Source organism: Pusillimonas minor, assembly GCF_014237865.1.
GTDB lineage: Bacteria > Pseudomonadota > Gammaproteobacteria > Burkholderiales > Burkholderiaceae_B > Neopusillimonas > Neopusillimonas minor.
Genome location: NZ_JACJUU010000013.1, coordinates 1 through 57,156 on the forward strand (window position 1 = coordinate 1; position 57,156 = coordinate 57,156).

A 57,156-nucleotide genomic window follows, 5' to 3' on the forward strand; every position below is an offset into this window, starting at 1 on the left:
AGGAACCAGCGATTCCAGCGTCACCATCTCAAGCTCATGCTGATAGGCAGTAGGTTCTTTTAGCATGCCCCATTATGAACAAACCCTCGGTTTTACGCGAGGGTTTGTCAGCAATCTGAAAGGCCGCCCATGGGCGGCCTTTTTTGTAAACAGCTGAAGGGCTGGGGCGTAAGGTTGAGTCGGGGAATGCCATCCGACGAGATGGCATAACAACTTGACCCGTGATGCCTTTATTTGCTTGTAGCAGGGCGCTCCGCGCGTTATTCGGGGATGATGGCGGCGTACCCGAGTTCGTCGGCCCGGTCGGCCAGGAAGGTTTCAATTTGCTGCATGGCGACGTCGACATCGTCGGTCAGGGTCATCAGGGCAATATCGTTGGGGCCGATAAGGTGTTGGGTACTTAACGTGGCCTTGATCCAGTCGATCAGGCCGCCCCAGTAATCGACCCCCATCAAAATGACTGGCGCCGCAGGTACTTTACCGGTTTGAATAAGCGTCAGGACCTCGAAGAGTTCGTCGAGGGTGCCAAACCCGCCAGGCAGGGCAATATAGGCCGCGCTGTGCATGAAGAATGTGGCTTTGCGCGAATAGAAATATTCGAAACTGAGGCTGTGGGTTTGGAACACGTTGTTTTTGGTTTCGTGGGGCAGTTTGATATTTAACCCGATGCTGTGGCCGCCCGCATTGAAAGCCCCTTTGTTGGCCGCCTCCATGATGCCGGGGCCCCCGCCGGCGATAACGGGCAGCCCGGCCTTGGCCAGGCGGGTGCCAATGGCCTCGGCCAGGGCGTAGTAGGGGGATTCTGGTTTAATACGTGCACTGCCAAAAACGCTGACGCCCCAGCCAATTTCCTGAAGCATGTCGGCAGCCGTCTGCATCTCTGACATAATCACAGGGATCTGCCGGTCGACCGGCGTACGAACAAATTTATTGCTACTCATGAAAAAAACCTTGTTGCTTGTTGATGGTTCCAGTTATCTGTACAGAGCGTTTCACGCGCTGCCCGATTTGCGTAACGCCAAAGGTCAGCCAACCGGAGCCCTCTATGGTGTCATCTCAATGTTACGTAGGCTACCGCAAGATTACAAGGCAGATTACATGGCCTGTATTTTCGATGCCAAGGGCGGCACCTTCCGCGACGATATCTACCCCGAATATAAAGGCCACCGCCCGTCCATGCCCGACGACCTGGCGTCGCAAATCGAACCTATCCATCAGGCCGTGGCGGCCCTGGGCTGGCCCGTGCTGTCGGTTTCAGGGGTAGAGGCCGACGACATCATTGGCACCTTGGCCCATCGCGCTACGGGTCTGGGGGTGCACACCATCATTTCCACGGGCGATAAAGACCTGGCTCAACTGGTTAACGAACACGTCGAACTCGTCAACACCATGAATGGCGGGCGCCAGGATATTGCGGGTGTCATCGACAAGTTCGGGGTCAGGCCCGACCAGATCATCGACTTCCTGATGCTGACCGGCGACGCCGTCGACAACATACCGGGCGTTAACAAGGTCGGGCCCAAGACCGCCGCCAAGTGGCTGAACGAGTACGGTTCGGTCGACGAACTGGTGCGCAATGCCGACAAAATCAAAGGCGTGGCGGGCAATAATTTGCGCGAGGCCATTCCAAATTTCGATATGACGCGTCAACTTATTACGGTCAAGGTCGATTGCGATATTCCGTTCTTGTCCAACGATTTGTCCGACCTGACGCCCAAGCCACAAGACACCGAAACGTTGGTGCGCCTGTACGATGAATTCGGCTTTCGTACGTGGCTGCGTGAACTTACCGGCGACGAAGAGCGGGTGCCCGCGCAAGACAGCCGTGTGGCCGCCGACCCGCCACCTGCGCCGGTCGATGCCGATTACGATACCGTGCTCGACTGGAAAACATTCGATACCTGGCTCGATCTGATCAAGCAGGCTGATGTGGTTGCAGTCGATACCGAAACTACTTCGCTTGACCCCATGCAGGCGAAAATGGTGGGCATCTCTTTTGCGGTTGCGGCAGGTAAGGCGTGTTATATACCGGTAGCCCACCGCGGACCCGACCACGTCGAACAATTGTCACGCCCCGAGGTGCTGGAGCGTTTGCGCCCGTGGCTTGAAGATGCGGCGGCCGTCAAGTTGTTGCACAACGCAAAATACGACGCGCATGTTTTCATGAATCATGGTATTCGGGTGGCGGGTATTGCCGAAGACACCATGCTTCAGGCTTATGTACTCGAGTCTCATCGTCGCGTTAATTTGCAAGAGCTGGCCGAGCGGTGGCTGGGGCGTCAAGGCGTCAGCTACGAGTCGCTGTGCGGCAAGGGCGCCAAGCAAATCGGGTTCGACGAGGTCGAGGTCGAGAAGGCCTCGTTTTATGGCTCTGAAGATGCCGACTTTACCTGGCAGTTGCACCAGGCGCTACGGCCCAAGGTGTCGGCCGAAGGGCATTTAGATGATATTTACCGTTTGGAGGTCGAGGTTTCCGACGTCTTGACCACCATTGAGCGCAATGGCGTGAAAATTGATGCCGATGTGTTGGCGCGTCAAAGTCACGAAATTGGGCTGCAACTGCAAACACTCGAGGCCAAGGCCCACGAGCTGGCCGGCCAGCCGTTTAACCTGAACTCTCCCAAGCAGTTGGGAGAAATTCTTTTCGACCGCATGCAGCTTCCGGTGGTGCGTAAAACCGCCAGCGGCGCGCCGTCTACCGACGAAGATGTATTGACCAAGCTTGCGCAAGACTACCCCCTGCCGCAGGTATTGCTTGAGTATCGTGGTCTGGCCAAGCTTAAGTCAACCTACACCGACAAGCTGCCCAAAATGATCAATCCGGCCACCGGCCGCGTGCATACGCGCTATTCGCAGGCAGCTGTCATCACTGGTCGCCTGGCGTCGTCCGATCCCAACTTGCAGAACATTCCCGTCCGCACCGCCGAAGGCCGACGCGTTCGAACGGCTTTTGTCGCCGGCCAGGGCAAAATTGTGTCTGCCGATTATTCTCAAATCGAGCTGCGCGTCATGGCGCATGTGTCGGGCGACGAAGGGCTTCAAAAGGCTTTCGCCGAAGGGCAAGACATCCACCGGGCCACGGCCGCCGAAATTTTCAACGTGGCGCTCGACGCCGTCACTGCCGATCAACGCCGTTCGGCCAAAGCCATTAATTTCGGCCTGATCTACGGCATGGGCGAGTTTGGTCTGGCCAGCGCCCTGGGTATTACGCGTGACGCCGCCAAATCGTATATCGACCGTTATTTTTCGCGTTACCCGGGGGTGGCGCGTTACATGGAAGAGACCCGCGCCAAGGCACACGAGCAGGGTTATGTTGAAACTGTTTTCGGCCGTCGACTTTGGCTGCCCGATATCAAAGGGTCTAAGGGCCCCCGTCGTGCTGGCGCCGAACGCGCGGCTATTAACGCCCCGATGCAGGGCACGGCCGCCGACTTGATTAAAAAGGCGATGGTTGCGGTGCAGCGCTGGATCGTCGCCGAAAAACTGGCGACGTTGATGGTCATGCAAGTACACGACGAACTGGTGTTTGAAGTGCCCGAAAACGAGGTCGATGTATTGGTGTCGCAGTTGCCCGGCCTGATGTGCAATGTTGCCCAGCTGGCCGTACCTTTGGTGGCCGAAGTGGGCGTAGGCCCAAATTGGGAACAGGCGCACTAACCTGCAGGGTACAAGTTAATTTGTAGCGCACAAGTTTTGTAAACAGAATCTGAACAGGAGGAACAATGGCATTTTCACCCATCACGGGCGCTGCGCCCACCACAATTTACACCGACGGTGCGGGGCTGGCCTGTGGCGAGTTTCAGATGCCTACCTTCGACGGCACCATTACGGCTTACTACGCCAGGCCCGACGGCAAGCAGGGGGCACCGGTGGTGCTGGTCATCCAGGAGGTATTCGGGCTGCACGAGCATATTCGCGATGTGTGTCGCCGTTTTGCCAAAGAAGGCTACTTTGCAGTCGCGGTTAATCTTTTCGAGCGCCAGGGTGACTGCAACCAGTACACCGACGTGCCGACCCTGATCAAGGAAATCGTGTCAAAGGCTTCCGACGAGCAGGTCATGGCCGACCTCGATGCCAGCGTTGCCTGGGTGCGTGAGCAGGGTGGCGACACCGAGCGTCTGGCAGTGACCGGTTTTTGCTGGGGCGGGCGCATTACCTGGATGTACGCCGAGCACAACCCGGCGTGTCGTGTGGGCGCCGCATGGTATGGCAAGTTGGTGGTGGGTCATGGCCCGTTGCAAAAGCGTAACCCCATCGATGTGGCTAGTACTCTGAAAGCCCCTGTGCTGGGTTTGTATGGCGGGCAAGATGCCGGCATTCCGCTGGCCGATGTCGAGCGCATGCAGGCCGCGCTGGCCCAGGGTAACGAGCAAGCCCGCGCGTCGAAGATCATCGTCTACCCCGAATCGAACCATGCGTTTTATTCCGACTACCGGGGCAGTTACAACGAGCCCGATGCCAAAGACGCCTGGCAACGCACGCTGGCCTGGTTCGACACGTATTTGTAAGTAGGGGGCTCGCAGTCGCCGTCGGGGGCACGTTTGCCGCGGTGGCCCGCCCTGCAGTTCATTTCAGGTAGTCAACCCCGTGCTGTGTCTCTTGTGCCGGGTTTCGACAGACAATTAAAAACACCCCGAACGCTGGCTTGCGTGCCAACCTTCGGGGTGTTTTTATGGGTGCTTTTTTGCTTGGCGTTATTTTTGGTGCTTAAAGCGTTTGAGCGCTGCGCAAAGCACGAATACGGTCTTCGATAGGCGGGTGGGTCGAGAACAGCGCTGCAATACCGGCGCCGCCCGAAATGCCCGATGCTTCGAAGGACTTGGGCAATTCGCCGGGCTCAAGGCCGCCCAAACGCGCCAACGCTCTTACCATGGGCTCGCGTGCACCCATAAGTTTGGCGCTGCCCGCATCGGCGCGATATTCGCGCTGGCGCGAGAACCACGCCACAATAATAGATGCCAGCAAGCCAAACACAATTTCGCACACAATCACGGTCGCGTAGTAGCCCATACCGATATCGCGGTCGTTTTTCAGCACGACGCGGTCGACGAAGTAGCCGACCACCCGCGCCAGGAACACCACAAACGTATTGACGACGCCCTGAATGAGCGTCAGGGTGATCATGTCGCCGTTGGCAATGTGCGCCACTTCGTGGCCCAGCACGGCAGCCACTTCTTCTTCGGTCATGCTATCAAGCAGGCCTGTCGAGACGGCCACCAGAGCGTCATTTTTGAATGCGCCAGTGGCAAATGCATTGGGCGGGCCATCGTAAATGGCGACTTCGGGATGGCCAATGCCGGCGCGGTCGGCCAACTGATGCACGGTATCGACCAGCCAGGCTTCGCGGGCATTGGCCGGTGCCTGCGGGTTGATGACCCGCGCGCCAGTGCTTTGCTTGGCCATCCATTTACTTAGCAACAGCGAAATGAACGAGCCGGTAAAACCCACCAGTGCCGAAAAAATCAGCAGTTGGGTCAGGTCCAGGCCCTGGGTCGTCAGGTAACGCCCCACACCCAACACATTCATGGTGATGCTCAGCACGACCATGACGGCGATATTGGTGAGCAAGAAAAGGAAAATTCGTTTCATAGGGTGGATATCCTGCAGGATTGGAAAGTGACACCGCGATGTGGATTTTGACGTTCCATATAAGGGCCAAGTTCCGTATATCAACAGTGTCGGGCATTTAAAACTGAAAATTTCCTGAAAATAATTTTTTCCGGGCGGCTGTATAGTATCGCCTTTAATGTATTACCGGAACTATACCGCGCCATCATGCAGTCTTTATGGATGATTCTGGCTTGTGCCATGTTTGCAATTATGGGGGCATGCATCAAGGTAGCCGCGGAACTGGGCGTATCGCTTCCCCAGATTGTATTGTTTCGTGGCGTACCTTCTGTGGTGTTACTGCTCGTCTGGGCTATCTCGACGCACCGGCGGGTCTGGCCCAAAAGCCCAAAGCTGCATCTGTGGCGTAATCTTTCCGGCATTACCGCCATGTGGATGGGCTTTTACGCCCTGTCTCATTTGCCGTTGCCCACCGCGGTCAGCCTTAACTACACTTCTCCGTTGTTTATTACCGGGTATATGCTGGTGTGGGGCGGCGCGCGCAACGACTTTGTTCGTGCGGCGGCCGTTGTCATGGGGTTTCTGGGGGTGCTGGGCATTTTGCGGCCAAGCATTGGCGACGAACAGTTCTTCGCGGCCCTGATGGGCCTGGGTGCGGGGGCTTTGGGGGCAGTTGCCATGATGCAGGTGCGGCAACTGGGGCAGGCGGGCGAACCCGAGTGGCGCACCGTACTGGTTTTTTCGGCCTGCGTCTGCCTGACTGGCCTTGCGGTGCTGTGGGCCCAGGGTTGGCAACCTTTGTCCTTGAGTGCCTGGCTGGCTGCCATCGGGCTGGGCGTGTCCGGTTTGGTGGGGCAACTGGCCATGACGCGTGCCTTTGGCGCTGGCAAAGCGTTGTTGACAGCGGCCTTGCAGTACACGACGATTATCTTTGCGACCCTGCTGGGCGTTGTATTCTGGGATGAGCACCCCGACGTACTGGCCTGGCTTGGCATGGCGCTGGTTATTGGTGCCGGCTTGTTGTCGACATGGCGTACCTACACCGAAAGCAGGCGGCGGCCGGTATAACCCTATCGGCCAGTCGTTTTATTTTTGCGACGCGAGCACCATTTTGCCGATGATAATTTCCCCTGGGCCGCGTTTACCCCATCTACCTCTTAAAGGAATGCTATGCACGAGCTATTGATAGACGCCGCAACCCTGAAACCCCTGATTGAGTCCGGGCAATGTGTGGTGTTCGATGTCCGTCACGATTTGGCTGATCATTCGGCGGGGCGGCGTCAATACGAGCAAGGGCATATTCCAGGCGCTATTTTTCTCGACCACGAGCAAGACCTGGCGGCGCCCAAAACCGGTACTAATGGCCGTCATCCATTGCCCTCGCTGCAAACGTTCTCGGCGCTGATGCAAAAGCATGGGGTGCGTCCGGGCGTTCAGGTGGTGGTTTACGACGGCAGTACCAGTGCTTTTGCGGCACATTTGTGGTGGATGCTGCGTTGGGCGGGGCATCGACCAGTCGCCATCCTTGATGGTGGTCTGGCTGCATGGTTGACAGCAGGCTTTGCGCTCGAAACCGCCCAGATGCCCAATGCCGTCTCGCCTTCGTTGCAAGCACAAATCCAGCGCGCCGGTGTAACCCCGGGGGAAAACGGTGATCAGCGCTCCGTCGCGCAGGCGTCAGCTGCAGGTGCGCCGGCCATGCCTGCATTTTCGGCCGACGATGTGCTGGCTAATATTGGTCGGGGGCCCTATGTGGTGCTCGACGCACGTGCCGAGAACCGATTCCGTGGCGAGGTCGAGCCCATGGACCCGGTGGCCGGGCATATTCCGGGCGCTTTGAACCGCCCCAATAGTCTTAATTGCCAACCCGACGGGCGTTTCCGGCCCGCAGCCAAATTACGGGCAGAGTTCGAACAGTTACTGGGTAACACGCCGGCAGAACATGTCATTCACCAGTGCGGGTCTGGGATCACCGCGTGTCATAACCTGTTTGCCATGGAATTGGCCGGTTTGGGCGGGTCGAGCCTATACCCCGGGTCGTGGAGCGAGTGGTGCAGCGATGCATCCCGCCCCGTTGCCGTCGGGGCGGGCACCTGAACGTGGTTGGCGGGTTAGCCGCCCGCCATCATTTGGCGGTACCAGGTATGGAAGTGCATCATGCCGTCTTCCATGGGCGACTGGTAAGGTCCGGCTTCATTCACACCCCGCAGCATTAATGCTTTCCGGCCGGCGTCCATGCGTTCGGCAATTTCGTCGTCTTCAATGGCCGTTTCCATGTAGGCTGCGCGTTGCGCCTCGACAAATTCGCGCTCGAAAGCGACGATTTCTTCCGGGTAGTAAAACTCGACGATATTGACGGTTTTTTGCGGGCTGACCGGATGCAACGTAGACAGCACGACCACGTGCGGATAAAGCTCGATCATGTGCGTAGGGAAGTACGTGACCCAGACGGCCCCGAAGTCGGGCGTCTCGCCTGCCCGAAACTGCAGCAACTGGTCGTGCCAGCGTTTGTAGGTGTCGGAGCCTGGTTGTGCCAATGCATTGTGTACGCCGACTCGTTGCAGGCTATACCAGTCAGAAAACTCCCAGGTCAGGTCGTCGCAGGTAACGAACCGGCCCAGGCCAGGGTGAAACGGCCCGACATGATAGTCTTCAAGGTAAACCTCGATGAAGGTCTTCCAGTTGTAATTGCACTCGTGTACCTCGACGTGGTCGAGCACGTAATCACCGAAGTCGAATTCGGGCCGACTGAACAGCGGCGCCATATCAGATGCCGGGTTGCGAGGGCCCTCGAACAGCAGGCCGTGGCAGTTTTTCAGGGTGAACTTTTGCAGGTTCATGCACGGCGTTTTCGGAAACTGCGGTGCGCCCAGAAGTTCGCCTTGTTTGCTGTATGTCCAGCGGTGTACCGGGCAAACGATATTGCCGCCCGTGTCGCGCAGGTTGCCACGATGCGCAGCGGGTTGGTTTTGGGCGTCGGCGGCATCGAAGCCCAACATGACGGCCTGGCGGTGGCGGCAGACATTCGAGATCAGTTCTACCCCGGCTGTGTTACGAACCAGGGCGCGACCGGCGTGTTCGTGGGCAAGCGTGTACCAGTCGCCGGGTTCGGGTACCAGTTTTTCGTGCCCGACATACAGGGCAGAGTTTTTGAAAATACGGGCTTTTTCGCGAGCGAAGATGGTTTCGTCGAAGTAGCTGTCGACCGTTAGCTGCGATTGTGCCAGCGCGAATTGCGCTTCCCGACCAATGTCGGTCATGATTTGTCCCCCGCGTGGTTACTTACCAGCCAAATACATAACGGTTTTGGGGCTGGTGCGAAGAAAAAACGGACTGGCCGATGAAATTAAAGGGGGCATTGTACCTTAGTTTTTTGCTTTAAAAACAAGACCTACAGCCCAGTCCGGCCGTCTTGACCCGGCATCTCGTACAATCGCACTAATTCAATTCAGGAAACACAGAATGGCTGATCAATCTGCCGATTCGGCGCCGGGTGTGCGCAAACCGAAATCAGAACCGCTTCCCAAAGACTTCGAAACCGCACTTGCGCAGCTCGAAGCGCTGGTGGCGCAAATGGAAAATGGCGAGTTGCCGCTCGAGGCCTCGCTGGCGGCCTACGAACGCGGCGTCGAGCTCTCTAAAATCTGCCAAAAGCTGCTTGACAAGGCCGATGAGCAGGTCAAAGTCTTGCAAGGTAATTTGCTCAAGCCGCTCGACGACCGCGGCCCCGACGAGGAGTAATACCGATGCCTGTGACGCAACCGGCTTTCTCCGACTGGATCAAAAGTACTGCCGCTCATATCGAAACAGTAATCGACGAGTTCATGACCGAGGCAGATCAAACGCCCGAGCGTCTGCACGAAGCCATGCGATATGCCGTACTTGGCGGTGGTAAACGCATCCGCGCCGCCCTGGTCTATGCCGCCGGCGAGGCCTCGTTAAGCGCCGGCGCAAACCTGTCTTCGGCGCAGGCCAGTGCGCTCGATCACGCTGCCGCCGCAGTCGAGCTTATCCACGCCTATTCTTTGGTGCACGACGATCTGCCTTGCATGGACAACGACGACTTGCGTCGCGGGCGGCCCACGGTACACCGGCAGTTCGACGAGGCCACAGCCATGCTGGCCGGCGATGCCTTGCAGCCGCTGGCCTTCGAACTGTTGGCGCAAATGCCGGTTGCGCCGGCGCTGGTTGTGCAGGCGGTCGAATTATTAGCGCGCTCGGCGGGCAGTCTGGGTATGGCCGGTGGCCAGGCCATCGATTGCGCGGCGGTTGGCCAATCGCTCACGCAAGATCAGCTGCAGCTCATGCACACCATGAAAACCGGTGCCATGTTGCAGGCCAGTGTATTGCTGGGCGGGATTGTCGTGGGGGCGGGCTCTGCGGCGCGCGAGGGTCTCGAACGCTACGCAGCAGCCGTGGGGTTGGCTTTCCAGGTGGCCGACGATATTCTCGACGTCACCGCCGACACCGCAGTGTTGGGTAAAACGGCGGGCAAAGATCAGCAAGCCAACAAGCCAACGTATGTGTCCTTGCTGGGCGTCGACGGCGCGCGCGACTTCCTCGAAACTTTGCGTCTCGAGGCCCATGCCGCCTTGCGCCCGCTGGGCCCAACCGGGCAGCGTTTGGCCGAGATCGCTGACTACATTGTGGGTCGCGACCGCTAATTCACGATGGCGCGCCCGGCAACTCATCTAAAATAGGGGGCCTAATGGCGCCCGACGCCGGATTTTTATTCGTATGACTTATCCCGTTCTAGAACAGATCAATTCGCCTGCCGACTTGCGAACGCTCGAACCGCGTGCCCTGACGCAAGTCGCCGATCAGTTGCGCGCGTTCATCTTGCAGTCGGTAGCCAAAACCGGTGGCCATTTGTCATCCAACCTGGGTACGGTCGAACTGACCGTTGCCTTGCATTACGTGTTCAACACGCCCGACGACCGTATCGTCTGGGACGTCGGCCATCAATCGTATCCGCACAAGATTCTTACCGGCCGGCGCGAAGCCATGGCGCAGTTGCGCCATTTCGGGGGTATTTCGGGGTTCCCCAAACGTAGCGAATCGGCGTACGACGCCTTTGGCACAGCGCACTCGTCAACGTCAATTTCCGCTGTGCTGGGTATGGCGGTGGCGTCTCGCAACCTGGGCAAATCCGGGCGCCAGCACATTGCCGTTATTGGCGATGGCGCAATGACGGCGGGCATGGCTTTCGAAGCCCTTAACAACGCGGGCGTCACCCCAGGCGTCAATGTGCTGGTCATTCTCAATGACAACGACATGTCCATTTCGCCGCCCGTGGGCGCGCTTAATCATTACTTTGCGCGTCTGATGTCCGGCCGCTTTTATGCGGCGGCAAAAAACATGGGCCGCGCGGTATTGCAGCACATGCCGCCAGTGCTCGAGCTGGCCCGGCGTGTCGAAGGGCATGCCAAAGGGTTGGTTTCGCCAGCCACTTTATTCGAAGAGCTGGGTTTCAATTATGTCGGCCCCATCGATGGTCACGACCTCGATGCCTTGTTGCCCACGCTGCAAAACCTTCGCCAGTTGGGCGGCCTGCAGTTTTTGCATGTGGTGACCAAAAAAGGGCAGGGCTACAAACTGGCCGAAGCCGATCCGGTGCTGTATCACGGGCCCGGCAAGTTCGACCCTTCGGTGGGTATTCAAAAGTCCAAAGCGCCCGCTCGTCAGACATTTACGCAGGTTTTTGGTCGTTGGCTGTGCGATATGGCGCGTCAAGACGACCGTCTGGTCGGCATCACGCCGGCCATGCGCGAAGGGAGCGGCATGGTCGAGTTTCATCGCGAGTTTCCCGAACGCTATTTCGATGTGGGCATTGCCGAGCAGCACGCGGTCACGTTTGCGGGCGGCGTCGCGTGCGAGGGGCTCAAGCCCGTTGTGGCTATTTATTCGACGTTTTTGCAACGCGGCTACGACCAGCTCATTCATGACGTGGCTTTGCAAGACCTCGACGTTACGTTTGCACTCGATCGGGCGGGGCTGGTTGGGGCCGATGGCGCCACGCATGCCGGCAACTACGACATCGCCTTTTTGCGCTGTATTCCTAACATGGTTATCGCCACGCCGTCCGACGAAAACGAGACGCGGCTGTTGCTCAGCACCTGTTATCACTACAACGGGCCGGCGTCGGTACGTTACCCGCGCGGGGCCGGTTGCGGCGCCGAAGTCAGCAGCGCGCTCGACACCGTCGAGATCGGCAAGGGCCGGTTGCTGCGTCAAGGGCGCCGTATTGCCATTTTGGGTTTCGGCACGCTGGTGCCCGCTGCACTGCAAGCGGCCGAGTCACTCGACGCCAGTGTTGCCGACATGCGTTTCGTCAAGCCGCTCGACCATGCCCTGGTCGATGAACTGGTCGCGTCGCACGATGCCTTGGTCACCCTCGAAGAAGGCGCCATTATGGGCGGGGCGGGCAGTGCAGTTCTTGAGTATCTCAGCGCCAAAGGCGTTCAAGTGCCTGTGCTGCAGCTTGGGTTGCCCGACGAGTTCATCGATCATGGCGATCAGGCCCTGCTGCTCAAAATGCAAGGGCTCGATGCCGACGGTATCGTTCACGCAATTCGACAACGCTTTCCAGAATTCGACTTTGTCCAGGACAAATTGGTGTCACGCTAATCTGGGTCAAAAACCTGTCGAACTCAGGGGTTATGCTCGACAGGGGGCTGATCTGCAGGGTAACGTATAGGCGTTGCTTATTATTGTCCCGGGTCGCCGGGCTTCATACAGGTTGAATAATGAACTCTATTACTGATTCCGCCGCAGTCATGCCCGACGTCCAAAGCTCGGCCGATACGCGCCGTATGCCGATTCAGCGCGTAGGGGTTCGGGGTGTTCGTCACCCCATGCTTGTTAGTTCCGGCACAGGGGGTCAGGCAATGCCCACCGTGGCCGACTGGGAGCTCACCGTGGCGCTGCCTGCCCACGAGAAAGGCACACACATGTCGCGTTTTGTGGCGCTCCTCGAGCAACATCGCAGCACGCCCATGACACCGCAATTATTTTGCGACATGGCGCAGGCCATGCTGCCGTTGCTTAACGCCGAAAAAGGTGATATCCGCGCACGGTTTCCTTACTTCATCGAAAAGGTAGCGCCTGTATCGCAGGTGGCCAGCCTGATGGACTACGAAGTCAGCTGGAAGGCTACTGCCACGGCCGACGACGTCCTCTTCGAACTGCGAGTTTTGGTGCCGGTGACCAGTCTTTGTCCGTGTTCAAAGGCCATATCGCAGTATGGCGCCCATAACCAGCGCTCTCACGTTACTGTCGACGTCGTATTCGACAACCCCACGCAAATCGATATCAACGCCCTTATTCAGGGTGTCGAACAGCAGGCTTCTTGCGAGTTGTGGGGTTTGCTTAAACGTGGCGACGAAAAGTTTGTCACTGAACGCGCCTACGAAAACCCCAAGTTTGTCGAAGACCTGGTTCGCGATGTGGCAGTACGTTTGCAAAGCATCGAAGGTGTCCAGCGCTTCCGCGTCGAAGCCGAAAACTTCGAGTCCATTCATAACCACTCGGCTTATGCTGTTGTAGAAGGTTAAGCAGCCTGCGCTTTTACGGCGCGGGTTGTACAAAGCCTACAGCTATGCCCCGGTTTTTGCCTGCTACTGGCGGGTAAAAGCCGGGGCATGCTATTATTAGCGGTTTCTTGCTCGACTTTGCTTTTCGGGTTTACGCATTTTAATGCAACTACCCGGTGGCCAGGCGGGCTGCCCCTTTTGTTGCTATCGCAGGCAACAAAAGCCATCCACAAGGAGTATCACTTATGCGTCACTACGAAGTAGTGTTTATTGTGCACCCCGATCAAAGCGAGCAAGTGCCCGCCATGATCGAGCGCTACCAGGGTTTGGTTACAGGTAACGAAGGCAAAATCCACCGCCTCGAAGACTGGGGTCGTCGTCAACTGGCTTACCCCATCCAGAAGCTGGTCAAGGCCCATTACGTGTGCATGAACATCGAGTGCAACCAAAGCACCCTCGACGAACTCGAACACTCGTTCCGCTACAACGATGCCGTTCTGCGTCATCTGGTCATCAAGACCAAAAAAGCCGACACCGCGCCTTCCGTCATGATGAAATCTGTCGAGCGCGAAGAAGCACGCAAGTCCAGCAACGACGCTGCGGCCGACGCCGAGTAAAGGCGCGTAGCGCGCAGGCAAGCGGGTGAATCAGGTTTCTGTTACCGCCAGTGTGCTTGAAATCAAGCCATTGCGTTATACCCCGGCTGGGGTTCCGGTCACCGAACTGACATTGCACCACGAGTCCGAGGTGGTAGAAGCAGGGGCGGCACGCCGCATCCAGTTTTCCATTCCGGCAGTTGCTCTGGGCGATATCGCCTTGCTGGTTTCGCAAACGCCTTTGGGCGTTGAATTGGCAGTACAAGGTTTTTTGGCCCCGGTTAAAAAAGGGGCGTCAAAACTGGTGTTGCACATACAGCAGGCGTCACGCGTTCATGCAGGCGGGGCCCTGGCTACCGTCTAGCATCGTTGATGTAAATCGTTTCGCACGGGCGCACAAGCGGCTCGATGCATAATTAATACCGATTGGGCCTCAGGCCCAAGCACTCAAGAGGCACATTATGGCTTTCTTCAAAAAAGGCAAAGAAAAACGCAAGTTCACTCAGCAAAACCCACTGTTCAAGCGCCGCAAGTTTTGCCGCTTCACAGCTGCTGGTGTAGAACAGGTCGACTACAAAGATCTCGATACCCTGCGTGATTTCATCCAGGAAAACGGCAAGATCATTCCTGCCCGCCTGACCGGCACCAAGGCTCACTACCAGCGTCAGCTCGACACCGCTATCAAGCGTGCGCGCTTCCTGGCATTGTTGCCTTACACCGACAACCACAATTAATCCGAGGTTAATCGTCATGCAAGTCATTCTGCTCGAAAAAGTCAGCAACCTGGGTAACCTCGGTGAAGTCGTTCGTGTTCGTGACGGCTACGCCCGTAACTACCTGATCCCTCAAAAAATCGCTCGCCGTGCTACCGAAACAGCACTGAAAGAGTTCGAAGCACGTCGCGCCGAACTCGAAAAGCAGCAGGCTGAGCGTCTGGCTGCTGCACAGGCAACCGGCGAGAAGCTCAACGGCTTCCAGCTGGGCATGTCCCAAAAAGCGGGTGTTGACGGCCGTTTGTTCGGTTCCGTAACCACCATGGACATTGCTGCTGCGTTGCAAGAAGCCGGTTTCGCCGGTGTGGTCAAGTCGCAGGTTCGCCTGCCCGACGGCGCCATCAAAGCCGTGGGCGAGTTCCCCGCCCAGGTTGCGTTGCACGCCGACGTGGTCGTCGACATCACAGTCAACGTTGCAGGCGAAATGGTCTAAAACCAACGCACACAATGCTGTCTGTACGGGCCGGCCATGGTACATTCTGACCTCTCGGTTTGTACTTGGCCTGCCAATCAAAAAGCCGGTGCATACCGGCTTTTTGCTTTTCTGTTTCTCACTGGGTTTTTGTCTTGGAAATCGCGCGTCCTACGGGTGATGCACAGCTAGATTATTTGCGTGTGCCGCCTCACTCTATCGAAGCCGAGCAATCGGTGCTGGGTGGCTTGCTGCTCGACAATGCGGCCTTCGACCGCATTACCGACGTGGTCGGCGAAGATGATTTTTATCGCTTCGATCATCGCATTATCTGGCAGCACATTACGCGGCTTATCGGCCTGGCGCGCCCGGCCGACGTCGTTACTGTATACGAGTCGCTGAGCAGCGCAGGCAAGGGCGAAGAGGTTGGCGGGCTGGCCTATTTGAACGCTTTGGCGCACAACACGCCGTCGGCGGCCAATATTCGCCGCTACGCCGAAATCGTGCGCGAACGCTCAATGTTGCGCAAGCTGGTGTCGGTGGCCGACGAAATCGCGGCCGCCGCGTTCAACCCGCAAGGCAAAGAAGCCCGCCAGTTGCTCGACGAGGCCGAGTCGCGTGTTTTCCAGATCGCCCAAGAGGGCGCCCGGGGGGCCACCGGCTTTCAAGAGATCCAGCCATTGCTGACCCAGGTGGTCGAGCGCATCGACGAGCTCTATCACCGCGAAGGCGGCTCCGACATTACCGGTGTGCCAACCGGTTTTTCAGACCTCGACCGCATGACGTCGGGCCTGCAGCCGGGCGATCTTATTATTGTTGCGGGCCGCCCGTCTATGGGTAAAACATCGTTCTCGATGAACATCGGCGAGCATGTCGCTATCGAGCAGGGGTTGCCGGTTGCCGTGTTTTCAATGGAAATGGGCGCCGTGCAGCTGGCCATGCGTATGGTGGGTTCGGTCGGCATGCTCGACCAGCACCGTATGCGTACCGGCAAGCTGACCACCGAAGACTGGCCACGCCTTACTCACGCGGTTCAGCAGGTTCAAGAAGCGCAAATTTATATCGACGAGACACCCGCGCTCAGTTCTATGGAAGTGCGCGCAAGGGCGCGACGCCTGGCGCGCCAATGTGGCCAGTTAGGCCTGATCATTATCGACTATATGCAGTTGATGTCGGCCAATTCGGCCGGTGAAAACCGCGCGACCGAAATTTCAGAAATCAGCCGCTCGCTCAAAGGCCTGGCCAAAGAGCTTAACTGCCCCCTGATTGCTTTGTCGCAGCTCAACCGAAGCCTTGAGCAGCGCCCTAATAAGCGCCCCGTCATGAGCGACTTGCGCGAATCAGGGGCTATTGAACAAGATGCCGACTTGATCTTGTTTATTTACCGCGACGAAGTCTACAACCCCGACTCGCCCGACAAGGGCACAGCCGAAATCATCATCGGCAAGCAGCGTAACGGGCCTATTGGCACGGTACGTCTTACGTTCCAGGGCGCCAGTACTCGCTTTCTTAACTTTTCGTCGGGCTTGTAAGCCGTTACGGGGCAGCGGGCGTCAGGGCTATGGCCATATTGAAAGCCGCCCGCAACGAGCCGGCATCGGCCAACCCCTTGCCGGCAATGTCGTAGGCGGTGCCGTGGTCGACACTGGTGCGGATAAACGGCAGCCCCACGGTAACGTTTACCCCTTCGTCAACCCCCAGGTACTTTACCGGTATCAGGCCCTGGTCGTGGTATTGCGCGACCACAATATCAAATTCGCCGCGACGTGCGCGCATGAAAATGGTGTCGCCCGGCCATGGGCCGGTGGCATCGATGCCTTCGGCGCGCGCTGCGGCAATCGCCGGTTCGATGATGTCGATGTCTTCACGGCCAAATTTGCCTTGTTCACCGGCATGAGGGTTTAGCCCCGCTACGGCAACTTTCGGGTGTTTGATACCCGCGTGCCTGCAGGCGTCGTGCGCCAGCCGGATGGTTTGCAGCTCTTTGTCGATACTTAACGCCGGGCTGACCTGAGCGAGCGGGATGTGAATGGTGACCAGGATCACGCGCAGTTCGGTGTTGGCCAGCATCATGGCGTAATGGCGAGTGCGTGTGCGGTCGGCCAGGATTTCGGTGTGCCCGGGGTAATCGATGCCCCCCAACTGCATGGCGGCTTTGTTTAGTGGTGCGGTCACAATGGCCCGCAAATGCCCGGCCAGCGCATTGTCTATGGCCTGGCACAAGTATTCGTAGGCTGCGCGCCCGGCATCGCCGTTAAGTTGGCCGGGTTGCAGGGTAGCGGGCAACGGCTGGTGACGGTTGACCACAACGATGGTGCCCGGGTTCATGGCCGCCTGGGCATGGGTGATATCGGCCACTGCTTTTACCGACAGGCGCGCGCCCAGGCCGGTTAAATCAAGCGCTTTTTGCATGACGCCCGCATCGCCGTATACAACAGCAGGGTGCAGCGTGCCGGGTTCACCCAACAGGCGGGCAATGATTTCCGGCCCGACGCCGGCCGCATCGCCCATGGTGATGCCAATGGGCAGTGCGGCGCGGCTGGCCGGGCTTGGGGTGGTGGCCATGCCTTTACAACGCCTCGCTTGCGTAATCGGCCAGGCGGGAGCGTTCGCCACGTTGCAGGGTAATGTGGCCCGAGTGCGGCCAGCCCTTGAAGCGGTCAACCACGTAGGTCAGGCCAGAGCTGCCTTCGGTCAGGTAGGGCGTGTCGATTTGGGCAATATTGCCCAGGCAGACAATTTTTGTACCGGGCCCGGCTCGCGTCACCAGCGTTTTCATTTGCTTGGGCGTCAGGTTCTGCGCCTCGTCAATGATCAAGAACTTGTTCAGGAACGTGCGACCCCGCATGAAGCTCATGGACTTGACCTTGATGCGCGACCGAATTAATTCCATGGTGGCGTTCTTGCCCCAGTCGGGCGTGTTGCCGTTGCTGACGCCGTCGGTGTTTGCACCTAGCTGCAGCACTTCAAGGTTGTCTTCCAGCGCGCCCATCCAGGGCAGCATTTTTTCTTCTTCGGTGCCGGGCAAAAAGCCAATTTCGTCGCCCACCGGCACTGTGGCGCGCGTGATGATGATTTCGGTGTAGCGGCGGGTTTCGAGTGTTTGGGTGAGCCCGGCAGCCAGGGCGAGCAAGGTTTTGCCCGTACCGGCCTGGCCCAGCAGCGAAACGAAGTCGCAGTCGGGGTTCATGAGCAGGTTCAGGGCAAAGTTTTGTTCGCGATTTTTGGCGGTGATGCCCCAGACATTGTTTTTGCCATGGCTGTAATCGCGTAGCGTGGCCAGCACGGCCGTTTTGCCGCTGACCTCTTTAACCTGGGCGTACAGGGGGAGCTCGCCTTCAAGGTAGACGAACTCGTTGACGATGAGCTGTGCGCACAACGGCCCTTTGATGCGGTAGTAGGTGGTGCCGCCTTGCTGCCACGATTCGACATCTTTGCCGTGTTTAACCCAAAAGTTTTCGGGTAAGGGCATGACCCCTTCGTACAGCAAGTCGGAATCGTCGATGACGTGGTCGTTGTAGTAGTCTTCGGCCGGCAGCCCCAACGACAACGCCTTCAGGCGCATGTTGATGTCTTTTGAGACGAGAACGACTTCGCGTTTGGGGTGCAGTTGCTGCAAGGCGTGCACCACCCCCAAAATGACGTTGTCGGCTTTACCGGAGGGCAGGGCAATAGGCAGGTCGGACGACAGCGCTGTTGTCTGGAAATGCAAGGTACCCAGCGCTTCCTGGTTGCCCAGCGTGTCAAGAACGAGCCCGTTGGCCAGGCTCTTGTTTTCGGCGACCAGCCCGTCAAGGTAGCGGCTGACCTGACGCGCATTCCGGGCGACCTCAGACATCCCCTTTTTCTGGTGATCAAGCTCTTCGAGCACCAGCATGGGCAGGAAAATATCGTGCTCTTCGAACTTGAACAAAGAGTTCGGATCGTGCAGCAGTACGTTGGTGTCAAGCACAAACAGTTTGCGTTTTTCTATGGCCAGACGTGGCTTCTTTTTGCTGCGCGTGCGGGCCGAGACGGCGGTGTCGGCATTTGCGCCATTGCCGGTGTTGCGCACTGCAACGCTGGGTGCATCAGGCGTTTCGGGGGCAGGTATGCCCAGGGGCGGCTGCCCGTGACTGTTGGACGCGGGTGCTTTGGCGGCAGGCTTCGTGGCTTGCTTGCGCGCCTTGGGCGTCGTCGGCGGGGCCAAGGGAGCGGTCTCGGCCATTTCGTAGGCATCGAGGTCGTTGGTGACTTTTACCAGGGTGCCCGGATGGGTCGGCAACTTGGGTAGCGGCATAAATTAAGAGCTCCTGGGCAATGGGCTAGGGCATGTAAAACAGGGCGACGTTGTGGTGTTAGCGCGCCGCTTCGGTGACAGCCTGCAATACCTGGTCGACATGCCCCGGTACGCGCAGACCACGCCATTCTTTGACCAACACCCCTTTTGGGTCGATCAGAAATGTGCTGCGCTCAACACCGCGTACCTGTTTACCGTACATGTTTTTCATTTTCATGACGTCGAACAGGGTGCACAGCGTTTCGTCGGGGTCGGAAACCAGGGCAAAGGGCAGCGATTGCTTGCCGGTAAAGTTGTCGTGCGACTTGAGGGAGTCGCGTGAGACGCCAATGATCTGGCAGTTGGCGGCTTTGAAGTTTTCGAGCTGGTCGCGAAAATTTTGCGCCTGGGTTGTACAGCCCGGGGTGCTGTCCTTGGGGTAAAAATACAAAACCGTCCATTGGCTCAAAAAGTTGTTCTGGGTGATTTCACCTTGCGTGCTTTGCGCGGTAAATGCAGGAACAGCGTTTCCGATAGTGACAGAACTCATTGTGACTCCAGAGGCAAAAGGGCGGCGACAACGCGGCGGCCTTCGGCCATTAAGATGTTGTAGGTGCGGGCGGCGGCTTGCGTGCTCATGGCTTCAACGCCGATACCCAGTTCCAGTAAGGGGCGTGTAACGGCCACCGGCAAAAAATGCTGGTGCTGGCCCGTGCCCACCAATAAAACCTCGGGGGCGTTGTCCGGGCGGCGTTGCCGGCCTTCGGGTTCGTCCAGAAAGTCGAGCGGGTTGGTTGCGGCCGGGGTTAATCCGGCGATCGTCATCAGCTGGGCGCCGGTAATGTCTTTGACGCCCGATGCCTCCCAGCGCCTGACTTCGCCTTCCGGCCAGAAAAACACCGCATGGTTGTACGTGACGGCGTTGATTTCGATGTAGTCGTCGCCGTAGGCCGTAATGGTGTTAAGCGCCGGATTCGATTCTGCTTGTAGTTGCACAGTAAAAAACTCCCGAATTCAGGCTTGATCATAGCGCAATCGTGCGTGGGTGCAGCGCAGGCGCCGGGACATCATTTTTCGGGTGCCAGGATTACTTTGACGGTTGCTTTTATTGGGGCAGGCTATCGTTTAAACTAATAGGTTATTCGCTTTTGTCCCCCTCTTGTAGACCCCAAGGAATTACCATGACGAATTTTCCTCGCATTGAGCGTTTGCCGCCTTATGTTTTCAATATTACGGGCGAGCTCAAGATGGCGGCGCGCCGTCGTGGCGAGGACATCATCGATATGTCGATGGGCAACCCCGACGGTTCAACGCCCAAGCATATCGTCGACAAACTCGTCGAAGTCGTGTCGCGCCCCGATACTCACGGCTATTCCGTGTCCAAAGGCATTCCGCGTTTGCGCAAGGCTATTTCGGGTTGGTACGGGCGTCGGTACGGTGTTGATATCAACCCCGACACCGAAGCCATTGTCACAATCGGCTCGAAAGAAGGGCTGGCTCACCTGATGCTGGCCACCCTCGACAGGGGCGACACCGTGCTGGTCCCCAACCCCAGCTACCCCATCCATATTTATGGCGCGGTTATTGCCGGTGCAAACATTCGCTCGGTACCCATGACGCCGGGTCTCGACTTCTTCGAAGAAATCGAGCGCGCCGTCAAAGAGGCGATTCCCAAGCCCAAAATGATGATTCTGGGCTTCCCCAGCAACCCCACTGCGCAGTGTGTCGAGCTCTCGTTCTTCGAGCGCATTGTGGCCTTGGCCAAAGAACACAACATTCTGGTCGTGCACGACCTGGCTTACGCCGACATCTGCTTCGATGGCTACGTGGCGCCGTCAATCATGCAGGTGCCGGGCGCCCGCGACGTTGCCGTCGAGTTCTTTACCATGAGCAAAAGCTACAATATGGCAGGCTGGCGCGTCGGGTTCATGGTGGGTAACGCCGAGCTGGTCAATGCGCTGGCGCGTATCAAAAGCTATCACGACTATGGCACGTTCACGCCCATTCAGGTCGCGGCCATTACGGCCCTCGAAGGTCCGCAAGATTGCGTCGACGAAGTGGTCGAACAATACCGCGTGCGCCGCGACGTCCTGGCCAAGGGCCTGCACGAAGCGGGCTGGCCGGTGGATATCCCCAAAGCCTCCATGTATATCTGGGCGCGTATCCCCGAAGCCTATCGCTCCCTGGGTTCGCTCGAGTTCTCCAAAAAGCTCCTCGAACAAGCCAAGGTGGCCGTGTCGCCGGGCGTCGGGTTTGGCGAGTATGGCGACGATTACGTGCGGTTTGCACTGATCGAAAACGAGCAGCGTATCCGCCAGGCGGTGCGCGGCATCAAAGAAATGTTTCGCAAAGACGGGTTAATTAAATGAGTCCTGTAAAAGTAGGTTTGTTGGGTTTTGGCGTTGTCGGCGGTGGTACGTTCAAGGTACTGGCGCAAAATGCCGAAGAAATCGCACGTCGTGCGGGTCGTAAAATCGAGGTTGTTGCTGTTGGCGCCCTGAATGTCGACACCGTTCGTGAACTGGTGGGCGACAACGTCCTGGTGACCAGCGACGCCTACGAAGTCGTGCGTCACCCGGAGGTCGATATTGTTGTCGAACTGATCGGGGGCGACACCATTGCGCGCGAACTCGTCAACGAGGCCATTGCCCGTGGCAAGCATGTGGTCACCGCCAACAAAGCCTTGTTGGCCAAGCACGGCAACGAAATCTTTGCCGCTGCACACGACAAAGGCCTGATGGTCGCTTTCGAAGCCGCTGTCGCCGGGGGCATCCCCATCGTCAAGGCCATCCGCGAAGGCCTGACCGCCAACCGCATCCAGTGGCTGGCCGGCATCATTAACGGCACAACCAACTATATTTTGTCCGAAATGCGTTTCAAGGGGCTGTCGTTCAACGAAGCCCTGGCCGATGCACAACGCCTGGGTTACGCCGAAGCCGACCCCACCTTCGATATCGAGGGCGTCGATGCGGCACACAAGCTCAGCTTGCTGGCGTCTCTGGCTTTCGGTATTCCGGTGCAGTTCAGCAAAGTTCACATCGAAGGCATCACCGGTCTGGCCAAAGAAGACATCGCCCATGCCGAGCGCCTGGGCTACCGCATCAAGTTGTTAGGCATTACCCGCCGTTGCGATCAAGGCATCGAGCTGCGCGTTCACCCTACATTAATTCCGGTCGAGCGCCTGCTGTCCAGCGTCGAAGGCGCCATGAATGCGGTTCAGGTCAACGGCGATATGGTTGGTCCGACGCTGTACTATGGCCAGGGTGCGGGCGAGCTGCCCACAGCCTCTGCGGTAGTGGCCGACCTGGTCGACGTTACCCGTTTGCTGCTGGCCGATCCGGGCCATCGCGTCCCCCACCTGGCCTTCCAGCCAGGCGCCATGGCCGATACCCCCATTTTGTCCATGGATGACGTGATTTCGTCGTATTACCTGCGTCTGCGTGTCGATGACCGCCCCGGCGTGCTGGCCGATCTGGCCCGTGTACTGGCCAATCATCAAATCTCTATCGGGTCCATGTTCCAAGAGCCTCACGGCCCGGCCGATGCCGATATTATTTTCTTGTCGCACGAGGCTCGCGAAGGTAACGTTAACCGTGCGCTCGAAGAAATTCAGGCGCTGCCATTTGTTAAATCCCACGTCACGCGTCTTCGCGTCGAGTCGCTGCTATGAAATACCGCTCCACTCGCGGCGGCATGGCGCCGCTCGAATTTTCCGATATCCTGCTCGAAGGTCTGGCCCCGGATGGCGGCCTGGCCTTGCCCGAGTCGCTGCCCAAAATTTCGTCCGAAACCCTCGAAGCCTGGCGCGAGCTCAATTATGCGCAGCTGGCGACCGAAGTCCTGGGCTTGTTCATCACCGACATCCCGCGTGCCGATCTTGCCAGGCTTACTGCCGCCGCTTATAACAACCAGGTGTTCGACACACCCGACATCGTACCGGTCAAGCCGCTCGATAACGGCTTAAGCCTGCTTGGCTTGTCGCAGGGGCCAACGCTGGCGTTCAAAGATATGGCCATGCAGTTTTTGGGCCAGGTGTTTGAATACGTGCTGGCAAAACGCAACAGCACACTTAATATTCTGGGCGCTACCTCGGGCGATACCGGTTCGGCCGCCGAGTACGCGCTGCGCGGCAAAAAAGGTGTGTCGGTATTCATGTTGTCGCCGCATGGCCGCATGAGCGATTTCCAGCGCGCCCAAATGTATTCGCTGCAAGACGACAATATCCACAATATTGCTGTCAAGGGCGTGTTCGACGAATGCCAGGACATCGTCAAGTCATTGGCCGGCGACCTCGATTTCAAATCGCGCTATCACCTGGGCGCCGTCAACTCCATTAACTGGGCGCGCATCGCCGCTCAGGTGGTGTATTACTTCTGGGGTTGGCTGCGTGCCACCACCGGCCCGGGCCAACAGGTTTCGTTTGCGGTGCCCTCCGGTAATTTTGGCAATATTCTTTCGGGCCACCTTGCGCGCGAAATGGGTTTGCCGGTGCGTCGTCTGGTGCTGGCCACCAACGAAAACAACGTACTCGAAGAGTTTTTCCGCACCGGCATCTATCGTCCGCGTTCGGCAGCGCAAACGCACGCGACGTCCAGCCCGTCCATGGATATTTCGCGTGCTTCCAACTTCGAGCGTTTCGTTTTCGATCTGGTCGGCCAGGATGCCGCGCGCGTCGCGCAATTGTGGCAGCAATTATCGCAATCGGGCGAGTTCGACTTGTCCGGTCTGAAGTCGCAGTTCGAGGCGCGTTATGGTTTCGTGGCCGGCGTCAGTACGCACGCCGACCGTCTGGCTACCATCCGCAGTGTCCACGCGGCCACCGGCGTCATTATCGATCCGCATACGGCCGACGGCGTCAAGGTGGCGCGTCCGTTTGTCGAGGCCGGCATCCCCATGCTGGTGCTCGAAACCGCCTTGCCGGCCAAGTTCAACGACACAATCGTCGAGGCCATTGGCCAACCCGCGCAGCCGCCCGCGCATCTGGGGCATCTGGGTTCGTTGCCGCAAAAAGTCGAAATCATGGATTGCGACACGGCCCTGGTTCGGCGCTACATCGAGCAACACGCCAAGGTGTAAGGCCGTGTCACGCCAGCTTTGTTGGCGGGGCCTGTTCCCCGCGCTGTGGCAATGATTACCGTTACCCACCTTCTGGCGGTGGGTATCGGTGCCGCATTGGGCGCCGTGTGTCGCTGGCTGTTGGGGCTATGGCTTAACCATGCCGGGGCCTTTGTGCCCTGGGGTACATTGGCCGCCAATTACATCGGCGCTTATGCCATTGGCGTGGCTATTGCACTTGTCCTTCAAATGCCCTCGGTGCCCGACTGGTTGCGGTTGTTTTTGGTAACGGGGTTTTTGGGCGGGCTTACAACGTTCTCCACGTTTTCGGCCGAAACCTTTGGCCTGCTGCAACGGGGCGATTTGTGGCAGGCGTTTTCATATGTTTTTATCAGCTTGTTTGGGGCTTTGGCCCTGACAGCCTTGGGGGTGTACTCCGGTCAGCGGCTGTTTTAGTCTCTCGTTGTTGGCGAATGTGTGCACTTTATCCAATGCATCGGGCTGCTGCTTGCCCACTGATCACCGCCCCTTCTAAAACGGCCGGGTAGCCGGTATTGGTCCAGTCTCCGGCCAGCGCCAGATTATCCCAGGGCGTGTGGTTGTCTGGCCGGGTCAGGCCCGGGGTGGCGGCAAAAGTGGCCCGTTTTTCAATAATCAACATTTGTTCGGCAACCTTGGGCATGGGTCCAAACCGCGCCGTTTGCCGGCAAACTTGTTCAAGAATTACCCGGCCTGCCGTTTCGCGGTCTGTCAGGTTCTCAGGCCGGCAGTTACTTATGACGATACTGATCAACGGATGTCGATCGGGTGCATTTGAAATAACGGCGTGATTAAAAAGCCATTGACCCAAACGTCCGGGGTCGGCCTGGTCGTCCAGCATCAGCATGGGTTCGTGCAGTGCATCCCAAGGTTCTTCAAGTATCAGGTTAAGGGTGGCGATGGGCACAGGGCTGAAGGCATCCAGGTGCTGCAGCAGGCGTTTAGTACCTGGTCGTGCGGGTAGGTCAGCCAGCAAGCGCTTTGCATTGGGTGGTGGTACGGCAACGACAAGTGCATCGTGCCAATGCTTTCCATTCAGGGTATAGCCGTTAGGTGCTGCGTTAATACGCTGGATCGGGCTGTGTCGATGCAACGTGATGTCGGCGGGCAGGTGGTCGGGCCACAGGTCAGACAAGTCGGTGCGCGGGATAAGGACATCGCTCGCGTGGCGACCGGCATCCAGGCTGTCTTTTAATACTCGCGCCATCATTGCGGTACTGGCATCGGCAAGCGGCGTGTTAAGTGCCGCCAGACATAGTGGTTCCCAGAAACGTTTGACTACGCCGGCAGGTTGACGCTGTTCATCCAGCCATTGGGCTAAAGGCCGGTCAGGCGCAACCTTCCAGCCGCCTGGTCGTAGATGCGCCATTGCCTTGAGTAGCGCCGCTTTCTCTGAGGTATGCCACCCCTTGGCCAGGGCGACTGCAGCCACTGCATGCCATGGCGATGGCAACGCGCGGCACCGCAGTTCGAAGTCCCCCGATGCTGACCGCATTTTCAGACCAAATTGCAAAAGCAGGCTGTCAGGGTCGCGATGCAGGCGTCGCATCAGTTGCAGCGTGCGCTGGTAGGCGCCAAGCATAATGTGCTGGCCGTTATCGAGCGGGGCCCGACCTGCTGCCGGCACGCGGCGCGCCCGTCCACCGGCTAACGGTCCTGCTTCATAGAGGCTGACGTCATGCCCCGCATCGTGCAGGGCAATGGCGGCGCTTAGGCCGGCCCAGCCTGCGCCGATGACGCCAACGTTCATTGGGCGAACTGGCGGCTCAGTCGTTTACCGCCGCTGACCCATGTTTTCCAGGCCAGCCAGAATTTACGTATGGGCGTGAGTGAAATGCGCTGGTCCATCACATGCCACTGATCACGTTCAATTTCGAGCAGCAGTGCATGGTAAATGGCCGCCATGGCCAAACCCGGGCGCTGGTTGCGTCGGTCGACCTCGGGCAGCGCGGCCAGAGCTTCGCGATAGTAGCTTTTTGCCCGCTCGGTCTGAAAACGCATGAGCGCAACAAAACGATCGGAATATTGGCTATTGAGGATCTCCGAGGCCTTGACGTTGAATTGCTGCAGCTCATTGACCGGAAGGTAGATACGACCGCGACGGGCATCATCGCCTACGTCTCGAATGATATTGGTCAGCTGGAAGGCCAGGCCGAGTTTATCGGCATACTCGAGTGTGGCATCGTTCTGGTAACCGAAAACGCCGACAGACAGCTCGCCCACAACGCCGGCGGCATGCCAGCAGTATTTTTGCAGCCCCGGCCAGTCGAGGTAGCGACTTTGGTCGAGGTCCATTTCCATACCGTCGATGACGGCATGCATGCGCGCGGCCGTCAGCTTGCATGGCCCGATATGGGGCAGCAAGGCCTTCATGACGGGGTGTTCGGCTTGCCCCTTGAACAACAGGTCGACCTGCTGGTGCCACCAGGCCAGGGTGCGGCGTGCAACCGAAGGGTCGTTGCACTCGTCGACCACATCGTCAACCTCCCGGCAGAAGGCATACAGGGCGGTAATCGCCAGGCGGCGCTCGGGGGGCAGGAACAAAAAGGCGTAATAAAAGCTCGAGCCACTTTTTGTGGCTTTGTTCTGGCAGTATTCGTCGGGGCTCATGCGTGACTTAATAGTTTGGCGCCTTGCGGCGCACAAGGGCCCGTGCCGAAATGACGAGCCAGTCGCGCATTTTCAGGGTGGGCCGATGATTGAATATGTCGTAGTTTAAATCGTCCAGTCGCTCAAGGATACGCAAACCGCCTTCAATCACCATGCGTAACTCGAGGGCGAGCCGGCCTGGCAGTTTTGCGGGCAGGCCGCGGCCCTCGTTAAACAGGCAGCGCGCCTGGTCGACTTGATGGCGCATGAGCGCTTGCCAGGCCGCATTGCATTGTCCGGCTGCAATCTGTGTCTCGGTCACACCAAAGGCTTGCAAGCGCGCCTGCGGCAAGTAAACGCGATTTTTTTTCCAGTCGATGGCCACGTCTTGCCAGAAATTGGTCAGCTGCAGGCCCGTGCAAATGGCATCGGCGGCAGACAGGTTCTCGGGTGATGCCGCATCATAAAGGTGCAGCATGAGTCGCCCCACCGGGTTTGCCGAGCGTCTGCAGTAGTCGAACAGCGCTTCGTCGTTGGGGTAACGGGTGATCTGAACGTCTTGTGAAAAGGCGGAAAGCAGGTCGTAGAACGGTTGTAACGGCAGACGGTGCCGGTGGATGGTCGATTGCAGGGGAACGAACACCGCTTCCAGCGCAGCCGAACAGCCATTGGCGTCGCTGTTCGGTACCGGTCGGGTGCGGGTGTCGGTGGCATGGTTCAGGGCCGTGTTTTGCGCAATCTGGTCCAGCGCTGCCCGGTAGGCATCAAGGGCCTGCAGACGGGCTTGTGGCGTTGCATTGCCTTCGTCGGCAATGTCGTCGGCCGATCGGGCGAACCGGTAGATATCGACGACCGCGCCGCGCAGATGTCGTGGCACCAGTACTGAAGCTACCGGGAAGTTTTCGTAGTGGTCGACCGCCATGAAGATTGTTTTGAATTTTTACAGGACGCCAAGCGAACGCCCTTCAGTTGGATTAGACTTTCGGTATTAGGGGGAAGTTATGCCACGTCCAATTTCGGCAACGATTTCGTTGCCGTTTTTAACTCATAACCTGGCCGTTATACACGACCAGCTAAATCGTATCAGCATCGAACACAATCGTAGTCGCCCAAAAATCTGGGCCGTGATCAAGGCCAATGCGTATGGGCATGGCATCGAAAACGCGGTCAAGGCATTTGCCCAGGCCGATGGCCTGGCCATGCTCGACGTTGACGAAGCTATTGTTTGTCGCGAAAAAGGTTGGGCCAAGCCAATCTTGATGCTGGAGGGGTTTTTTAACGCTCCCGATATTAACCTGTTCAGCCAGTACTCGCTCGATGCCACAGTTCATTGTCGTGATCAAATTGACATGCTGGCCGGTGTATCGGTAAAAAACCCTGTTAATGTGTTTCTTAAGTTAAACACCGGCATGAATCGTCTCGGGTTCGCGCCCGAGGCCTTTAACGCAGCGTGGCAGCGCGTGGCCGCCTTGCACACGCAAGGCGTGGTGGGCGACATGGGGAAAATGACGCACTTCGCACGCGCCGACGAACGTGACAGCCTGACGCAAAAGCAAATCAGTTTGCTGCGGCATGTCACCGACGCGTTGCCGGGGCCGGTCAGTATGTGCAATTCGGCTGCAACGCTCACACCCGATTACTGGTTGTCGTTGCCCGATGCGCCTGCGCAATGGGTGCGCCCGGGTATTTGTTTGTATGGGTCATCGCCGTTTGCGCATCTGTCCAGCCAACGTCTGGGTTTGCGACCAGGCATGACCCTGCGCTCACAGCTCATCAGCGTGCGCGACATTCAAGCCGGCGAGGGCGTTGGTTATGGTCATATGTTTGTGGCCGACCAGCCCATGCGTGTAGGCGTGGTGGCCTGTGGGTATGCCGATGGTTATCCGCGGCACGCCACCACGGGTACGCCGGTGGTTGTCAAAGGCGTCCGAACCCGGCTTTTGGGTCGGGTGTCCATGGACATGCTGGCGGTCGATTTAGGGCCGGTGCCTGAACCTTCTGTCGGTGACGAGGTCGTATTGTGGGGTGAAGGCGGCCCCGGTGTCGACGAAGTGGCCGTGGCTGCCGGTACCATCGGCTATGAATTATTATGCGCGGTGGCGCCGCGTGTGCCCAAAGTGGTGATTTCCTGAAACCCAACCCCGATAAGGACAGACCTTGAAAAACAAATGCGTACTGGTGACTGGTGCAACGCGCGGCATCGGCTGGGCCATCAGCCAGCGTCTGGCCGATATGGGCTGTCATGTGGTGGGGCTGGCGCGCAATACCCAAGACATCGATTTTCCGGGGTATTTGTACTCTTGCGACCTGAGTAACGCCGGCGAAACCGAGGACATTTTGCGCATGATCCGCGAAAAGTATCCTGTTGATGCCATCGTCAACAACGTCGGGGTCATCCGTGCCGAACCTTTGGGCGAAGTTGATCTGGCTTCGCTATACACCGTGTTCGATCTTAATGTGCGGGTCGCGGTTCAGGTCGTTCAGGCGTTTGTAGCCTCCATGAAAACCCGTCACGACGGTCGCATCATCAACATCTGTGGTTCCGGTGCACATGGCGCGGCCAACCAGACCAGTTTTTCAGCGGCCAAAAACGCCCTGATCGGCTGCACCAAAACCTGGGCGCTAGAGCTTGCCGAATACGGGATCACGGTCAATGCCGTATCGCCGGGCCCCATCGAAACCCAGACATTCCGCGACCAAAGCCCGGTGGGCAGCGACGCTGAAAAGAAAGCCATTGCGTCGGTGCCGCTCAAACGTTTGGGCCAGCCCGCCGACGTCGCGGCAGCTGTGTTGTTCCTGCTGTCGGCCGAGGCCTCGTTTATTACAGGTCAGGTTCTGGGGGTTGACGGTGGCAGCAGTCTGGCCGGCCGGCAGGCCTAGGGCCAGGCATACGTATGGCAAAAGTAAAAACTACATTTGTTTGCAACGAGTGCGGGGGCACCAGCCTCAAATGGGAAGGCAAGTGCCCGCATTGCGGGTCATGGAATTCGCTGGTCGAATCCATCGAATCGCCGTCCAGTACCCATCGGTTTGCGGCCCTGGCCGGCGCCAGCCCCGTACAAAACCTTGCCGACATCGAGGCGCGCGAGCTGCCTCGACAACCTTCGGGCATTGCCGAGTTCGATCGCGTTCTGGGGGGCGGGTTGGTGCCCGGGGCTGTGGTGCTTATTGGCGGCGACCCCGGCATTGGTAAATCGACGCTGCTGTTGCAGGCGTTGGTGTCGTTGTCGCACGTCGTTCCGGTGCTGTATGTCACAGGCGAAGAATCCGCCGAACAAGTCGCTTTGCGTGCGCGCCGCCTCGAGCTTGAGACCGGCAAGGTGAGCTTGCTGGCCGAAATTCGTCTTGACGCCATCATGGCGACGCTGGCCGACAAAAAGCCCGCAGTTGCCGTCATCGATTCTATCCAGACGCTATATTCTCCCGACCTCTCGGCAGCGCCCGGGTCAGTGTCCCAGGTGCGCGAATGTGCCGCTCAGCTTACGCGGCTGGCCAAGCAAACCGGTATCACCATCGTTTTCATCGGGCATGTCACCAAAGAAGGCGCGCTGGCGGGGCCACGGGTACTCGAGCACATTGTTGACTCGGTGCTTTACTTTGAAGGCGATTCGCACTCCTCGTTTCGACTGGTGCGTGCCATCAAGAACCGTTTTGGCGCGGTCAACGAACTCGGCGTATTTGCCATGACCGATCGTGGCCTCAAAGGGGTCAGCAATCCGTCGGCGTTGTTTTTATCCCAGCACGACCAAAGTGTTGCGGGTTCTTGTGTCATGGCAACCCAAGAAGGCACCCGTCCCTTGCTGGTAGAAATCCAGGCCTTGGTCGATACCGCACATGCGCCCAACCCCAGGCGGCTTAGCGTGGGCCTCGAGGGCACGCGTCTGGCCATGTTGCTGGCGGTCCTGCATCGTCACGCCGGGGTGGTAACGCACGATCAGGACGTCTTCGTCAACGCGGTGGGTGGCGTAAAAATCACCGAGCCGGCTGCCGACCTGCCGGTGTTGCTGGCTATTTTGTCATCGTTGCATAACCGTCCCTTGCCGAAAGGTCTGGTGGCCTTTGGCGAAGTCGGTCTGGCCGGCGAAATCCGGCCGGCGCCACGGGGGCAAGAGCGCCTTAAAGAAGCGGCAAAGCTGGGGTTCAGTCTGGCCATTATCCCTAAAGCCAACGCGCCGCGACAACCTATCGAAGGTCTCGACGTCTGGCCGGTCGACCGTATCGATGCGGCTATTACGCGCTTACGCGATGCCGCTTTTTCTTGATGTCCAGGGTTAACAGACATGTCTCAGCGTTCCAGTAAAGCCTCCGCATTCACGCTTGGCCTCTCGGCACTCAGGCGCGACTGGCGGGCGGGCGAGCTGCATGTCTTGCTGATCGCGCTCGTCATTGCGGTTGTGGCCGTTACCAGTGTTGGTTTCCTGGCCGATCGTGTCGGGCAGGCGCTGGGTCAAAACTCAGTGCAGATGCTGGGGGGCGACCTGGCCCTCGAGGCCGATGCGCCCATCGACCCCGAATTTGTCAACCGCGCGCAGGCAGGCGGGCTTGCAACGGCACAAACGGTTTCTTTTCCGTCAATGGTGGGCAACCAGCAAGGTGTTCGCCTGGCTTCGGTCAGGGCTGTGTCTAATACGTATCCGCTGTATCCGGGGTTGCGGGTCGACATCGGCGATCAAAAAAATATTCCGGCGCAAAGCGGTCCGGCGCACGGCTCGGTCTGGGTTGACCCGCAACTGCTCAGCCTGCTGGCCATCCAGCCGGGCGATCGGCTCGACGTGGGCGACTTGTCCTTGCCGGTTTCCGGGGTTATTGCCTACGAGCCCGATCGTGGCGTGCAGTTTGTCAACGTTGCGCCGCGCGTCATGATCCACCTCGACGATCTCGAGGCAACGGGCTTGCTGGGTTTGGGCAGTCGCGCCCGCTACGGGTTGCTGGTGGCAGGCCAGGGCAGTGCTCTGGCCGAATACAAGCGCTGGCTCGAGCCCTCGCTGGCGCGCGGGCAGCGGCTCAAGACGATTGACGATGCCAGCCCCGAGGTCAGGGGGTCATTGCAGCGTGCCCATCAGTTCCTGATGCTGGTGGCTTTGCTTACCGTCATGATTGCGGCCGTGGCCATCGCGCTGGCCACGCGGCGCTATCAGCTTCGTCACCACGATGGCGTTGCCATTATGCGGTGCCTGGGGGCGTCGCGCCGTCAGTTGCAAGGTGCCTTGTTGACCGAGTTCGTCGTTTTTGGCGTGTTGGCCTCGGCCTTGGGCGTTGCATTGGGGTACGGGGTTCATCAGGTGCTCGTGGCCTTAGTGGGTGTGCTTTTCGACACCCCTTTGCCGGCAGCATCGTTCAAGCCGGCAGGGCAGGGCTTTATGACCGGTCTGCTGCTATTGCTTGGTTTTGCGCTGGCGCCCTTGGCCGAATTGGGGCGTGTCGCACCTGCGCGTGTGCTGCGCCAAGAGCGCGGTGCACAACTGCGTTATCGGGCGGCGCCTTATATGCTTGGCCTGGCCGGCTTTTTCTTGCTGGCCTTGTGGGTGTCGGGCGACTTCAAACTAAGCGTTGTCATTGTCGGCGGCGTGTTGCTGGTGTTGGGGCTTTGTGCAGCGCTTGCGTGGGCAGGCGTTAGCGCGTTGGGGTATTTTCGCCGTCAAACAGGTACACCGTCGGTATTGCGGTTTGCCCTTGCCGGTCTGGCCCGGCGCAAGTCGTTGGTCGTTACGCAAGTATGCGCTTTGTCGGTGGGTTTGCTGATTTTGTTGCTGCTGGCCATTACCCGTACCGACTTGCTGCAAGGCTGGCAAAACGCCTTGCCCGCTAATGCGCCCAACACCTTTTTAATCAATATCCAGCCCGAGCAGCGCGATGTCGTACAAGCGGCCCTGATGCAATCCGGCATTACCCAGGTGCAACTTGCACCCATGGTGCGTGGGCGTCTGGTTGCCATCAATAACGCGCAGGTCGACTCTACGTCTTACGATAGCCCACGTGCGCAACGTATGGTCGACCGCGAGTTCAATCTGTCGTACCGGTCGACCCTGCCCGAGAGCAACCGTTTGCTGTCTGGGCAATGGCTGAACGCCCAGGGCAACGAAGTCTCGCTCGAATCGGGGGTGGCCGACACGCTGGGTGTGGGTTTAGGGGACCGCATCGACTTTGATGTGGCGGGCCAGATTGTGTCTGTCGTCGTGACCAGTCTGCGCGAGGTCAAGTGGGACTCCTTCGACGTTAATTTCTTCGCCCTGATGTCGCCTGCCGCCCTGGACGGCGCGCCCACCTCGTATATCACCTCCTTTTATCTGCCGCCTCGGCAGGGGGCGTTCGTTCAAGATCTGGTGCGCGATTTCCCCAACCTGACGGTTTTCGATGTCGGCGCCATGCTGACGCAGCTCAAGTTTATTCTGGATCAAGTCGTACAGGCGGTACAAATACTGTTTGTGTTTACCATTGCCGCCGGTGTGCTGGTTCTGGCTGCTGCCTTCTTTTCGACACGAGATGAGCGGATGCGCGAAGTGGCCATCCTCAGGATGTTAGGCGCCAACTCACGCCAGCTCTCAATTGCGATGGCCGTTGAGCTTGTGCTGGTCGGCGGCTTGTCGGGCATGCTGGCCGCCTTTGGCGCACTGTCTATTGGTTGGGCCGTGGCCGTTTACGTTATTGATATCCAGTTCACCTGGCCCCTGTGGCCCTGGGCTGTTGGGGTGTTGGTGGGTATTGCCGCGGCATTGTTCGCCGGAGCCCTTGCGCTGCGCGGTGTGTTGCGTACACCGCCGCTGTTGTCCTTGCGCGCCATGGCCTAAACCCTCTTCCTTGCTTTCGTATTCAAGACATCATGCGCAACCCTGGCAACCACTGGTTCGACATGCCGTTTAAAGGCGGTGCGATGCGATTTTCCAGCCACCTCGAAGGCATGTTCAAGCCTGAAGGGCATGGGGTATCTGCGCCGGCCGGGCCTGTCGTAAATGTTTCGGGGTCACAGCTCGATCAAACATCGTCGTGGGTTGCGCTTTTCGACCCGGCCAACTCGGCATTGCATGCCCGGCCCGTTCAATCCGGTGGCCGGCAATCCGCCTGGTTCATCGAAGGGCCTATGGGTTCGGCTTTGTTGCGCCATTACCGGCGCGGCGGTCTGGTGGCAAAGATCAGCAAAAATCATTACCTCTGGCAGGGCGCACGGCGTACCCGGGCCTTTGCCGAATTTTCTTTGCTCGATGCGATGTTCCGCCAGGGGTTGCCCGTGCCCCGGCCACTTGCGGCAGCCTACTGGAAACATGGCTTTACTTACCGCGCGGCCATCATCGTGGCTCGCATCCCCGACGTAGTGCCATTGGCCGATTGCCTTGATATGGCAGACCCGGTTGCCGTGGCGGCCGCCGTCCTGAAAATTCATGATGCCGGTGTCTGGCATGCTGATTTAAATGCCTTTAACATCTTGCTCAACGCAGGCGGGCATGTCTGGGTCATTGACTTTGACCGGGGCGAATCCCGGCACATGTCGCGGGCTTTGCGTCAGGCTAATCTGCAGCGGCTGCGCCGCTCGATGGTCAAGGTGGCCGCAGAGCAGGGCGAGCGGTTCTGGCAGTCTGTCAACCTGGCCTACTGGCAGCTCGCGGCCGCCTGATTACCGCGTTTTCCATAAAAAAAGGCGCTATCATCACGCCTTTTGTTCAATTTTGTCGTCGGGGTTTTGTCGCTAATGAGTTTTAACTCGGTTGCAAAAGTGGTCTTGTCGCTGGCATTGGCATGGTGTTCACCGGCCGTTGTCGGCCAAGTACTGAACATCTATAACTGGGCCGAATACACCGCTCCGGATACCATTCCGGGTTTCGAGCGCGAGACCGGCACACGTGTCAGATACGACGTCTACGACAGTAACGATACCTTGCAGGCCAAGCTGCTGACGGGCAAGTCGGGGTACGACATTGTTGTTCCGTCCACCCACTACGCAGCGCGTCAGCTACAGGCCGGCCTGTTTCAAAAGCTCGACAAGTCAAAGCTGCCCAACCTCAAGCATCTTGATCCCGACATCATGGCGCTTGTGGCCGCAGTTGATCCCGGCAACCAGTATTTAATACCCTGGGGGTATGGCACCAATGGCCTGGGTCTTAACGTCACCAAAATACGCGAAATTCTGGGGCCAGATGCCCCGCTCGACAGCTGGGACCTTCTCTTCAAGCCCGAATACGCGCAAAAGTTGCGCGGCTGCGGTATTTCGGTGCTCGATGAAGCGGCACAGGTGTTTCCCGCCGTTCTGAACTATTTGGGCAAAGACCCCAACAGCCACAGTACGGCCGACTACGAAGCCGCTATGGCGGTCCTGAAAGGCATTCGTCCCTATATTCGCCAATTCAGCTCGTCTGGCTATATCGATGAACTAGCTTCGGGCGACCTTTGCCTTGTTTACGGGTATTCGGGCGATGTCATGATTGCGCGTCAGCGCGCCAAAGAGGCTGGCCAGCCTTTTGAAATCGACTATGTCATTCCGCAGGGCGGCGCGCCGGCTTGGTTTGACACCATGGCCATTCCCGCTGATGCCCGCAATGTCGACGAAGCGCATGCCTTTATCAATTACATCGAAACCCCTGAAGTGCATGCCGCGATTACCAACGAAATGTTTTATCCGAATGCCAACAAGTCGGCGCGTGCATTTGTGGTCGACGAAGTGGCCAGCAACCCCATGATTTACCCGCCGCCCGAAGTGGCGCGAACTTTGTTCGTGATCAAATCCCAGCCCCTTGTTGCCAAACGCATCCAGACCCGGATGTGGGCAGCCCTGAAATCAGGTCGTTAAACCATGACAGATAATCGCAGTGCAGGCAGCACCTGGTCAGCAGACACCGATGAGTTCGTCCGCGTCGAGGACGTGGTCAAGATTTTTGGCGACACGGTGGCTGTCCAGTCCGTTAACCTTTCGGTAAAACGCGGCGAAATATTCGCCCTGCTGGGCAGCTCCGGCTGCGGCAAGTCTACCTTGCTGCGTATGCTCGCCGGTTTCGAGCAGCCGACCTCGGGCCGCATTTATCTCGATAACGAAGATATCACTGCGCTGCCGCCGTATCGCCGCCCGGTCAACATGATGTTCCAGTCGTATGCCTTGTTCCCGCACATGAGCATCGAAGCCAATGTGGCGTTCGGTCTTAAGCAAGAAGGGGTACCGCGCAACGAAATACACGAGCGCGTTTTCGAGGCGCTTGATCTGGTGCAAATGGCGGCTTATTCGCGCCGCAAGCCGCATCAGCTGTCTGGTGGTCAGCAGCAGCGTGTTGCGCTGGCGCGCAGTCTGGTCAAGCGGCCCAAGTTGTTGCTGCTCGACGAGCCCATGTCGGCACTCGACAAGCAAATTCGTCAAAAAACCCAGGTTGAGCTGGTCAAGATCCTTGAGCAGGTGGGCGTGACCTGCATTATGGTCACGCACGATCAGGAAGAAGCCATGACCATGGCGGGGCGTTTGGCCGTCATGACCGAAGGCCAGATTATCCAGTGTGGCACGCCCCAAGACGTCTACGCGTTTCCCAATTCCAGGTTTGTGGCCGGCTTTATCGGTTCCACCAACCTGTTCGATGGTCGTATTACCGTCGACGAACCTGATCATATCGTGATCGAAAGCGACCAGCTCAGTCGCCCTTTGTTTGTGTCGCACGGGGTCAGCGAACCTTTGGGCATGGACGTGCATATTTCGATCCGTCCCGAGAACATTCGGGTGACGGTCGAGCAACCATTGGGCGAGGGCAACTGGGCCCATGGCCACGTCAGCCACGTTGCCTGGATGGGCAGTTATGTGCGTTATCAAATCCGTCTCGATTCGGGTTTCGTTCTCGAAGCTAACGTACCTGGTGTTGTGCTTGAACAATCGCAGGCGCCTGCCGTTGATGAAGAGGTGTACGTCAGTTGGTCGGGTGACAGCGCTACGGTGTTGCCATCATGAAGTCGCTGCCCGCCTGGCCTCGCCAGTTGCTGACAAGGCGGCTGGCCATCCTGCCCCCGTTCCTCTGGATGACACTGTTTCTGCTGGTGCCGTTCCTGCTGGTGTTCAAGATCAGTTTTGCCGACCTGCGTTTCGGGATTCCGCCCTACACGCCGCTAGCCGAACTCGAAGACTTTACGCTACGGCTGGGGCTGCACCTTAACGCTTACTACCTGCTGTTCACCGACAGCCTGTACATTGCCACTTACCTTAATTCTATTAAGGTCGCGGCCATCACGACGATGTGTTGCGTACTGATCGGCTATCCCATGGCCTATTACATTGCGCAATCCAGCCCGCGGGTGCGCAACCTGTTGTTGCTGGCGGTGGTCTTGCCGTTCTGGACGTCGCTTTTATTGCGGGTGTACGCCTGGGTGGGCATTTTGCGCAACGATGGCCTGTTGAACAACTTTCTATTGTGGCTGGGCGTGATTGACGCGCCCCTCGAAATTTATCGCACGGATTTGGCGGTATACATCGGACTGGTCTATGCATACTTGCCTTTCTTCATCCTGCCCCTTTACGCCAACTTGGTAAAGCTTGATCGTCGCTTGCTCGAAGCGGCCTATGACCTGGGCGCGAAGCCCTGGACAGCATTTTTTAAAGTGACCTTGCCCTTGTCATTGCCGGGGGTGATTGCCGGCGGGATGCTGGTGTTTATTCCCACTGTTGGCGAGTACGTCATCCCTGAAATGCTGGGTGGCGCCGATACCCTGATGATGGGGCGCGTCATGTGGACAGAGTTTTTCAACAATACAGATTGGCCGATGGCCGCAGCGGTGACGGTTGTCATGGTGGCTATCTTGCTGGTGCCGTTGGTCATTTTCCAACGCAATCAGCTTCAGCAGATGAACGTTGGCAACGGGGGCAAAGATGCAGCCTAACCGAACCTTGCGCGCTATTTCCCTCACTGTCGGATACGCTTTCCTTTATGTGCCCATTGCCTGCTTGATGGTGTTTTCTTTCAACGATTCGGCGCTCATGACTTCGTGGTCCGGGTTTTCGTTTCGTTGGTATGCCGAACTTTTCAACGACCGCGCGTTGTTGGGCGCCGCGTTTTTATCGCTCAAGATTGCAGCGCTAACCGCAACCGCCGCCGTCATCATCGGCACATGGGCGGGTTATGTTCTGGCGCGTATGGGGCGCTTTCGCGGGTTTACGCTTTACATCGGCATGCTTAGCGCTCCCCTGGTCATCCCCGAAGTCGTGCTGGGGATATCGTTGCTTTTGCTGTTTGTCGAAATGGGCCAGCTATTTGGCTGGCCGGCCGAAAACGGTATGTTTACCATCTGGGTCGGGCACGTTACCCTGTGCGTGGCGTACGTGGCCATCGTCATCCAGTCGCGTATTCGCGATCTCGATCGCTCGCTCGAAGAGGCCGCGCTCGACCTGGGCGCCACGCCGGCACGGGTGTTTTTCCTGATTACGGTGCCGTTGATTGCGCCCGCGCTGTTGGCGGCCTGGTTGCTGGCCTTTACGCTTTCGCTCGACGACGTGGTCATCGCCTCGTTTTTGTCGGGGCCGGGTTACACCACCTTGCCCCTCGAGGTGTTCTCGCGCGTGCGCCTGGGGCTCAAACCTGAAATCAATGCGCTGGCGACGCTGTTTATTCTGGTCGTCGGCATTTTCGTCATTGTGGCTAACCGCCTGCAATGGCGTGGAGAAACCAAATGACATCCCCCGTGAAAATATACGGCCTGAAGCGCTGCAGCACCTGTGTCAAAGCCACCAAATGGCTCGAGGCCAACGGCGTGGCTTACACGTTTGTCGATTACCGCGACAACCCCGTGCCGCCTGCTACCCTGGTCGAATGGGCACAGTCGGCAGGCGGTTGGGAAAAGCTTGTCAACCGGGCATCGACCTCCTGGCGTAATTTGTCTGACGCAGACAAAGCGGCAAGCACGCCCGACGCATTTCTGGCGATGATTGCCCAGGCGCCCACCCTGGTGAAGCGGCCGGTATTGGTTCCGGCGACAGGGCCGGTCATGTTCGGGTTCTCAGAGAAAAAATATTCAGAAGTTTTGGGGTAGTTCATGCTTACACAACAACAACTTAAACAAAATGTCGCACAAGCGGCTGTCGATTATGTCTTGCCCATGCTCGGTCCCGACGTCATCGTGGGCATCGGGTCCGGCTCTACGGCCGACCTCTTCATCGATGCGCTCGCGCAGTATAAAGACCGTTTTTTGGGCACGGTTTCCAGTTCCGAGCGCAGTACGGCGCGCCTGCAAGGGCATGGCGTCAACGTGTTCGACCTCAACGATGTGTCCAAAGTGCCTGTGTATGTCGACGGCGCAGACGAAATTGACCACGGCCTGCACATGCTCAAGGGCGGGGGCGGGGCGCTGACACGCGAAAAAATCGTGGCTTCGGTGGCCGATCAGTTTGTGTGCATCGTCGACGAATCCAAGCTGGTCGACTGCATGGGGGCGTTTGCCTTGCCGGTCGAGGTGATCCCGATGGCCCGTGAAGTAGTGGCGCGTCGTTTGCGCGCGCTTGGTGGCGAGCCGCGTCTGCGTGAAGGCTTTGTAACCGACAACGGGTGCATTATTCTCGATGTGGCCGGCCTGCGCATCACCGACCCGGCGGCACTCGAGGCCCAGGTCAATAATATTCCGGGCGTGGTCACTTGCGGTTTGTTTGCCATTTCACCGGCAACTGTCGCATTAATGTCAACGCAGTCGGGTGTCGTCCAGCTTAAACCAAAGGGTTTATGACAAGGTCATAAAACTGTCGCATTTTGGGTGTACCCTTGATACAAATCCGGTAGTTTTTGCCAATCCAGATAACGCAGGCCAGGCCGCTTGCGTTATCGCGTTCTTGTTAGAAGGTCGATATGTCCGAGCACACCAATAAACAGTTCTCCGCCGAACTCGAGCTGACCCGTTCCTCGTTTTTGCAAATGGGGGGGCTTGTCGAAGCAATGGTTCAAGAGGCGATGGAAGCCTTGGTCACGGGTGAGCTCGGTCTGGTCGACAAGGTTCGTGAGCGCGAGCGCGATGTCAATCGCCTTGAAGTTGAAATCGACGAACGCATTGGTTTGCTGATTGCCCGCAACCAGCCCGCTGCAGTCGATTTGCGCTTGTTGTTGTCGGTGTCGAAAATGCTCACCGACATGGAGCGCTGTGGCGACGAGGCCGAAAAAATTGCAAAAATGGCCCGCCGTTTGCATGAGGCCGAGTCGCGCTATATTCCGGCTGTCGAATTACGTCACATTTCCAACCATGTTGTGGCCATGATCCGCGACGTGCTCGATGCCTTTGCGCGCGACGACGCGGTTCATGCGGCTACCGTAGTTCGCAACGACAAAGAAGTCGACAAAGAATGGAAAGCGGCCTTGCGTCACCTCATCACCTACATGATGGAAGACCCGCGCACCATTTCGCGTTCAATCGATCTGATCTTTATTGCCCGGTCGCTCGAGCGCATTGGCGATCATGCTAAAAACATGGCCGAACGCGTCATTTACATGGTGCATGGCGACGATGTCCGGCATACCGGCGTCAAGGCCACCGAGCGTATTGCGCGTGGCGAATCGCCAGACGATATCGACGCTTAAGGGCAACCCGACACAAGCTCGGGTTCAAGGCACCCGAAAACAAAACTGAAAGCAAAACCGCCCGGTTGTTCAGCCCGTACAGGCTGCCCAGCCGGGCGGTTTTTTATGGCTTGCCGCGTTATTGGGGCGGTGGCACGTAGCCCTGGGCCTCAACGTCCCCGTCTTCAAACAGGAAGGTTTCCATTTGCTGGGCCAGATACTTGCGGGCGCGGGCATCGGCCAGGTTCAGACGGTTTTCGTTGACCAGGCGGGTCTGGGTCTGAATCCACATTTCCCAGGCTTCTTTCGAGATGCTTTGCCAGATGCGTACGCCCATTTGGCCGGGATATGGCGGTGCGGCCAATCCTTCGGCTTCGCGTTTCAGTTTTACACAGTTCACCATGCGTGTCATACGTCGAACCTACCTTTAAATACAGTTAGCAATCGGGGCCATTGTACCTATAGCGGCGCGGCCTCGCACCTTACAGTTTCTTGATGAAAACCAGACTGTTGCGCGACCGGTTGTAATGCGCCTGACGCTCTTTGGGCAGATCGGAAACGCCACCCTGGGTAAAACCGCGCTTCATGAACCAGTGTGAGGTGCGCGTGGTGAGCACGAACAGGCGACGGGCACCCATGGCCCGGGCTCTGGACTCGGTGTGACGCAGCAAGATTTCACCTTCGCCTTCACCCTGCCATTCGGGATGTACGATCAGGCAGGCCATTTCGGCCATGCGTTCGTCGGGGTACGGAATGAGTGCAACGCAGCCATAAATGACGCCGTCGTGCTCAAGCACTGTAAATTGTTCGACGTCGCGCTCAATCACAGCGCGCCCGCGCGGCACCAGGGTGCCGTCGGCTTCAAGCGGGTCGATCAGCCGTACAATGGCGCCGACGTCATCGATGGTGGCCGGGCGCAGGTCGTCGAGTGTGTCTTCGACCACCATGGTGCCCACGCCGTCGTGGGTAAAAATTTCGAGCAGCACACTGCCGTCGAGGGTGTAAGGCAACAGGTGAGCCCGCGCAACCCCTCTTTTAACGGCGCGCGACGCGTGGCTAAGAAATGCGGCGGTATCTTCGTCAAGCGTGCCGCCGGCCAGCAGGGCGTCGGCATCTTCGCGGGCCAGTTCGGTATCGACAGAGCCGTCCGGGTTCAGGACCGTACGGTTTTGGGTCAGGAAAATCAGCTTCTCGGCGCGCAGGGCTATTGCGACGCTGGTGGCCAGGTCTTCCATGGCCAGGTTAAACGCTTCGCCTGTGGGCGAGAAACCCAGGGGCGAGAGCAGGACGAGGGCGCCTTGAAACAGCACCGCTTTCAGGGCGTCGGTATCAAGCTTGCGAACCGTGCCGGTGTGCTGGTAGTCGATGCCGTCGACGACACCCACCGGGCGTGCTGTCACAAAATTGCCCGAAATGACCCGGATTTGCGCATGGGACATGGGCGTGTTGGGCAAGCCCTGGCTGAAAGCGGCTTCGATATCCAGACGAATTTCACCGGCAGCTTCTTTGGCACACTCAAGCGCCGGCGCGTCGGTAGGCTGCATGCCCCGGCCAAACCGGGTGGCAAACCCTTTAAGCTTGAGCTGTTCGTTAACCTGCGGACGCGACCCGTGCACCAGTACCAGGCGCACGCCCAGGGCAGACAACAAGGACAAGTCCTGGATCAGGTTGTTAAGTGCACCATCGTTGACCAGTTCCCCGCCGAAGGCGACGACAAACGTCTTTCCGCGAAAGTTGTGAACATAAGGCGCCACTTCGCGAAACCAGCGCACGAACTGCGCCGGTGCAAAATGAGTCGCGTCTTGAGCGGAAAGTGTTTCTGCTTCGTTATCAGCCATAAGGGGTGTTGTTGAGTCCCGGTTGTTTTGGTTCAGGTCAAAATTATAATGATCGGCTGACCTTTTATAAGAATTTTCATGCATCACACCCCAGATTTGTCGGTAAACAAAGACAAACCGCAAGCCGCGCCGCGGGCATTGCCACCGATTCATTACCCCGAAGATCTGCCCGTCAGCAGCCGACGGGCAGATATCGCGCGCGCGATCAGCGATCATCAAGTAGTGATTGTGTGCGGTGAGACCGGTTCGGGTAAAACAACGCAATTGCCCAAAATCTGCCTTGAGCTTGGGCGGGGGCAGGGCAAAATGATCGGCCATACCCAGCCACGGCGGCTGGCGGCAACGTCTGTGGCCAAACGGGTTGCCCAAGAGCTGGGCACGGGTTTGGGCGACTGGGTGGGGTATCAAATCCGCTTCAGTGATCGCACCGGGCCCAACGCGGCCATCAAACTGATGACCGATGGTATTTTGCTGGCCGAGTCGCAGCGCGACCCGTTGCTGCGCCGATACGACACCATCATTATCGATGAGGCCCACGAACGCAGTCTTAACATTGATTTCTTGCTTGGGTTCTTGCGTCAGTTATTGCCCCGGCGCCCCGACCTGAAGCTCATCATCACATCGGCCACCATCGATGCTGAACGGTTTGCGCAGCACTTTGCCCACAAAGGCAAACCTGCCCCAGTCATCGAGGTCTCGGGCCGTTTGTATCCCGTCGATATTTTGTATCGGCCGGTACAAAACGACCGCGACAGTGTCGATGACGATGGCAAGGCGCGTACGGCCCACGACGAAGAGCGCGATCTGATTGACGCCGTGGTAGAGGGCGTTGCCGAATGTGCCCGCCACGGCGCGGGCGATGTTCTGGTCTTCTTGCCCGGAGAGCGCGAAATTCGGGAAAGCGCCGAGGCGCTGCGCAAGAACCATCCGGGGCCTGTCGAGGTGCTGCCTTTGTTTGCCCGGTTGTCGCAGGCCGAACAAGAACGTATTTTCAAGCCAACGGGTAATGTGCGTCGGGTGGTACTGGCGACCAACGTGGCCGAAACCTCGTTAACAGTGCCGGGTATACGTTATGTGGTCGACTCGGGGCTGGCGCGGGTCAAGCGGTACTCGTGGCGCAACAAAGTAGAACAGCTGCATATCGAGCCCATTAGCCAGGCGTCGGCCAACCAGCGCGCCGGGCGATGCGGCCGGGTCGGGCCGGGTGTATGCGTTCGTTTGTACGACGAACAAGACTTTAAACGTCGGGCGCCATTTTCCGATCCCGAAATCCTGCGCTCATCGTTGGCCGCAGTCATTTTGCGCATGAAGGCGCTCAAGCTCGACGATATCGAGACCTTTCCTTTTGTCGAGGCACCTTCCGGGCGGGCCGTGGCCGATGGCTATCACCTGCTGCAAGAACTTGGGGCCCTCGACGAACGCAATCAACTCACAACGGTGGGGCGCGAGCTGGCCCGCATGCCGGTCGATCCTCGTATTGCCCGCATGATTCTTGCGGCGCGCGACGAGCAGTGTCTGGCCGAAATGCTGATTATTGCGTCGGCGTTGTCGGTGCAAGACCCTCGTGATCGGCCGATGGCCGAACGGGAGGCCTCAGAGGCCGCGCACGCGCGCTTTCGCGACGACAAGTCAGAGTTTGTATCGTATTTGAAATTGTGGCGCTGGTACGAAGAGCAAGTGGCGCACAAGGCGTCGCAGCGCAAGCTGGTGGCCATCTTGCGTCAAACCTACTTGTCGCCGATACGCTTGCGCGAATGGCACGACGTTCACACTCAGTTGGCGGCCATCGTCGGCGAGCAGGGCTGGCGTGTCAACCAGACCGAGGCCACCTACGAGCAGCTGCACAAGGCTTTGCTGTCAGGCCTGCTAGGCAATCTCGGTCTAAAAAGCGAAGAAACCACGACCTACCAGGGGGCACGCGACATCCGCTTCACGATTCACCCGTCGTCGCCGCTGGCGCGTAAAGCCGGGCGCTGGATCATGGCGGCTGAACTCGTCGAAACCTCGCGTTTGTTCGCCCGTTGCGTGGCCCGAGTCGACCCTGTCTGGGTCGAAAAAGTCGGCGCGCATCTGCTCAGGCGCAGCTGGTCCGACCCGCGGTGGGAGAAGAAAGCCGGCCAGGTAGTGGCCAACGAGCGCGCCACACTTTACGGCTTGCCTGTCTATCATGGCCGACGTGTGCATTTCGGAAAGATCGACCCGGTTCAGGCGCGCGAAATTTTTATTCGGGATGCCCTGGTGACCGGCGATATTGATACGAACGCCGCGTTTGTTCGCGAGAACCGCGCGCTGATCCAGAAAATTGAAAAGCTGGAGCATCAGTCGCGTCGCCCCGATATCCTGGTTGATGAAGGGCTAATCTATGCGTTTTACGATCAGCATATTCCCAAGAACGTCTTTCAGACGGCGACGTTGGAAAAGTGGGCCAGGGGGCTTGATGCCGGGCAGGCCAAGGCGTTGTTGCTGACGCGCGACGCCTTGATGCAGCACGATGCGGCCGGAGTCACCACCGATGTTTTTCCCAAGTCGGTGCAATGGGACGGCGTCGATATGGCGCTCGACTATCACTTCGAGCCGGGCTCGGTGCGCGACGGCGTTACGCTGACGGTCCCGTTGTTTGCACTGAACAAAGTCGACCCGCAGCGATGCGAGTGGCTGGTACCCGGCATGCTCAAAGAGAAAGTGCATTTGTTGCTTAAGTCGCTGCCGCAAAAAATGCGCCGTCATTGTGTGCCGCTGCCCGATTACGCAGCCGCATTTTACGACCGCTGGTTCGAGCACGAACCCGAAGGGCGCGGCAGTCTGCTTGACGCCATAGCGACCGACATGTGGGCGCAGGTCAAGGTCCGGCCGGGGCGAGCTGACTTTAAGCTCGAAACCCTGCCGGCGCATATGTTCATGAACTTCAAGATCGTCGATGAACACGGCCGCATGCTTTCAGGGGGGCGAAATCTCGACCAGCTCAAAGCCGAGCATGGTAAAGAGGCACAGGCGTCGTTTCAGAAAGTCGCGGCGCGAGACCAGGACGTGGCTCAGGCGCTGGCCCAGGATCAGCTGGTTGACTGGACCTTCGGGCCACTGCCCGAAATCATGGAAATCCGTCGTAAAGGTCAGTCAGTCATCGGTTATCCCGCGCTGGTCGACCGGCAATCACACTGCGATCTGGATGTTTTCGATGATCCGGCCGAGGCGCGTGTCCACCATCGTATGGGCTTGCTGCGTCTGTTCAGGCTGGGGCTTAAAGAACAGGTCAGGTTTCTTGAGAAAAACCTGAATGATCTGACCCGGATGAGCATGCTGTTTATCAGTCTGGGGACACAAGAAGAGCTCAGAGACCAGATCATCGATTGTGCGCTTGAGCAGGCTTGCCTGGCCGAGCCGTGGCCTGATGATCAAGCCGCATTTAACCAGCGCAAGCAAGAGGGCAAGAACCGGCTGGGGTTGCTGGCCCAGGAAATTGCCCGTCTGGCGGGGCAAATTCTGGCCGAGTGGGCAGCCGTACAGAAAAAACTGCCTCAGGCCAAGGCGCATGCCGACACCTACGCCGATATCCAGTCGCAGTTGTCGCAACTGATGGGCAAGTATTTTGTCCGCGCCACGCCTTACGGGCAGCTGGCGCACTTCCCCCGCTACCTGAAGGCAGTGCAGGCGCGTATCGAAAAACTGCGAGCAGACCCGTCTCGAGACCGCCGGTTGATGAGCGAGATGGCGCCTTTACTGGTGCAGTATCAGCGGGCGGTGACGGCACTAAAAGGGCAGCCCGATGCACAGCTGGCCGATTTCCGCTGGATGCTCGAAGAGCTGCGTGTGGCGCTGTTTGCCCAAGAGTTGCGCACGCCGATGCCGGTGTCCGTCAAGCGGTTGCAAAAGGCCTGGGCGGCGATGCAGCGCTAATGCCCGATTCGGGCCAAATCAAGCGGTTTCTCTGGGTACAATCTGAGCATGAATGAATCTGCCCCCATTACGCCATTTGTGCATTTGCGCGTTCACTCCGAGTTCTCGGTGGTTGACGGCATTGTGCAAATTCCCGACCTGATTAAACAGGTGGCCGGCTATGGCCAACCTGCTGTCGCACTTACCGATCTGTCAAATATTTTTGGATTGATCAAGTTTTACAAGACAGCGCGTGGCAAAGGGGTCAAGCCCATCGCGGGCTGTGATATCTGGGTGCAAAACGAGGCCGATCGCGACAAGCCGCATCGCGTGTTGCTGCTGGTTCGCAATAACGCGGGCTATTTGCAGCTATGCGAAATCCTGACGCGATCGTGGCTCGAAAATCAATATGCGGGCCATGCCGAAGTCCGGCGCGAATGGCTCGAAGGGGCTGACGGCCTTATTGTCTTGTCGGGCGCCCGGATGGGCGATGTGGGGCAGGCGCTCGAGGCGGGGCGCGATGCCGAGGCCCGGGTGCTGGCGCAGCAATGGGCCACGCGTTTCCCGGGGGCCTATTACATCGAGCTGCAGCGAGCCGACGCCGAAGGCGATGAGGCTTATGTGCAGGCCGCCATGCGGCTGGCCGCCGATCTGGGGCTGCCGGTTGTGGCGACGCACCCCGTGCAGTTTGTGCGACCCGAGCAGTTCCGGGCGCACGAGGCGCGTGTTTGTATCGCCGAGGGCGAGCAACTGGCCAACCCCAAGCGTCACCGGCGCTTTACCGAATCGCAGTATTTGTTGTCCTCTGAAGAAATGGCGGCGCGCTTTGCCGATGTGCCTTCGGCGCTTGAAAACAGCGTCGAAATTGCGCGGCGGTGCAATCTGACATTGGTGCTGGGTAAACCCCGGCTGCCCGACTTCCCCACGCCCGACGGCATGACCCTGAATGACTATCTGGTCAAGTCGTCGGAAGAAGGGCTGGCGTCGCGAATGGCGTTTTTATACCCCGATGCCGCCGAGCGCGAGGCGCAATACCCCAAGTATCTGGAAAGATTGCGTTGGGAGTGCCAGACCATCATCCAGATGGGCTTTCCCGGGTACTTTCTTATCGTGGCCGACTTCATCAACTGGGGCAAGCACAATGGTGTGCCCGTCGGTCCGGGCCGAGGCTCGGGGGCGGGGTCGCTTGTGGCTTATTGTTTGGGGATCACCGACCTCGACCCCATCCGCTACGACTTGCTGTTCGAGCGCTTTCTAAACCCCGAGCGGGTGTCCATGCCCGACTTTGATATCGACTTCTGTCAAGACAACCGCGAACGGGTCATTGATTACGTCAAGCAAAAGTATGGCAAGGAAGCGGTCAGCCAGATTGCAACTTTTGGTACGCTGGGTGCCAAGGCGGTGGTGCGCGATGTCGGTCGGGTGCTCGAAATGCCGTACAGCCTGTGCGATGGCCTGTCCAAACTCATCCCGTTCAGTCCGGCCGACCCCTGGACGCTCGAACGCGCCCTGGCCGAAGAACCCGCTTTCAAAGAGCGTTACGACCAGGACGAAGAGGTTCGTGCGCTGATCGACTTGGCGCGCCCGCTCGAAGGCCTGACGCGCAACGTGGGCATGCATGCCGGCGGTGTGCTGATTGCCCCCGGCAAACTCACCGATTTCTGCCCGTTGTATTCGCAGCCCGGCCCCGACAGCAACGCGGTGTCTCAGTTCGACAAAGACGACGTCGAGGCCGCAGGCCTGGTCAAGTTTGACTTCCTTGGTTTGCGCAACCTCACCATCCTTGATTGGGCGGTCAGGTATGTACAGCAGTTCAATGCCGACAAACGCGACTTTGACATCATGGCCTTGCCGCTTGACGACGAGCCGACCTATCAGTTGCTGAGCGAAGGCAACACGACCGCTGTGTTCCAGCTTGAATCACGCGGCATGAAAGAGCTGCTGCGCAGTTTGCGACCAAATACCTTCGAAGACGTCATTGCTATGCTGGCCTTGTACCGGCCTGGCCCGCTCGAGTCAGGCATGGTGGTCGACTTCGTCAATCGTAAACATGGTCGAGCCGAGGTCGATTATTTTCATCCCGATCTCGAGTCGGTGCTTAAAAGTACCTACGGGGTCATTGTTTACCAAGAGCAGGTGATGCTGATCTCCCAGATTATCGGGGGTTATACGCTGGGCGGCGCCGACATGCTGCGGCGAGCCATGGGCAAGAAAAAGCCCGAAGAAATGGCCAAGCATCGCGAAATTTTCGAGAAGGGCGCGGTCGAGAAGGGCTACGACTCTGACCTGGCCGTCAAGCTGTTCGACCTGATGGAAAAATTTGCGGGCTATGGCTTTAACAAAAGTCACTCGGCCGCCTATGCGCTCATTGCCTATCAAACGGCATGGCTCAAGCGTTATCATCCGGCCGAGTTCATTGCCGCAACGTTGTCTTCCGACATGGATGACACTGACAAAGTACAGATTTTCTGGAAAGATGCACTCGCCAATGATGTCGAGGTGTTGCCGCCCGATGTCAACGCGTCCAATTATCGTTTCGAACCGGTCGAAGACGAATTCAGTGCGCAGGGCAAGCCGCCGCGAACCATACGTTACGGCATGGGTGCTGTTAAGGGTACGGGGCAGTCTGCCGTCGAAGCCATTATCAAGGCGCGCCAAGAGGGCGGGCCGTTCAGCAGCCTGTTCGATTTTTGCCGGCGCATCGACCGCCATGCCGTCAACCGTCGTACCATCGAAGCCCTTATCCGGGCGGGTGCGTTCGACACCATCGACGACAACCGTGCCGCGTTGTTAGCCACTGTCGGTAATGCCATCGAAGCGGCCGAACAGGTCGAGCGCAGCGCAAACCAGGTGTCGCTGTTCGACGACAACAGCGACGAAATCGTCGAAGGCGAGCTGGCCAAAGTCGCCCCCTGGGACTTGCAAACCCGCCTTACCCAAGAAAAGGCGGCGCTGGGTTTCTTCTTCAGTGCGCACCTTTTCGATGCCTGGCGCGACGAAGTGCGGCGGTTTGCACCGACACCGCTGGCCCGTTTAGAGCCCGCGCGAGGCCTGCAATGGTTTGCGGGGGTGCTGTCGGCCTTGCGCCCCAAAATGACCCGGCGCGGCAAAATGCTTTACGCCGCCATCGACGACGGCTCCGCGCAGATCGAAATCGCCATCTTTAACGAGCTATACGAGCAGCACCGTCACCGTCTTAAAGAAGATCAGCTTGTCATCATTCAGGGCAAGGTCAGCAACGATGATTACTCGGGCGGTTTAAGGGTCTCGGCAGAGTCCATTTTCGACCTGCAACTGGCGCGCGAATCACGCGCCCGGGCGCTGCGCATTACCCTGGCCGAACCCTTCGACCCTCAACAGTTGCGTCAGGTTCTTAATCCGTTCCGTGCCGAACCCGAAAACGGCATCCCCGGCGTGCCTGTCGAGCTTCATTTGCTCAAACCGCCTTTCTGCTGCAGCGTCCGCCTCGGCGACGACTGGCGTGTTCGCATGGCCGATACGCTTATCGAACAGCTCGGCAACTGGGTATCCCCGGACCATGTGGAGATCAGTTATTCATGAAGCCGTTGCGTATTATTCACACCGAAGCAGCGACAAGTTTTGGTGGCCAAGAGCATCGCATATTTAAAGAAATGCTTGCCATGCGCGAGCGCGGGCATTACCTCGAAGCGGTGTGTCAGCCCGACTCTCAGTTAGCCAGCCGGCTGACCAAAGAAGGTTTTACCGTGCACACCATGTTAATGGATGGCCCGGTCAATTATTTAAAGTGTGTTTACAACCTTTGTGGTGTTTTTCGACGAGGGCGATTCGATGTTGTAAACACACATAGTCGTCGTGATACCGTTATCGCCGCAATGGCAGCACGTATTGCCAGGGTACCGCTCATTGTTCGGACAAGACATCTTGCAAATAGGGTGGGCTCTTTGTGGTCGTACACAGTACTTCCGCATCGGGTGGTAACTGTCAGTGAGCATGTCAGGGATTTGCTATTGGCCAAGGGCGTTGCGCCCGATCATGTCGCCGTCGTTTACTCCCCTATTCAGCTTCCTCCTCCTGTTGAGCATTCGACACTACGCGACGAGCTAAAGCTTGCTCAAAACGATATCGTTGTGGGGTGTGTTGCGGTGATGCGTGCCAAAAAGGGTCACCGGGCGTTGGTCGATGCCATCTCGCCTTTGATTCGCGAACGTCCGAATTTGCATCTTGTCTTGGTAGGCGGAGGCTCCCCGACGTTCGAAGAGGTCCAGGCGTATGTAAAAAGCAAAGCTCTGGAGCGACGGGTGCATTTTCTGGGTACCCGAAAAGACGTCCCGAATTTGTTGGCCGGTTTCGACTTGTTTGCACTGGCAACCGAACAAGAAGCGTCGGGAACTGTATTTGTTGAAGCGGCCGCTGCCGGCTTGCCGGTAATCGGCACGGACGTTGGCGGTGTGTCGGAAATGATGGAAGTCGGCGAGACCGGCCTGCTTGTACCATTGCACGACCAGCCCGCACTAACGCATGCCTTGAAAACGCTGATTGATGACCCGGTACTGCGCAATAAAATGGGGCAGGCTGGCTATGACCTCGTGCGGCGCCAAGGCAAGTTCAGTCTTGAGCGATTGGTTAGCGATACCGAAGCCTGCTACAACCGTTGGTTGGGGGTAAGGGGATGAGCGCCCGACATGCCGTACCTGTACTGATGTACCACCATGTCACTCCTGCGGGTGGTGTTATCAACGCCACCCCAGGTCACTTTGAAAGCCAGTTGCAATGGTTAAAGTCGCATGGCTATCGTTCGCTGACTTCAGACCAGTTTGCGGCTCATTTGCACGGTGATGCAGCGCCAGCCAAGTCAGTACTTATTACCTTCGATGACGGCTATCTCGATAACTTCATTCATGCCTATCCATTACTCAAGAAGTATGGTTTTAATGCATTGATTTTTTTGGTTACCTCCTGGATGCAGGATGGCGCGTCCAGGCCGCTAACGGGTACGACAGCCCCGCTAACGCCAGACCACGCCAAGTGCATGACCCTGGTATCAAACGCAGCATTTGACGATGTTGCGCTTCGTTGGAGCGAGGTTGAGCGCATGGCTAATGATGGTGTTTGCGAGTTTCATAGCCACACGCATACGCATACGCGCTGGGATAAGGTCGATCCGGTCAACAAAAACGCCCGCATGGCTTCCGAGCTTGCCGACTCAAGGGCCACATTACTCTCCCGGCTTGGGTCAGTATCTGCGCATTTTTGTTGGCCGCAAGGGTATTTTGATGCTGACTACCGGCAAATAGCACTTGAAGCAGGTTTCAGGTATCTGTATACAACGCATGCGTTTGGTATGAATGTTCCCGGGACTGATCCTGCGCACATCTATCGTTTCGCTGTTCGCGATACACATGGTGCGTCAGTTGGCAGACGACTCGTTGTTGCCGGTCATCCGGTCATTGGACCCATGTTCAATCGCTGGAAGCTCTGGAAGCGTTCACGGAGGCAGTCTTGACGCTATCGGTCATCCTTATCACCAAAAATGAAGAACGACACATTGCCGATTGTTTGGCCTCGGTCGCGTTCGCAGATGAAATTATTGTTCTCGATTCGGGTAGTACCGATCGAACACTGGAAATAGCCGCCGCCCATGGGTCCAACGTCAAGGTTCATCAGTCCAGCGATTGGCCCGGTTTTGGGCCTCAAAAGAACCGGGCGCTTGACTTGGCAACCGGAGACTGGATTTTGTCCATTGATGCTGACGAACGGGTGACGCCCGAACTGGCCGATGCGATTCGCGAAACGATGCGCCGCCCGACGTTCGACGCCTACAAGGTTGCGCGCTTGTCAAATTTTTGTGGGCGCTGGATTCGTCATAGTGGCTGGTGGCCAGACTACGTGGTTCGGTTCTTCCGAAAGGGGGCGGGTCGGTTTAATGACGTTGTTGTTCACGAAAAAGTGCTGACCCCGGCGGCGCCGGGCATACTCTCGGGGCATTTTCTTCACTATCCCTACGAAAATTATGAAGCGCTGATATCAAAAGTTAATCGGTATTCGACTGACGCGGCTGTCATGATGCATAAACGTGGCAAGAAGACCAGCATACCCGCCGTTTTGGGTCATGCGTCATGGACTTTTGTACGTATCTACATATTACGTAAGGGTTTTTTGGACGGTAAAGAAGGGTTCATTTTGGCGGCGACGGCCGCAGCCGGAAGCTTTTTTCGCTACAGCAAATTGTGGTTTATGAATAAGGGTGTTGCTGGGGCTGGCGCAACCGACAAGCCGGTGTGATGAGCTGAATATGAAAATTTTGTTTACTAACTTTCATCATCGCAACGGCGGGGGCCACGTTACTTACATCATCAATCTGTTAAAGGGTCTGAGCCCAAACGACGAGTTAAGCGTTGCGACGCCCGGAACCAGCCGCTTGTTCCGGCAGGCCTCAGATCTGGGTAATGTCAAATTGCACGATATGCGGTTCACCTCTCGCCTGATTCCAATGATTAAGGAGGTCCTGCATTTGCGGCGCTTGATCCAGAAAGAACGGTTTGATGTGATTCATGTCAATGCGTCGGCTGATCACCGCCACGTGATGCTGGCTGTGGCAGGGCTGCGGCGGCGTCCCGTCATCGTATGGACAAAGCATAACGATCACAAAATTTCCAGTGTTGGTCACAAAATTCGGGCGAAATTCGGGACGGATGCAGTTATTGCTGTCAGTTCTTATGTTGGCGATATGGTCAAACACTCCGCCTATCGCGGTTTGCCCTTGCAGGTTATCAGGCACGGTATAGATACTGACTATTTCAAACCTCCCGAACCGGCAGAAAAAACAGCCTTACGACGCGAGTTGTTTGGGTCGGACGAGTCAGATTTTCTGGTTTTTGGAAGCTCGGGGGGTACAGATCTTGAAAAAGGCTGGCTTGACCTGGTGCGTGCAGTAGCTACGCTCCCCGAGCCAATGCGCGCCAGCATCAGGATTGTCGTGGCCGGAGATCCTCCCAAGGCGGCTTATCTGGAAGAGGTTGCTCAACTGGGGTTGACGCAGAATGTTGTATTTCCCGGGTTGGTTGACGATGTTCGAGCTGTTCTTGGCGCTTGCGACGTAGGGTTTGTTTTGTCGTATCGCGAGGCCCTTTCTTTTGCCTGTCGCGAGACGTTGTCCATGGGGTTGCCAACCATGGTTTCAGATGCCGGTGGGCTTCCCGAGAACATTGATGAAGATAAAAGTGGGTGGGTGGTCCCCGCCGCAGACGTTGCAAACATTGCGGCGTGCGTTCGTTCTATTTGTCAAGATCAGGCCCGTCTGGTTTCAATGGGTGCTAAAGCCCGATCTCTCAGTTTGACCAATTTTGCTTTGTCCCGATTCTGCACTCAAACACGTGCGGTATATTCAAGTTGCCTGAACGCCTGAATCTTTTGGTCAAAATATGATCCCCATTCTCATGTATCACCAAATTGGTGAACCCGCCCCTAAAGGCACGCCGTATCGCGGTCTGACGGTACACCCCAAAGATTTCACCCGGCAAATGGCCTGGATGAGCCGTTTAGGGTATCGCGGGCTATCGATGCGTGACCTGTTGCCCTACCTGAAAGGCGAGGCCAAGGGCAAGGTGTTTGGCATTACCTTCGACGACGGCTATCGCAACGTACTTCAAAATGCATTGCCCGTGCTAACGCACTATGGCTTTACGTCAACCAATTATTTTGTTGTGCATCAGCTCGACGGCGGCAATGTGTGGGATTACGCCAAAGGCATTCCGCATTCCGGCCTGATGTCTCTTGACGAAATGAAGCAGTGGGCCCATGCCGGGCAAGAAGTGGGGTCGCACACGCTCGACCATGTTCATCTGCCCGAGCTCTCCCCCGAAGCGGCCCACCACCAGATTGCACACTCAAAAGCCGAACTCGAACGTCTGTTGGGTTTTGAGGTCAGTGCGTTTTGCTATCCCTATGGCGACGAGACACCCGACATTCGGGCCATGGCCCAGAAAGCAGGGTATAGCAACGCCACAACAACGGTGCGGGGTTTGGCCCGCCCAGACGACACCCTGTTCGGGTTGCCGCGCGTAACCGTAGCCCGCTCCACTAATATTGTGCGGTTCCTGCAAAAGTGCCTCACCCGTCTCGAGGACAAGCGCCGCCGTGACTGATCGCCCGCTGAAAATAGCCTTTGTCGTCGATCGTTTCGGGGGGCGTTTTGGCGGCGCCGAGGCCTACGGCGTCGAACTCATGCGCGAGTTGTCCCGCAAGCATGACGTAACCGTCTTTGCCCGTCAGTACGATCCGGCCTGCGATCTGCACTTGCCTTATGTACCTATCGCTATCCGGCGCGGTCTGTCCAGCTGGATGCGGGTGTTGTTGTTTGCCATTCGCGCGCGTCGTCTGACACAGCAAGGTTTTGACATCGTTCATTCTCACATGAACGGCTGGTGCGGTGATGTTGAAGTGGTGCACGTCACGCCGGTACGCTACAACTGGCGAGTCAAGCCCATGGCTGCGCTGAAGCGGGCCATGTCCTTTATCAGTCCTCGTGTTCAAACGTATCTGCAGCTCGAGGCCCGGCGTGTCAGGCCGCGTGACGGGCACAAAGTAGTTGCGGTCTCAGGGCTTATCGCAGATCAATTACGCCAGGCCTATGGGGTAGATCGGCATTTCCCGGTGATTCCGCCGGGTGTAAGCCCAGCCGGCCCGGTTGATACGGCCGGGGCGTTGGCGCTGCGGCAGTCTATGGGCTGGTCTGAAACCGATCTGGTCTGCCTGCTGGTGGCGCGTAACCCGGTGCGCAAGGGGTTGCTGACGGTGCTTAAGGCTTTGGGTCATTTGCCCGATCGCGTCAAGTTGCTGGTGGTGGGGGGTAACGCACCGGCACGCGATTTCGTTCGTCAGCAGGCGGCACATCTGGGGGCGCGCGTCAATGTCATAGACGAAACCTCCGACGTTGAGCCGTATTACGCCTGTGCCGACATTTATGTGCACCCCACCCTGAATGACAGTTTCGGGATGGCGCCGCTCGAAGCCATGGCCTATGGCTTGCCCGTTATTTTAAGCCCCGCGCCATGGTGTGGTTTTGCGCAGTACGTTCAACCGGAAACCGAGGCCCTGCTGCTCGACCATCCTGAAAACGCCGATGCGTTAGCGACGTACATTAATCGCATCGATACTGACGCCAATTGCCGACGTCGTCTGGAGCATGGAGCCGCCGCTGTGGTGGCTCGCCATAGCTGGGCCGAAGTGGCCGCAAACTATGAGGCCCTTTACTTCCAGGTGCTTGACGAGCGCGACGGTCGAGTTTCTTCCTCGACGTAACCCAGCCAACGCAGCGCCTGAGTCCGGTTCTCTCCGCACATTTCCTCCGACGCCTGGAGGGAGCCACACACGTCGGGACGATCAGGGTGATCGAAAATCAGGCAGCGATAGTCGGCATCCAGATGCATGCAGGCGACGCCTGCTGGCTTGCCGTCAGGCATACCTGGAATTGGGCTTGATATTGACGGTGCAATACAGCAGGCGCCGCAACCCGGCCGGCACGACATTGCCATTACACCCAACCTCGTAGCCAATAGACCAAAATACCGGCATATTCTTTAATGATCGAGCGGGCCGCCTCGAACGTACGTTGATCGGGCAACCAAAAGTCGAAATCAGACTCTTCAGGTACGACAATCTGCGGCCGCGAAGGCGCGGCAATCACATCGATGCCCAGCTCGCGGAAAACCCCCATTGACCGAGGCATGTGAAGCGCAGAGGTCACCAGCAGCGCCTTTTTAAACCCCAGCGTTTGCATGATGTCGCGCGTAAACACGCCGTTCTCGCGGGTTGTCAGACTGCGCTCCTCGGCAATAATGGCACTCTCAGGTACACCGTCTTGCTGCAAGTTGGCTGCCATGACTTTGGCTTCGGGGATGCCGCCGTCAAGCGCCGCGCCCGAAACGATGACAAAGGGTGCGCGGCCTGCCAGATACAGCTGTGCCGCCGTATCCGACCGGGTAATGGCAGTTTCTTTGGTGTAAGGGCCAAACCAGTTCGGGCGTCCGCCGGCGGTATGGCCGCCAAGCACAATAATGACATCGGCTTTTGGGTAGGCCTCTGGGGGCTGGTAGGCATAGTACTGTTCAAGTCGGCCCCCGGCCCAAAGCGACGACGCGGGGAGTGACCAGAACACGCCCCAGAAACCGGCAAAAATAACTACGGCAACTGCAGTTTTGCGCAGTCGAAATACATACAGAAGGCCGCCTGCAACAAGCAGCGCAATGCACAGGTTGAGCGGAATAATCAGATTGACGAGCAAGTTGGATATATTCATTTGCCGGCCAACGATATCGCTTTTTCTGCCACGTTGTCCAGTTCGGGCCATTGCCCCATTTGTCCCAGGCAATGCGCTTTGGGCGACCACGGGCCGGTACGTTCACGATCGGTAACGCCAAACAGTGTCAGTTGTAATGCATTACCCGCAGCAGACAAATGAGAAACGCCCGAATCGTTGCAGATTACGAGGCGTGCTTTTTGTGTAAGGGCGACAAAGTCATCAAGGGGTAGCGGGTCAAGGCATAACGCGGCGGGTGCATTGCGCAGTGCGTCGTCACGTTCGCCTGGTGGCGGGCACATAACGACGGTGTAACCCTGCTGTTGCAAACGCAGCGTTAGTGCGTTGAAATGCGGCCAGACCTTGACTTGCCCCTTGTGTAAGCCTGTTGCAGTAGGAGCGATCAAAATGAAGGGTGTGTTGTCCAGCCCCGCTCGAGACAAAACAGATAAAACCTGCGCGTTGGCTGATGCCCGCAACTTAAGGCCTAGTGTGTCTGACGGCTTGCCAGCGGGGCAGGGGAGGTTCCAGAGGGTCAGGGCGGTTTGCGTCAGCCCATACCAGGACTCAACCGCATGTGGCCGGGGCTGTGGTTTCCTGACGGGCCACTTCAGCAACAGGCTGCGGCCGTCATCGCGGTATCCCGCGCATTGCAATCCGGCCAGCCGAAAAACCATTGCGCTTGATAAAGAGTCAGGTAACAGCAAGCCCACTGTGGCTCCCTGGCCGGCATATTGCCTGCGCGATTGGGCAACAGCCCGGCGATTTTGCGTCCATGATCCCGTCATTTCAATGAACCCGGCCAGCGCGTAACCCGATAGCAAAGCTTTTGCCCAAGGGCGGGCGCACACAAT

Annotated in this window: 52 protein-coding genes (1 of these 52 only partly in view); 37 read left to right on the plus strand and 15 right to left on the minus strand. The window is 57.9% G+C overall.

From position 1 onward, the window contains the following. Positions 1–260: 260 nt before the first annotated feature. Positions 261–941: an LOG family protein gene (locus GTU67_RS12915; RefSeq protein ID WP_488153843.1), complete on the minus strand. Its 681-nt coding sequence runs from the start codon at positions 939–941 to the stop codon at positions 261–263. On the opposite strand from GTU67_RS12915, the gene polA reads away from it, so the two are divergent. Together polA and GTU67_RS12925 are read left to right on the plus strand one after the other, a co-directional pair. Next, complete coding sequence (gene polA / locus GTU67_RS12920) at positions 940–3,657, plus strand: DNA polymerase I (protein WP_185780476.1); 2,718 nt, start codon at positions 940–942, stop codon at positions 3,655–3,657. The genes GTU67_RS12915 and polA overlap by 2 nt on opposite strands. 65 nt (positions 3,658–3,722) lie before the next feature. Further along, positions 3,723–4,508, plus strand: coding sequence for a dienelactone hydrolase family protein (locus GTU67_RS12925; RefSeq protein ID WP_185780477.1), 786 nt, complete (start codon positions 3,723–3,725; stop codon positions 4,506–4,508). A 199-nt stretch (positions 4,509–4,707) separates the two neighbouring features. Here GTU67_RS12925 and htpX read toward each other — a convergent pair whose 3' ends face one another. Continuing rightward, entirely contained in the window at positions 4,708–5,589 is an 882-nt protein-coding gene (gene htpX / locus GTU67_RS12930) for a protease HtpX (protein ID WP_185780478.1), read from the minus strand. A 186-nt stretch (positions 5,590–5,775) separates the two neighbouring features. On the opposite strand from htpX, the gene GTU67_RS12935 reads away from it, so the two are divergent. Both GTU67_RS12935 and GTU67_RS12940 read left to right on the plus strand, forming a co-directional pair. Continuing rightward, the gene (locus tag GTU67_RS12935; protein ID WP_185780479.1) at positions 5,776–6,636 is read left to right on the plus strand and encodes a DMT family transporter; all 861 of its coding nucleotides are present in this window, start codon (positions 5,776–5,778) and stop codon (positions 6,634–6,636) included. Positions 6,637–6,738: 102 nt separating this feature from the next. Then, on the plus strand, positions 6,739–7,665 hold the full coding sequence (locus GTU67_RS12940) for a sulfurtransferase (protein WP_185780480.1): 927 nt from the start codon (positions 6,739–6,741) through the stop codon (positions 7,663–7,665). Positions 7,666–7,679: 14 nt separating this feature from the next. Here the strand turns inward: GTU67_RS12940 and GTU67_RS12945 are convergent, their stop codons facing one another. Further along, a complete protein-coding gene (locus GTU67_RS12945) occupies positions 7,680–8,828 on the minus strand; it encodes an aromatic ring-hydroxylating oxygenase subunit alpha (protein WP_185780481.1) in 1,149 nt (382 codons plus the stop codon). A gap of 202 nt (positions 8,829–9,030) precedes the next feature. Here GTU67_RS12945 and GTU67_RS12950 point away from each other — a divergent pair, with 202 nt between their 5' ends. The 9 genes from GTU67_RS12950 (at position 9,031) to GTU67_RS12990 (ending at position 16,413) form a co-directional block, all read left to right on the plus strand. Then, positions 9,031–9,309: an exodeoxyribonuclease VII small subunit gene (locus GTU67_RS12950; protein ID WP_093970779.1), complete on the plus strand. Its 279-nt coding sequence runs from the start codon at positions 9,031–9,033 to the stop codon at positions 9,307–9,309. 5 nt (positions 9,310–9,314) lie between these two features. Next, positions 9,315–10,232, plus strand: coding sequence for a polyprenyl synthetase family protein (locus GTU67_RS12955; RefSeq protein ID WP_185780482.1), 918 nt, complete (start codon positions 9,315–9,317; stop codon positions 10,230–10,232). 73 nt (positions 10,233–10,305) lie between these two features. Then, entirely contained in the window at positions 10,306–12,195 is a 1,890-nt protein-coding gene (dxs, locus tag GTU67_RS12960) for a 1-deoxy-D-xylulose-5-phosphate synthase (RefSeq protein ID WP_185780483.1), read from the plus strand. Positions 12,196–12,314: 119 nt separating this feature from the next. After that, on the plus strand, positions 12,315–13,121 hold the full coding sequence (gene folE2, locus GTU67_RS12965; RefSeq protein ID WP_185780484.1) for a GTP cyclohydrolase FolE2: 807 nt from the start codon (positions 12,315–12,317) through the stop codon (positions 13,119–13,121). 224 nt (positions 13,122–13,345) lie between these two features. Continuing rightward, positions 13,346–13,717: a 30S ribosomal protein S6 gene (gene rpsF / locus GTU67_RS12970; protein ID WP_093970783.1), complete on the plus strand. Its 372-nt coding sequence runs from the start codon at positions 13,346–13,348 to the stop codon at positions 13,715–13,717. A 25-nt stretch (positions 13,718–13,742) separates the two neighbouring features. Continuing rightward, positions 13,743–14,060, plus strand: coding sequence for a primosomal replication protein N (gene priB, locus GTU67_RS12975; RefSeq protein ID WP_185780485.1), 318 nt, complete (start codon positions 13,743–13,745; stop codon positions 14,058–14,060). A 97-nt stretch (positions 14,061–14,157) separates the two neighbouring features. Further along, positions 14,158–14,430, plus strand: a complete 273-nt coding sequence (gene rpsR / locus GTU67_RS12980) for a 30S ribosomal protein S18 (protein WP_185780486.1) — start codon at positions 14,158–14,160, stop codon at positions 14,428–14,430. Between the two features lie 16 nt (positions 14,431–14,446). Beyond that, positions 14,447–14,902 (plus strand): 50S ribosomal protein L9, encoded by a 456-nt coding sequence (gene rplI, locus GTU67_RS12985; RefSeq protein WP_185780487.1) that lies wholly within the window; start codon positions 14,447–14,449, stop codon positions 14,900–14,902. Between the two features lie 140 nt (positions 14,903–15,042). Next, positions 15,043–16,413, plus strand: a complete 1,371-nt coding sequence (locus GTU67_RS12990) for a replicative DNA helicase (RefSeq protein ID WP_185780525.1) — start codon at positions 15,043–15,045, stop codon at positions 16,411–16,413. Positions 16,414–16,417: 4 nt separating this feature from the next. On the opposite strand, the gene pdxA is transcribed toward GTU67_RS12990, so the two are convergent. The 4 genes from pdxA to GTU67_RS13010 are packed head-to-tail and all read right to left on the minus strand — an operon-like array spanning position 16,418 to position 20,135. Continuing rightward, positions 16,418–17,446 carry a 4-hydroxythreonine-4-phosphate dehydrogenase PdxA gene (gene pdxA, locus GTU67_RS12995; RefSeq protein ID WP_185780488.1) on the minus strand — a complete coding sequence of 343 codons (1,029 nt, stop codon included), beginning with the start codon at positions 17,444–17,446 and terminating at the stop codon, positions 16,418–16,420. Between the two features lie 4 nt (positions 17,447–17,450). Then, on the minus strand, positions 17,451–19,160 hold the full coding sequence (locus tag GTU67_RS13000; protein ID WP_185780489.1) for a PhoH family protein: 1,710 nt from the start codon (positions 19,158–19,160) through the stop codon (positions 17,451–17,453). A gap of 58 nt (positions 19,161–19,218) precedes the next feature. After that, positions 19,219–19,689 (minus strand): peroxiredoxin, encoded by a 471-nt coding sequence (locus GTU67_RS13005; RefSeq protein ID WP_185780490.1) that lies wholly within the window; start codon positions 19,687–19,689, stop codon positions 19,219–19,221. After that, entirely contained in the window at positions 19,686–20,135 is a 450-nt protein-coding gene (locus tag GTU67_RS13010; RefSeq protein ID WP_185780491.1) for an MTH938/NDUFAF3 family protein, read from the minus strand. The genes GTU67_RS13005 and GTU67_RS13010 overlap by 4 nt, the downstream gene beginning before the upstream one ends. 185 nt (positions 20,136–20,320) lie before the next feature. Between GTU67_RS13010 and alaC the strand changes: the two genes are divergently transcribed. Genes alaC through crcB form a run of 4 tightly spaced genes read left to right on the plus strand, consistent with a single transcriptional unit; the run spans position 20,321 to position 24,650 of the window. Then, positions 20,321–21,508 carry an alanine transaminase gene (alaC, locus tag GTU67_RS13015; protein ID WP_185780492.1) on the plus strand — a complete coding sequence of 396 codons (1,188 nt, stop codon included), beginning with the start codon at positions 20,321–20,323 and terminating at the stop codon, positions 21,506–21,508. Then, complete coding sequence (locus GTU67_RS13020; RefSeq protein ID WP_185780493.1) at positions 21,505–22,809, plus strand: homoserine dehydrogenase; 1,305 nt, start codon at positions 21,505–21,507, stop codon at positions 22,807–22,809. Before alaC ends, GTU67_RS13020 begins: the two co-directional genes overlap by 4 nt. Further along, positions 22,806–24,215 carry a threonine synthase gene (thrC, locus tag GTU67_RS13025; protein WP_185780494.1) on the plus strand — a complete coding sequence of 470 codons (1,410 nt, stop codon included), beginning with the start codon at positions 22,806–22,808 and terminating at the stop codon, positions 24,213–24,215. The genes GTU67_RS13020 and thrC overlap by 4 nt, the downstream gene beginning before the upstream one ends. A 51-nt stretch (positions 24,216–24,266) precedes the next feature. Further along, positions 24,267–24,650: a fluoride efflux transporter CrcB gene (gene crcB, locus GTU67_RS13030; protein ID WP_185780495.1), complete on the plus strand. Its 384-nt coding sequence runs from the start codon at positions 24,267–24,269 to the stop codon at positions 24,648–24,650. Positions 24,651–24,678: 28 nt separating this feature from the next. Here the strand turns inward: crcB and hpnE are convergent, their stop codons facing one another. From hpnE to hpnC, 3 genes are read right to left on the minus strand one after another with little or no spacing between them, the layout of a single operon-like run. Beyond that, complete coding sequence (gene hpnE, locus GTU67_RS13035) at positions 24,679–25,983, minus strand: hydroxysqualene dehydroxylase HpnE (RefSeq protein WP_185780496.1); 1,305 nt, start codon at positions 25,981–25,983, stop codon at positions 24,679–24,681. After that, a complete protein-coding gene (gene hpnD, locus GTU67_RS13040; RefSeq protein ID WP_185780497.1) occupies positions 25,980–26,843 on the minus strand; it encodes a presqualene diphosphate synthase HpnD in 864 nt (287 codons plus the stop codon). The genes hpnE and hpnD overlap by 4 nt, the downstream gene beginning before the upstream one ends. A gap of 7 nt (positions 26,844–26,850) precedes the next feature. Further along, entirely contained in the window at positions 26,851–27,744 is an 894-nt protein-coding gene (gene hpnC / locus GTU67_RS13045) for a squalene synthase HpnC (RefSeq protein ID WP_185780498.1), read from the minus strand. 79 nt (positions 27,745–27,823) lie between these two features. Between hpnC and alr the strand changes: the two genes are divergently transcribed. The 12 genes from alr (at position 27,824) to phoU (ending at position 40,333) form a co-directional block, all read left to right on the plus strand. Further along, positions 27,824–28,954, plus strand: coding sequence for an alanine racemase (alr, locus tag GTU67_RS13050; protein WP_185780499.1), 1,131 nt, complete (start codon positions 27,824–27,826; stop codon positions 28,952–28,954). 25 nt (positions 28,955–28,979) lie between these two features. Continuing rightward, positions 28,980–29,702 (plus strand): SDR family oxidoreductase, encoded by a 723-nt coding sequence (locus GTU67_RS13055; RefSeq protein ID WP_185780500.1) that lies wholly within the window; start codon positions 28,980–28,982, stop codon positions 29,700–29,702. A gap of 14 nt (positions 29,703–29,716) precedes the next feature. Then, a complete protein-coding gene (gene radA, locus GTU67_RS13060) occupies positions 29,717–31,084 on the plus strand; it encodes a DNA repair protein RadA (RefSeq protein ID WP_185780501.1) in 1,368 nt (455 codons plus the stop codon). An 18-nt stretch (positions 31,085–31,102) separates the two neighbouring features. Continuing rightward, the gene (locus GTU67_RS13065) at positions 31,103–33,610 is read left to right on the plus strand and encodes an ABC transporter permease (RefSeq protein ID WP_185780502.1); all 2,508 of its coding nucleotides are present in this window, start codon (positions 31,103–31,105) and stop codon (positions 33,608–33,610) included. Between the two features lie 32 nt (positions 33,611–33,642). Next, on the plus strand, positions 33,643–34,431 hold the full coding sequence (locus GTU67_RS13070) for a 3-deoxy-D-manno-octulosonic acid kinase (protein WP_249417716.1): 789 nt from the start codon (positions 33,643–33,645) through the stop codon (positions 34,429–34,431). A gap of 75 nt (positions 34,432–34,506) precedes the next feature. Further along, complete coding sequence (locus tag GTU67_RS13075) at positions 34,507–35,601, plus strand: polyamine ABC transporter substrate-binding protein (protein ID WP_185780503.1); 1,095 nt, start codon at positions 34,507–34,509, stop codon at positions 35,599–35,601. A gap of 3 nt (positions 35,602–35,604) precedes the next feature. Then, positions 35,605–36,735 carry an ABC transporter ATP-binding protein gene (locus GTU67_RS13080; protein WP_185780504.1) on the plus strand — a complete coding sequence of 377 codons (1,131 nt, stop codon included), beginning with the start codon at positions 35,605–35,607 and terminating at the stop codon, positions 36,733–36,735. Then, positions 36,732–37,658 (plus strand): ABC transporter permease subunit, encoded by a 927-nt coding sequence (locus tag GTU67_RS13085; RefSeq protein WP_185780505.1) that lies wholly within the window; start codon positions 36,732–36,734, stop codon positions 37,656–37,658. The genes GTU67_RS13080 and GTU67_RS13085 overlap by 4 nt, the downstream gene beginning before the upstream one ends. After that, the gene (locus GTU67_RS13090) at positions 37,648–38,448 is read left to right on the plus strand and encodes an ABC transporter permease subunit (protein ID WP_185780506.1); all 801 of its coding nucleotides are present in this window, start codon (positions 37,648–37,650) and stop codon (positions 38,446–38,448) included. The genes GTU67_RS13085 and GTU67_RS13090 overlap by 11 nt, the downstream gene beginning before the upstream one ends. Then, positions 38,445–38,804 carry a Spx/MgsR family RNA polymerase-binding regulatory protein gene (locus GTU67_RS13095; protein ID WP_185780507.1) on the plus strand — a complete coding sequence of 120 codons (360 nt, stop codon included), beginning with the start codon at positions 38,445–38,447 and terminating at the stop codon, positions 38,802–38,804. The genes GTU67_RS13090 and GTU67_RS13095 overlap by 4 nt, the downstream gene beginning before the upstream one ends. Before the next feature lie 3 nt (positions 38,805–38,807). Continuing rightward, the gene (rpiA, locus tag GTU67_RS13100; protein ID WP_185780508.1) at positions 38,808–39,491 is read left to right on the plus strand and encodes a ribose-5-phosphate isomerase RpiA; all 684 of its coding nucleotides are present in this window, start codon (positions 38,808–38,810) and stop codon (positions 39,489–39,491) included. Positions 39,492–39,610: 119 nt separating this feature from the next. Next, positions 39,611–40,333 (plus strand): phosphate signaling complex protein PhoU, encoded by a 723-nt coding sequence (gene phoU / locus GTU67_RS13105; protein WP_185780509.1) that lies wholly within the window; start codon positions 39,611–39,613, stop codon positions 40,331–40,333. A 118-nt stretch (positions 40,334–40,451) separates the two neighbouring features. Here phoU and GTU67_RS13110 read toward each other — a convergent pair whose 3' ends face one another. Beyond that, entirely contained in the window at positions 40,452–40,724 is a 273-nt protein-coding gene (locus tag GTU67_RS13110) for an oxidative damage protection protein (protein WP_185780510.1), read from the minus strand. 70 nt (positions 40,725–40,794) lie between these two features. Next, positions 40,795–42,150, minus strand: a complete 1,356-nt coding sequence (argA, locus tag GTU67_RS13115; RefSeq protein ID WP_185780511.1) for an amino-acid N-acetyltransferase — start codon at positions 42,148–42,150, stop codon at positions 40,795–40,797. A 78-nt stretch (positions 42,151–42,228) separates the two neighbouring features. Between argA and hrpA the strand changes: the two genes are divergently transcribed. From hrpA to GTU67_RS13155, 8 genes are read left to right on the plus strand one after another with little or no spacing between them, the layout of a single operon-like run. Next, positions 42,229–46,044 carry an ATP-dependent RNA helicase HrpA gene (hrpA, locus tag GTU67_RS13120; protein WP_185780512.1) on the plus strand — a complete coding sequence of 1,272 codons (3,816 nt, stop codon included), beginning with the start codon at positions 42,229–42,231 and terminating at the stop codon, positions 46,042–46,044. Between the two features lie 48 nt (positions 46,045–46,092). Next, the gene (gene dnaE / locus GTU67_RS13125; RefSeq protein WP_185780513.1) at positions 46,093–49,584 is read left to right on the plus strand and encodes a DNA polymerase III subunit alpha; all 3,492 of its coding nucleotides are present in this window, start codon (positions 46,093–46,095) and stop codon (positions 49,582–49,584) included. After that, positions 49,581–50,678, plus strand: a complete 1,098-nt coding sequence (locus tag GTU67_RS13130; protein ID WP_185780514.1) for a glycosyltransferase family 4 protein — start codon at positions 49,581–49,583, stop codon at positions 50,676–50,678. The genes dnaE and GTU67_RS13130 overlap by 4 nt, the downstream gene beginning before the upstream one ends. Next, positions 50,675–51,508 carry a polysaccharide deacetylase family protein gene (locus GTU67_RS13135; protein ID WP_185780515.1) on the plus strand — a complete coding sequence of 278 codons (834 nt, stop codon included), beginning with the start codon at positions 50,675–50,677 and terminating at the stop codon, positions 51,506–51,508. The genes GTU67_RS13130 and GTU67_RS13135 overlap by 4 nt, the downstream gene beginning before the upstream one ends. Then, entirely contained in the window at positions 51,505–52,287 is a 783-nt protein-coding gene (locus GTU67_RS13140; protein ID WP_185780516.1) for a glycosyltransferase family 2 protein, read from the plus strand. Before GTU67_RS13135 ends, GTU67_RS13140 begins: the two co-directional genes overlap by 4 nt. 10 nt (positions 52,288–52,297) lie before the next feature. After that, positions 52,298–53,410: a glycosyltransferase gene (locus GTU67_RS13145; protein WP_185780517.1), complete on the plus strand. Its 1,113-nt coding sequence runs from the start codon at positions 52,298–52,300 to the stop codon at positions 53,408–53,410. Between the two features lie 31 nt (positions 53,411–53,441). Next, on the plus strand, positions 53,442–54,149 hold the full coding sequence (locus tag GTU67_RS13150) for a polysaccharide deacetylase family protein (protein ID WP_185780528.1): 708 nt from the start codon (positions 53,442–53,444) through the stop codon (positions 54,147–54,149). Between the two features lie 7 nt (positions 54,150–54,156). Next, positions 54,157–55,305 carry a glycosyltransferase family 4 protein gene (locus tag GTU67_RS13155; RefSeq protein WP_185780527.1) on the plus strand — a complete coding sequence of 383 codons (1,149 nt, stop codon included), beginning with the start codon at positions 54,157–54,159 and terminating at the stop codon, positions 55,303–55,305. On the opposite strand, the gene GTU67_RS13160 is transcribed toward GTU67_RS13155, so the two are convergent. The 3 genes in view from GTU67_RS13160 to GTU67_RS13170 are tightly spaced (at most 5 nt apart) and all read right to left on the minus strand, a layout consistent with a single transcriptional unit that may run on beyond the window. After that, complete coding sequence (locus GTU67_RS13160; RefSeq protein ID WP_123660214.1) at positions 55,254–55,532, minus strand: YkgJ family cysteine cluster protein; 279 nt, start codon at positions 55,530–55,532, stop codon at positions 55,254–55,256. The genes GTU67_RS13155 and GTU67_RS13160 overlap by 52 nt on opposite strands. A gap of 5 nt (positions 55,533–55,537) precedes the next feature. Next, a complete protein-coding gene (locus tag GTU67_RS13165) occupies positions 55,538–56,302 on the minus strand; it encodes a YdcF family protein (protein ID WP_185780518.1) in 765 nt (254 codons plus the stop codon). Next, positions 56,299–57,156, minus strand: partial view of a glycosyltransferase family 9 protein gene (locus GTU67_RS13170; protein ID WP_185780519.1) — the 3' portion only. The gene runs 105 nt beyond the window's last position; 858 of the gene's 963 nt are visible here — the last part of the coding sequence; its start codon lies off the right edge, out of view; the stop codon is at positions 56,299–56,301. Before GTU67_RS13170 ends, GTU67_RS13165 begins: the two co-directional genes overlap by 4 nt.

Bases quoted from the DNA above. Each gene is read 5' to 3' on its own strand.
- GTU67_RS13095 (WP_185780507.1), top strand. From the start codon at position 38,445: ATGACATCCCCCGTGAAAATATACGGCCTGAAGCGCTGCAGCACCTGT.
- GTU67_RS13145 (WP_185780517.1), top strand. From the start codon at position 52,298: ATGAAAATTTTGTTTACTAACTTTCATCATCGCAACGGCGGGGGCCAC.
- thrC (WP_185780494.1), top strand. From the start codon at position 22,806: ATGAAATACCGCTCCACTCGCGGCGGCATGGCGCCGCTCGAATTTTCC.
- rplI (WP_185780487.1), top strand. From the start codon at position 14,447: ATGCAAGTCATTCTGCTCGAAAAAGTCAGCAACCTGGGTAACCTCGGT.
- GTU67_RS12935 (WP_185780479.1), top strand. From the start codon at position 5,776: ATGCAGTCTTTATGGATGATTCTGGCTTGTGCCATGTTTGCAATTATG.
- GTU67_RS13065 (WP_185780502.1), top strand. From the start codon at position 31,103: ATGTCTCAGCGTTCCAGTAAAGCCTCCGCATTCACGCTTGGCCTCTCG.
- hpnC (WP_185780498.1), bottom strand. From the start codon at position 27,744: ATGGCGGTCGACCACTACGAAAACTTCCCGGTAGCTTCAGTACTGGTG.
- phoU (WP_185780509.1), top strand. From the start codon at position 39,611: ATGTCCGAGCACACCAATAAACAGTTCTCCGCCGAACTCGAGCTGACC.
- GTU67_RS13080 (WP_185780504.1), top strand. From the start codon at position 35,605: ATGACAGATAATCGCAGTGCAGGCAGCACCTGGTCAGCAGACACCGAT.
- GTU67_RS13020 (WP_185780493.1), top strand. From the start codon at position 21,505: ATGAGTCCTGTAAAAGTAGGTTTGTTGGGTTTTGGCGTTGTCGGCGGT.
- dxs (WP_185780483.1), top strand. From the start codon at position 10,306: ATGACTTATCCCGTTCTAGAACAGATCAATTCGCCTGCCGACTTGCGA.
- rpsR (WP_185780486.1), top strand. From the start codon at position 14,158: ATGGCTTTCTTCAAAAAAGGCAAAGAAAAACGCAAGTTCACTCAGCAA.
- GTU67_RS12940 (WP_185780480.1), top strand. From the start codon at position 6,739: ATGCACGAGCTATTGATAGACGCCGCAACCCTGAAACCCCTGATTGAG.
- radA (WP_185780501.1), top strand. From the start codon at position 29,717: ATGGCAAAAGTAAAAACTACATTTGTTTGCAACGAGTGCGGGGGCACC.
- folE2 (WP_185780484.1), top strand. From the start codon at position 12,315: ATGAACTCTATTACTGATTCCGCCGCAGTCATGCCCGACGTCCAAAGC.
- GTU67_RS13070 (WP_249417716.1), top strand. From the start codon at position 33,643: ATGCGCAACCCTGGCAACCACTGGTTCGACATGCCGTTTAAAGGCGGT.
- GTU67_RS13005 (WP_185780490.1), bottom strand. From the start codon at position 19,689: ATGAGTTCTGTCACTATCGGAAACGCTGTTCCTGCATTTACCGCGCAA.
- argA (WP_185780511.1), bottom strand. From the start codon at position 42,150: ATGGCTGATAACGAAGCAGAAACACTTTCCGCTCAAGACGCGACTCAT.
- alaC (WP_185780492.1), top strand. From the start codon at position 20,321: ATGACGAATTTTCCTCGCATTGAGCGTTTGCCGCCTTATGTTTTCAAT.
- alr (WP_185780499.1), top strand. From the start codon at position 27,824: ATGCCACGTCCAATTTCGGCAACGATTTCGTTGCCGTTTTTAACTCAT.
- GTU67_RS13085 (WP_185780505.1), top strand. From the start codon at position 36,732: ATGAAGTCGCTGCCCGCCTGGCCTCGCCAGTTGCTGACAAGGCGGCTG.
- GTU67_RS12955 (WP_185780482.1), top strand. From the start codon at position 9,315: ATGCCTGTGACGCAACCGGCTTTCTCCGACTGGATCAAAAGTACTGCC.
- GTU67_RS13000 (WP_185780489.1), bottom strand. From the start codon at position 19,160: ATGCCGCTACCCAAGTTGCCGACCCATCCGGGCACCCTGGTAAAAGTC.
- GTU67_RS12950 (WP_093970779.1), top strand. From the start codon at position 9,031: ATGGCTGATCAATCTGCCGATTCGGCGCCGGGTGTGCGCAAACCGAAA.
- rpsF (WP_093970783.1), top strand. From the start codon at position 13,346: ATGCGTCACTACGAAGTAGTGTTTATTGTGCACCCCGATCAAAGCGAG.
- GTU67_RS13165 (WP_185780518.1), bottom strand. From the start codon at position 56,302: ATGAATATATCCAACTTGCTCGTCAATCTGATTATTCCGCTCAACCTG.
- hrpA (WP_185780512.1), top strand. From the start codon at position 42,229: ATGCATCACACCCCAGATTTGTCGGTAAACAAAGACAAACCGCAAGCC.
- GTU67_RS13135 (WP_185780515.1), top strand. From the start codon at position 50,675: ATGAGCGCCCGACATGCCGTACCTGTACTGATGTACCACCATGTCACT.
- GTU67_RS12915 (WP_488153843.1), bottom strand. From the start codon at position 941: ATGAGTAGCAATAAATTTGTTCGTACGCCGGTCGACCGGCAGATCCCT.
- GTU67_RS13160 (WP_123660214.1), bottom strand. From the start codon at position 55,532: ATGTCGTGCCGGCCGGGTTGCGGCGCCTGCTGTATTGCACCGTCAATA.
- GTU67_RS13150 (WP_185780528.1), top strand. From the start codon at position 53,442: ATGTATCACCAAATTGGTGAACCCGCCCCTAAAGGCACGCCGTATCGC.
- htpX (WP_185780478.1), bottom strand. From the start codon at position 5,589: ATGAAACGAATTTTCCTTTTCTTGCTCACCAATATCGCCGTCATGGTC.
- rpiA (WP_185780508.1), top strand. From the start codon at position 38,808: ATGCTTACACAACAACAACTTAAACAAAATGTCGCACAAGCGGCTGTC.
- crcB (WP_185780495.1), top strand. From the start codon at position 24,267: ATGATTACCGTTACCCACCTTCTGGCGGTGGGTATCGGTGCCGCATTG.
- GTU67_RS13110 (WP_185780510.1), bottom strand. From the start codon at position 40,724: ATGACACGCATGGTGAACTGTGTAAAACTGAAACGCGAAGCCGAAGGA.
- GTU67_RS12945 (WP_185780481.1), bottom strand. From the start codon at position 8,828: ATGACCGACATTGGTCGGGAAGCGCAATTCGCGCTGGCACAATCGCAG.
- GTU67_RS12925 (WP_185780477.1), top strand. From the start codon at position 3,723: ATGGCATTTTCACCCATCACGGGCGCTGCGCCCACCACAATTTACACC.
- pdxA (WP_185780488.1), bottom strand. From the start codon at position 17,446: ATGGCCACCACCCCAAGCCCGGCCAGCCGCGCCGCACTGCCCATTGGC.
- hpnD (WP_185780497.1), bottom strand. From the start codon at position 26,843: ATGAGCCCCGACGAATACTGCCAGAACAAAGCCACAAAAAGTGGCTCG.
- polA (WP_185780476.1), top strand. From the start codon at position 940: ATGAAAAAAACCTTGTTGCTTGTTGATGGTTCCAGTTATCTGTACAGA.
- GTU67_RS13075 (WP_185780503.1), top strand. From the start codon at position 34,507: ATGAGTTTTAACTCGGTTGCAAAAGTGGTCTTGTCGCTGGCATTGGCA.
- GTU67_RS13090 (WP_185780506.1), top strand. From the start codon at position 37,648: ATGCAGCCTAACCGAACCTTGCGCGCTATTTCCCTCACTGTCGGATAC.
- hpnE (WP_185780496.1), bottom strand. From the start codon at position 25,983: ATGAACGTTGGCGTCATCGGCGCAGGCTGGGCCGGCCTAAGCGCCGCC.
- GTU67_RS13130 (WP_185780514.1), top strand. From the start codon at position 49,581: ATGAAGCCGTTGCGTATTATTCACACCGAAGCAGCGACAAGTTTTGGT.
- dnaE (WP_185780513.1), top strand. From the start codon at position 46,093: ATGAATGAATCTGCCCCCATTACGCCATTTGTGCATTTGCGCGTTCAC.